Origin of the sequence: Phytohabitans aurantiacus, assembly GCF_027923225.1 — a bacterium.
Lineage (GTDB): Bacteria > Actinomycetota > Actinomycetes > Mycobacteriales > Micromonosporaceae > Phytohabitans > Phytohabitans aurantiacus.
This window is the reverse complement of record NZ_BSDI01000058.1, coordinates 1-45,781: the sequence shown is the minus strand read 5'-3', so window position 1 is coordinate 45,781 and position 45,781 is coordinate 1. Positions and strand designations below refer to the sequence as shown.

Sequence of the window (45,781 nt, the reverse complement as noted above, 5' to 3'; positions counted from 1 at the left end):
CCTGAGCTGCTCCAACGTTTCCCGCACGCATTGATTCTCGTACGTTTGTGCGGTGATCGTTGCCCCGCCAGGCGACACGCCGGCCGACACGCCGATACCGCAAAAAATAGGTCCCGCGTCTGCGGAGGGCGTGGGCGCGGCCGCCGCAAGCCAGCGGTCGCCGTATCCGCGGGTCGGTGGCGTCGGGCCCCGTATCCGTCCGGACGTCGACGGTAGGCGGACACAGCACCACACGCGGCCGCGGCGTTTGCTCCGAGCCGGCTTCGACCTGGTCGCTACTTCGCGCGCACCCCGCGGAGCCGAGCGCGGTGAAGATGTCGATGGCCTGTCGGCAGAAGGTTTCGGCCTCGTCGTGCCGCCGCAGGCGGGCGTGGAGGCGGGCGAGGCTGTAGCGGGCGATGCCTCGGCGCGGCCCTTCCGGATCCCGTACCCAGGGCGGCTGCTCCCGCCGGGATACACGATACGCCGGCGGCGTCCGTGCCAGCCTTGCGCGACGTACAAGAGCAAGGCGCGCTCCGGCGTCCGTCCACAGCGGACGCCGGAGACGCCGGTCTACACCATGACGAAACATGTGGGCGCGGTCGCAGACCGGCTCCGCGCGATGGTTCTGCCGAAGACCACCGCGTCCGCCGTGTGCAAACCGGGCTGCACGAACACACCGCTACGCCATCACCCGGTTCAGGTGGCGCACTGTAACAGCATCCGCGAATGCTGGTGGGGCACAGAGTGCTGACGTCCCTACACTCGACCGCTGGACGCGAATGAGCAACCGGGCGGTGGCCGCCGCTGGCTGGCCACCGGTCGGCTGCGTGGAGGTTATCCGCGGCGGTACTTCTCCCACCAGGTGAAGGCCACGCGGTAGGCCGTCGGTGTGTCGTCGGCGGCGTGGTTGGCCAGGCCGTTCCGGCCGAAGTAGTAGTCGTGGATCTGGTTGCGGGCGGCCGATGCCAGGTCCGGGTCGGAGACGGCTGCGGCGTGGATGTGGTACGGCCACGAGCCCTGAGACGGGTTGCGCAGCCAGGCGGCGAAACCGACAGTGCGTAGGGCTCGCACGGTCTCCCAGCGCTGGGTGGTGGTCATGCTCGTCACCGAGATGTCGACGACTCCGCCGCCGTCGTGGGTGCCCGCGGAGCTGGGGTTCGACGAGGTGTATGAACCCTGCGAGAGGACCAGGTTGAACGAGAGCATGGCGTCGGCGGCCGCCAACATGTTGCGGGTGCGGGTGTTGACCCGCCCGCCGCCGTAGGTGTCGGTGCGCGAACCGGTGGACACGGTCCTGGTCAGGGTGAACCGGCCGCTTCCGAGTGACGTCAGCGACGTGGGTCCGGGTATGCCGTTGGCGTCGATGCCGGTGTAGTTGAGGGAGCGCTGCCACGCGGCGTACGCGGAGATGGTCGAGGTGCCGTAATGGCCGTCGACGGCGCCAGAGGTGAGCAGCCCCTTGGCGTTCAGCGCCCGCTCGACCTCGATGACGTGGCCGCTGGCACCTGGCGTGAGGCCGGTGTCGGCCTTCGGCGGGTCGACCTGGGCGGCCAGCAGGACCATCTCCATGTCGACGACCGGGAGGGCGAGCGCTTCGGTGGCGAGCATCGTGCTCGTGCCGACGGCCGCCGCCGTGACCGCTCCACGCGCGAGTACACGTCGTCTCGTCCAACCCATGCCGAACTCCGTTCTCTAGCATTCACCAACACGGATGGCTGGAATCTACAGGCTGCCGGCACTTTTTGGCAAAAAGTTTCATGCGGCCCTCGCCATGCGCTGCCTCGACCGCGTCTGGATAGCCTTCGGGATCAGGTTCAGGATCGGGTTTTGAGCTACCGCGATGCCCGTCGCGGTCGATGCCCGTTGCTCCCGCGGCCTCACCCTCCGCGACTACACAACCAGTTCGCCGGCCCGCCATCGCCACAGACGCCATCGACCTCGCTCCACCAACGCCGCATGGAGCCGGTCGCCTATGTGGACGGACGGACCCGCACCTGACGTGCGGCGCCTGACGGCGCGCGGTGCGGGCGGTGCCTGGCGCGCGCCGATCAAGGGGAATCGCATCGATCGAGGGCAAATGCACGCGGTTTTGAGATCGAAGCACGTGCGTTCGCCCTTGATCGCCGCGCCGAGCGCGAGCGGCGCCGAGCGCGAGCAGCGCCGAGCGCGAGCAGCGGGCGGCGGGACGAGCGCGGGCGGCGCCGAGCGCGAGCCGCGGGCGGCGGGGCGGGGCGGGGGAGAGGGCGGGTGGCGCGGTGGGGTGGGTTAGTGGGTGCGGTGGCCTTTGTGGAATACGGCTGCCACGTTGAGTAGCGCCCGCGGGTCGGTCAGTGGGTCGCCGGTGACGGCGAGGATGTCGGCGTCGAGTCCTGGTGCGAGGCGGCCCTTGCGGTCGTCGATACGGCATAGCCGCGCCGCCCGCGACGTGGCCGCCTCCAGTGCCTCCGCAGGCGACCAGCCCTGGGTCTCGACGAGCATGATCACCGAGTACGGCAGGACGTTGTGCGGTTTCGGTGGCCCGATACCGGCGTCGCTGGTGCACACTATCGTGACCCCGGCCTGCTTCATCTGGCGGAACAGCGCGTTGAACTCCTCGATCCGCGCGGCGATCCGGGGCGGCGGCACGCCTCCGGGCAGTACGCCCACGGTGGCGCAGACCACGACGCCGCTCCGGACGATCGCGTCGATGACGTCGGGCAGCGGTTCGACGCTGTCCTCGGTCATGAACGAGCAGTGTTCGATCGAGTCGAATCCGGCGGCGACGGCGTCGGCGATGGCCTGGCCGCTGTGGGCGTGCGCGGTGGCCGGCAGCCCGTGCCGGTGCGCCTCTTCGACGGCCGCGCGCAGCTCGTCCGGGCCGAACTGGGACACGTGGGCGTGCGTTCCGGGCGTCATCTCGCCGCCGCTGGCCATCACCTTGACCACGTCGACGCCGCGCTCGGCGCGGGCGCGCACCGCGTCCCGGATGCCGTCGACCCCGGTCACCTCGCCGCCCAGGTACCAGCAGTGGCCGCCGGGTGTGGTGATCGGCGGTCCGGCGGCCAGCACGTCGGGACCGGCGGTGGGGTTCCGGGCGAGCTCGTCGCGCAGGCGCAGCGCGAGGTAGCCGCGGTCGCCGAGGTCACGCACCGTGGTGATGCCCGCCGCGAGCGCGGTACAGGCTGCTCGGCGCATGCGGTCGAGGACCTCGGCGTCGCTCGCGGCCGCGAGCGAACCGACCGGGTCGGCGCTGGCGTCGAAGGCCAGGTGGGTGTGCGCGTCGATCAGGCCGGGCAGCAGCGTGGCGTCCGGTAGGTCGACCACGCCGGCGCCGGCGGGCACCTCGCCGCCGGGTCGCACGGCCGCGACGCGGCCGTCGGCGACGAGAAGGACGGGTCTTTCGACCGGAACGGGGTCGAGGCCGTCGAACAGCCGGGCCGCGCGGATCGCCAGCATGCGGGGATGTACCTTTCGGCGGGGTGCTTACGAGAGCGTCGGCGATGATCTGATCACACGCGGCGTTTCAGGGCGTACACGGACAGCGGGGCGAACACGGCGACGATCGCGGCCGCCCACACCAGGGACCAGACGACCGAGTCGGCCGCCGGCCCTCCGACCATGAGGCCGCGGGCGGCGTCGGCCAGGTGCGTGACCGGGTTGAGCTTCACCCAGGCCTGCAGCCAGCCGGGCATGGTGTCGGTGCGCACGAACACGTTGCTGACGAAGGTGACCGGAAACAGCGCGGTGAAGCCGAACAGCTGCACCCGCTCCGGGTCCTTGGCCAGCACGCCGACCAGTACCGACACCCAGGAGAAGGCCAGCGCGAACGTCAGGAGCAGTGCGACCGCCGCGAGCAGGCCGGCCAGGTTGGTGCCGATCCGGAAGCCCAGGATCATGCCGACCACGAGCAACAGGAAGATCGACCACGCCTGCTTGACCTGGTCGGCGAGGATCCGGCCGGCCAGCGGTGCCCAGCGGGCGATCGGCAGCGAGCGCAGCCGGTCGAACACGCCCTTGGTCAGGTCGGTGTTGAGGCCGGTGCCGACGTACATCGTCACGAACAGCATGTTCATCACGATGATCCCGGGCAGCGCGAAGGTGAGGTAGTCGCCGGTCGAGCCGGCGATGGCGCCGCCGAACACGTACGTGAACAGCAGCACGAACATGATCGGCTGGATGCTGTAGTCGCCCAGCTCCCACGGGTTGTGGCGGACCTGCACGATCGTGCGCCAGGCGAGGGTGAGCGTCTGCCGCAATCCGTCACCCACGGTCACCCGTGGCTCGATCGTCGCGGTGGTCATGACTCGCTCCCTTCGGATGGCTCCTCGGCCGCGTGCCCGGTCAGCGACAGGAACACCTCGTTGAGGCTGGAGCTGCGCAGCGCCAGCTCGGTGACCACGACGCCGGCGTCGTCGAGGCGCCGCACCACGCCCGGCAGTACCGCCGGGTCGGCCACCGGCACCGTCACCAGCTGGCCCTTCACCTCGGGTTCGCCGCGGGAAAGCTCGCGCACCACGTCGGCCACCACGGCCACGTGGGACGCGTCCGCCGGCCTGACGGCCAGGGTCTGGGCGCCGGCCTTGGCTTTCAGCTCGTCGGGGGTACCGGTGGCGATGACCCGCCCGTGGTCGATGACCACGATCTCGTCGGCGAGTTCGTCCGCCTCGTCCAGGTACTGGGTGGTGAGCAGCACCGTCACGCCGCTGGCCACCATGCCGCGGATCAGTTCCCACAGCTCCGCCCGGGCGCGCGGGTCGAGGCCGGTGGTGGGCTCGTCCAGGTACAGCATCGGTGGCCTGCCGACCAGGCTGGCGGCCAGGTCGAGGCGGCGTCGCATGCCGCCGGAGTATGTCTTCGCGGCCCGGCCGGCGGCGCCGGTCAGCTCGAACTGGGCCAGCAGTTCGCGAGCCCGCGCCTTGGCCTGCGCCCTCGGTACGCCCAGCAGCCGGCCGATGAGCAGCAGGTTCTCCGCGCCGGTCAGCGTCTCGTCGACCGAGGCGTACTGGCCCGTCATCCCGATGAGCTGGCGCACCTGATGCGCCTGGCGCACCACGTCGTAGCCGCCCACCGTGGCGTGCCCGGCGTCCGGCTGCAACAGCGTTGCCAGTACCCGGACAGCGGTCGTCTTGCCGGCGCCGTTCGGTCCCAGCAGGCCCAGCACGGTGCCCGTCCGGACCGCCAGGTCGACCCCTGCCAGCGCGGTCGTTCCGCCGAACCGCTTGACCAGCCCTTCTGCCCAAATCGCGTGCGTCATGACAGCCACCTTGCCCCACGTGGCTGCCCCGGACGGGCCACTATTGCCCGACAGGTATATCAAGACTCCTTTACAAAGATTTCTTGAGCAAGATATCTTGCTGACCATGCCGGAGGAGAAACACGCGCGGAACGCCAAGGCCCTGCGGGCGCTGGCCCACCCGCTGCGGTGGAAGCTGATCGACCTGGTGGGGCGCGAGCAGACCGCCACCGCGACCCGATGCGCCGACGAGCTCGGCGAGAGCGTCGCGAGCTGCTCCTACCACCTGAACATCCTGGCCAAGTACGGCTTCGTCGAGCAGGCGCCCAGCGGGCCCGGCCGGGAGAAGCCGTGGCGCCTGACCAGCGTCAACCAGAACCTGTCGGGGGAGGGCCTGGGCGTCGAGGGCGAGCTGGCCGCCCAGGCCGCCACCGAGGTGTTCCTCGACCATGAGCTCGACCGGATGAAGGCGCGCCTTCGCCGGCACGCCCTGGAGCCGGCGCAGTGGCGCGACGCGGTGAGCTTCCGGGGCGTGACGACCGCGCTGACGGCGGATGAGCTGCGAGAGGTGACCGCCGCCCTCGACGAGGTCACGCGGCGCTTCGCCCACCGCGCCACCGACCGCGACGCGATCCCTGACGGCGCACGCGAGGTGCGGATCTTCTTCGCCACCTCGGTAGCGCCGCCGCCGAAGACCGCCCCGTCAGCGAAGACAGCCCCGCTCCCGAAGACCGTCCAGGGAGGCGACGCGTGAACCAGCTGGACATGGTGGCGCGGGCCGAGCGCGTGTCCCGATCGGAGGACTGGCCGCGGGCCGCACGCGAATGGCAGGCGGTCGTCGGCCTGAACCCGGTCAACGGCGTCTACTGGGACCGCCTGGCCCAGGCGTTGTTCTCGACCGGCGACCACGCCGGCGCGCTGGTCGCCTACCAGCGGGCCGAAGCGCTCGGCGTGTGGCCGGTACGCGGACCCGAGCGCCTCCCGCTCGCCTCGATCTTCCCGGGCGAGATCTGGTACCGGATCGCCTGCTGTCACGCTCGGCTCGGCGACACCGAGCGCGCGCTGGCCGCGCTGGCGACGGCGCTGCGCCGGCAGTTGCGCGACCTCGACCGGCTCGCCACCGACCCGGACCTGGCGGCACTGCGCGACGACCCGCGCTTGCGCGACCTGCTCGGCGGCGGCGACCACAGTGAACTGTCGCGAGTGGACGGATGGCGCGGTGACCTGCGGGTGTTGCGGCGTGAGATCGAGCGCCGCACACCGTTTCGGGACGTCGTCGACGCCGCCCTCGACGCCGCCGTCGACGACCTGGACCGCGCCATCCCCGACCTTTCCGACGCGCGGATCGTGGTCGGGATGTGGCGGCTGCTGCGGCGCCTGGGCGACGGCCACGCCCGCATCGATACCAGGCAGGCGTTTGCCGAATGGTCGCGCTGCCTGCCGGTCTGGTTCTTCCAGTTCGACGAGGGGCTGTTCATCCCGCAGGCCGAGCCGCGTCACGAAAACCTGCTGGGCGCGCGGGTCCTCGCCGTCGACGGCCGGCCCGTGCCCGAGGTGATCGAGGCCCTGGACCCGTTGCTGACCCGCGACAACGAGTACGGGCCGGTCGCGAACGCGCCGGTCTGGATGCGCCAACCCGTGTTCCTGCACGCCGTTGGCGTCGCCCGCGATCCGGGCGAGGTCACGCTGACGCTCCGCATGACAGACGGCGGCGTCGACGATGTGACGCTGGCCGCCGAGCCCACCGCGGAACCGCACCCGTGGCCGAGGCGCTCGCCCACGTCACTGCGCCTCACCGATGGCCCCGCCTACCTGCGCGATGTCGACGACCGTTACTGGTTCGAGTACCTGCCGACCGAGAACCTCGTGTACTTCCAGTTCAACGCGATCCTCGACAAGCCCGGCGAGCCGCTGGCCACGTTCTACGAGCGCCTGTTCGCCGCGGTCGACGAGCACGCCGCGCCCCTCGTCGTCGACCTGCGGTGGAACGGCGGCGGCAACACCTTGCTCGCCGAACCCCTCGTCCACCACGTCATCCGGCGCGACCGGGTCAACCGGCGCGGCGGCCTGTTCGTCATCACCGGCCGAAACACCTTCTCCGCCGCGCAGAACACCGCCACCCTGCTCGACCGCCACACCCAGGCGGTGTTCGTCGGCGAACCCACCGGCTCCAGCCCGAACTTCGTCGGCGAAACCGTGCCGTTCCGCCTGCCGTACAGCGGCGTCGAGGTCAACGTCTCCGACCTGTACTGGCAAACGTCCTGGCCGATCGACCGGCGCGCGGCCCTGGCGCCGGACATCTACGCGCCGCCCACCTTCGCCGCCTACCGCGCGGGCCGCGACCCGGCGATGGATGCGATCGTCGCTCACCTCAGCTCAACTTCCGGAAACTTCCCGGAAGTTGCTTGACAATCCTCGTGGAGATATCGATAGGCTTGAGTACTCCTCACGATTGGGTAGGTCAATGCGGATCAGACTGCTCATCGGTGTCGCCTGCGCCAGCGCGGCCGCGATCACCGCCACGGTGCTGGCCGGCGCCGCCAGCGCAAACACGACCACCGGCGCGAGCCGGGCCCTGGCCGCCAACTGTTCGGCCGGCTATGTCGCCCTGACGTTCGACGACGGGCCCACCGGCTCCACGACGAACCAGCTGATCAACGCGCTACGGCAGGGCGGCGCGACGGCGACGGTGTTTCCGACCGGCTCGAACGCCCAGGCGAACCCGTCGCTCATGCAGGCGTACCGCAACGCCGGCCTGCAGATCGGCAACCACAGCTGGGATCACCCGCACCTGACCACCATGACCCAGAGCCAGATGCAGTCTCAGCTGAGCCGGACCCAGCAGGCGATCCAGCAGACCGCCGGCGTCACGCCGAACCTCTTCCGCCCGCCGTACGGGGAGACCAACGCGACCCTCCGGCAGGTCGAGGCGTCGCTCGGGTTGCGCGAGATCATCTGGGACGTCGACTCGCAGGACTGGAACAACGTCAGCGCCGCCCAGATCCGCCAGGCGGCCGGCCGCCTGACCAACGGGCAGATCATCCTCATGCACGACTGGCCGCAGAACACGATCCAGGCGCTGCCGGGCATCCTGCAGGACCTCCAGTCGCGCAACCTGTGCACCGGGCACATCTCGGCCAGTACCGGCCGTGCCGTCGCGCCGCCCGGCAGCTCCACCCAGCCGCCCGGCGGTGGCTCCTGCACGGTGAGCGTCAGCCGTGGCCAGGAGTGGACCGACCGCTTCAACGTGAACCTGTCGGTCAGCGGCAGCAGCGCCTGGGTCGTCCGCATCACCCTCAACGGCGGGCAGAGCCTGCAGAACAGCTGGAACGCGACGGTCAGCGGCACCACCGGCACGTTGACCGCGCGGCCGAACGGAGCCGGCAACAGCTTCGGCATCACCCTCTTCAAGAACGGCAACACCACCTTGCCGAGCGCCACCTGCGCGACGAGCTGACCGAGCCGGCGGGGTCGGGCTCCTCTCGGCCCCGCCAGACCGGCATTGACCGCGATGAGTGCCGTCACTATGATGCGCGTCTATGGGTAAGCGCTTTCCTGTAGCTGTCGCAGCCATCGGCCTCACCGCCGCGATGCTCGCCATGCCGGCATCCGCGGCGCACGCGGCACCCGCCCGGTACGAGGCGGAGACCTCCCCAGCCGTGTGCTCCGGCACCATCGACTCCAACTGGGCAGGCTTCTCCGGCAGCGGCTTCTGCAACGGCGCCAACTCCACCAGCGGATACGCGCAGTTCACCGTCACCGCCTCGGCCGCCGGCACGGCGACGCTGGGCGTACGGTTCGCGAACGGGACCACCGGCGCGCGCCCGGCCAACCTGCTCGTCAACGGGGTGACCGCCCAGTCGCCGTCGTTCGAGGGCACGGGCGCGTGGTCGACCTGGGTCACCAAGACGCTGACCGTGGCCGTCAACGCGGGCGCCAACACGATCCGGCTGAACCCGACCACCGCCGCCGGTCTGCCCAATGTGGACTATGTGGACTTCGAGGCCGGCGCCGTCACCGAGGCGGCCCTCTATGTGGCGACCAACGGCAACGACAGCAACACGGGCACGTTGAGCGCGCCACTGGCGACCATCCAGCGGGCGGTCGACCTGGCGCAGCCCGGCCACACCATCTACATCCGCGGCGGCACCTACGCGCCCAGTACCAACATCCAGATCCTCAAGAACGGCACGGCGAGCCAGCCCATCACGATGCGCAACTACGGCACCGAGCGGGTCATCCTCGACGGCGAGAACATGCCGTACACGCCGGGCGCGGTCGACTCCAGCATCCCCCGGCCCGAACGCGGCGCCATCCACATCGAGGGCGACTACTGGCGGCTGATCGGCCTGGAGATCATCCATGGCCCGTACGGCGTCTTCGGCCTGGACTCCAGCAACAACTACTACGAGCGCCTCGTCACCCGAGACAACTACGAGTCCGGCTTCCACCTGTTCCTGACGTCCAGCAACAACCAGATCATCAACCTGGACTCGTACGGCAACCGCGACCCGCGCAGCAACGGCGAAAGCGCCGACGGCCTGGCCATCAAGGAAGGCTCCGGCACCGGCAACGTCGTGCGCGGCGCCCGGCTGTGGAACAACTCGGACGACGGCCTGGACTGGTGGATGTTCTCCTCACCCATCCTCGTGGAGAACAGCCTCGCCTGGGGCAACGGCTTCAACCGCTGGAACATCCCCAACTACACCGGCGACGGCAACGGCTTCAAACTCGGCGGCAACGCGGTGGTCGGCAACCACACCGTGCGCAACTCCATGACCTGGGACAACGCGGTCAGCGGCTTCATCGACAACAACAACCCGGGCCAGCACCTGATCGAGCGCTGCACCGCCTGGGACAACCCGGGCACAGGGTTCGACTTCGACCGCTCCGACAGCACCCTGAACAAGAATCTCGCGGTCGCCAACGGCACCGCCGTTTCCTACGGCACCAACTCCAGCGGCAGCGGCAACTCCTGGGACATCGGCGGCACCTGGACGCTGGCCAGTACCGACCCCAGCACCATCACCGGCCCGCGCAACGCCGACGGCTCCATCCCGTCCTCGACCTTCCTGCGCCCGTCCAACGGCGCCGACGTCGGCGCCCGCTTCTAAGAGCTTCCGGACTTTGAGCTACCGCGACGTCCGCCGCGCTCCACGCCCGGCGCGCCGATCAAGGGCGTATGCACGTGGTTGGATCTCTTTTCCGCGTGTTTTTGCCCTTGATCCATGCGATTGCCCTTGATCGGCGTGCAGGGCGCGGCGGCACGCCGCCTCACACCCCGGAGATCTCTTTCGTCCCAGGGTAAAGGCACGTGGTTCGATCTCTTTCCGCGTGCGTTCGCCCTTGATCGATGCGAACGCCCTTGATCGACGAGCCCGGACACGCCGCCCCGCCGCACCGCGCTGCCCGGCGGCGCCGCGCCGCCCAGCCGTACCGCGCCGCCCAGCCGCGTCGGGCTGCGCTGCCACGCCACGCCACGCCGATTGTCGTGGCGGCGACTGTGGTGACCAGGTGCCCCTCCAGGGGCAGCAAAACGACACAGTCGGGGTGCGGCGGCATCTCGAGGTCCGGGTTGTGGAAGCGCGGAGGGCGAGGCTGCGGGAGCGACGGTATCGACCGCGACGGGCGTCGCGGTAGCTCAAATCTTGCTGGGCCTATGTGGACGGACGGGCGCCGACAGACGGTCAGCGGCCGAGTATCGCGCCGATGCGGTGGACGACTTCGGCGTCGGTGAAGGCCGCCGTCGACTCGGTTACCCGGATTTCCACGACCGACTGGCCCTGCGCAGACGTGGGCGCGAAGAAGCCGAAGAGCCAGTCGCCGTGCTCGGCGGCGCATTCGAGGTGCCGCTCTCGCAGCGCGTCGGGCGAGCCGGGAAGGTACACGTGGAAGCCGTTGACGTGTGGCGGCCGCGGGGTGACGAAGACGCCGTCGATTTCGCCGATGGCCGCCGCGAGAGTGATCGCCCGCTGCCTGAAGGCGGCCAGCTTGGGCAGTCTGTTTTCGAGACCGTCGAGCGCGGCCAGGGCGTACGGGTACGAGTGGAAGGGCTGCGCGCCGTGCCGCACCAGCCATGGCGCGCACTCAGCGAGGAAACGCGGGTCGCCGGCCAGCGCGGCCCCGCCCAACCCGCCGACTCCCTTGTAGAACGAGACATACACGGAGTCGGCGAGCGCGGCCACCTCCGCGAGGCTCCACCCGTAGTGGGTCGCGGACTCCCATAGCCGGGCGCCGTCGAAGTGCAGCGGGATCCGGCGCTCGCGGCACCACTGTGAGATCGCCACCAGGTCGTCCCAGTCGGGGAGCAGCAGGCCCGCGTAGCGTAGCGGCAGTTCGACCGTCACCACGCCGGGTGTCTCGCCCGTCGCTTCGAGATCATCGACGGTGTACGGCGTCAGGTCGCCGACCCGCAGGGGGCGCAACCCGTGCAGGCGCTCGTAGGCGGAGCCCTCGTCACGGTCGAGGTGGCTCAGTGGATGCAGCGCCACGACCGCGCGTCCGGTGCGCTCGACCCAGGTGCGCAGCGCCGCCTGTTGGGCGATCACTCCGGTGGAGACCCAGCGGGCGGCGGGCTTGCCGAGCAGTTCGGCGACCCGGGATTCGACCGCGGCGACCGGCCCGCCGTCACCGTAGAGGTCGACGGTGTCGCTGTCGGCCTCGGGCCGGGCGGCCAGCGCGAGCAGTCGCTCGCGCATGTTGTGCCGCGGCGGGGCGCTCAGGAAACGGCGGCAGGAGCGCCGCACCTCGACGGGATCCATGCCACAACCCTTCGGGTCCGTTGTTACGGGTGACGATAACGCTCGCGAAACACGCCGGAGTGTTGCATCGGGACATGGAATCTCTATTGTCGCGCCGGTCGGCGCTCGGCGTACTGGGCGTGGCGCCCGTGGTGGCTAGCGGTGTGTTCGCGGGTGCGACGCCGGTCCGAGCGGAGGGTACCGCCGCGGGGAGTGACCGCGTGCCGCGGGACCTGCGGCCGGGCGGCGCGTTTGACCGGCGGCTCAGTCAGCTCGCGGCGGAGGGGCGGCTGTCCGGCACCGTGTTGCTGGCACACAAGGGAAAGACGGTGCTCGAACGGGCGTACGGCATGGCCAACGCGCGCACGTCGGTGCGCAACGGGCCCGACACGGCCTTCGCGCTCGCGTCCGTGGCCAAGCTTTTCACCGCCATCGCCGTTTCCCAGCTCGCCGAGCGAGGCCAGGTCGACTTCGGACAGACCATCGGCGCTTACCTGGACGGCTTTCCAGCCTCCGTGGCCGGCTCTGTCACTGTGCACCACCTGCTCACCCACACGTCGGGGATGGGCAACTTCCAGGATTCGGAGGAGTTTCGCGCGAACGTGGCATCGTGGACCAGCGGCGCCGCGATGCTGGACGGCATCATGGGTGTCGTTCGCGAGACGGAACTGCGCTTCGCACCCGGCACGCGGCACGACTACAGCAACTCGGGATTCGTCACGCTCGGCGCGATCGTGCAGGCGGTGTCGGGCCAGCCGTTCTACGACTACATCCGCGAGCACGTCTTCGCCGCCGCGGGCATGACGCGCACCGACTACTACACGCTGCCGCAGCGGCTGACCGACGACCGCATCGCCCGCCCGTACGCGTTACTGTCCACAGGGGAGCGAGTCGACACGCTCGAACGCCCGGACCTGTTCTGGGCGGGGTTCATCGGCGAGCCGGCCGGCGACGCGTTCGCGAGCGCGCGCGACATGGCGCGGTTCGCGCGGGCGCTCACGGGAAACCGGTTACTCGGCCCGGCATACACCACGCTCGCCGTGACCGGTAAACACCCGCTCCCGAGGAACCCGGGCACCCCGCCTGGTGCCATCCCGCCGCACCAGGCGTACGGGCCGATCGCGTCGATCACCCGCGGACAGCGGATCATCGGGCACGGCGGCGGATCGCCCGGCGCGGCGACGTCGATCGACATGTACCTCGACACCGGCTGGGTCGTCGTCATCCTGAGCAACCACGGCGACATCACCGTCAACCCACCCGTCAGCCAGGTGCTGATGCAGGAGGCGAGGCGCCTGATCATCGGCTAGCAAGCCGATTTTTGAGCTGCCGTGGCGCCCGTCGTGGTCCATGCCGCTGCTCCCGCGGCCTCACCGTCCGCGATTCACGGTCAACCCCGTGCGGGTGCCCGGGTGGGTCGTGGGCACGCGAAGGGTGAGGCCGCGGGAGCCACGGGCACGGACCGCGACGGGCGCCGCGGCAGCTCGGAATCCATGCTGTTTCAGCGGCCGCCAACGTCCGGCAGCGCCCCCGGACGGACGGCAGCGCCGGACGGACAGCAGCCCTCCGTCGACGGCCGGCAGCGCCTCGTCGACGGCCGGCAGCGCCCCCGCCGATCAAGGGCGTTTGCGTGGATCAAGGGCGAATGCACGCGGAAAAGAGATCCAACCGTGTGCCTTTGCCCTTGATCGGCGTAGGCGGTGTGGCGACACGCCGTGCCGTGCTCGCCGGGCGGCGCCTGCGCGTGGATTGGAGATCAAAGCGCGTGCGTTTGCCCTTGATCGGCGGAAGGGGCGGGCGGCGGGCGCGGCGGGCGGGTGTCGCGAGGCGGGACAGGGCAGAAGGGGCGCGCGGCGCCGGGGGCTCCGTGCGGGGCGGCGGGGCGGCGTGACGGGCAGCGCGGCCGCGAGGGCGGAGGCGGACGGCGGGCGGGCGGTAGGGCGGGGGAGTGGTGGGGTGGTGGCGGACGGCGGGCGGGCGGTGGGGCGGGGGAGTGGTGGGGCGGTGGTTTACTGTTACGATTCAGTGGCGTGGATGGGTGAGGGTTGGGAGGATCTGGGCATGGCGGGCAGGCATGGCCGGGTCACGGCGGCCGACGTCGCCCGGGAGGCGGGGGTCTCGCCGACCACGGTCAGCTACGTGCTCAACAACGTGCCGCACCAGAAGATCCCCGAAGACACCCGGGAGCGCGTCCACGCGGCCGTCGCCCGGCTGGGGTACAAGCCGTCGGCCGCCGCGCGGGCGCTGCGCCGCGGTCGCAGCGACCTCGTCCTCATGGTCATCCCCGATGTGCCGATCGGCGCCACCGTGGCCTCGATCGTGGAACGGCTGACCGAGGAGCTGGAGCCGCGCGGGCTCACGCTGGTCTCCCGCAGCGAGCGCCACACGCCGCTGTCGGTGCTGTGGCAGGAGATGATGCCGGCGGCGGTCGTCGTCCTGGTCGAGTTGGACCCGCGCGACCGGGACGCCATGATCGCGGCGGGCATCCACGTGTTCGGCGCGTTGCTGAGTCCCAGCTCAGACAAGGACAACACTCTCGCGGTGCCGCAACACCTCATCGGGCGCATGCAGGTCGAGCATCTCGCGGCCCGGGGGCATCGGCACATCGGGTACGCGGGCCCGGGCGACCCGCGCGTCCGCGCCTTCTACGACCTGCGGCTCGACGGCGCCCGTTCGGCGTGCGTGGAGCTCGGGCTCGACCTGCCCATCGTGTACGAGGTGCCGCTGGACACCGGCGCGGCGGCGACCGCCGTGCGGGCCTGGTGGGAGGCGGAGCCGCGGGTTTCGGGCGTCTGCGCCTACAACGACGAGACCGCGTTCGCCCTGCTGGCCGGCGTCCGCGAGGTGGGCCTGTCGGTGCCGGCGGACCTTGCCGTGATCGGGGTCGACAATATCCCGCTCGCGCGGTTCGCGCACCCGCCGCTGACCACGATCGACAACAACGTCGGCCTGGTCAGCGCCCATCTGGCAGAGATGATCGTCAGCGGCATCGCCGGCAAGCGGCCGCCGAGCCCGCCGCGCTCCGACTCGATCACGCTGGTGATCCGCGAATCCGCCTGACCTGTCACAGCATTCGCACAGCGCGATCAAATCCTCGTTAACTCTTGCGCCTTCCGGTTGGCCGGAGCTAGCTTACGGATACGAATCACTTCATCGTTTCAGTAACGCTCACGGGGGCCCTTCTACTCGACCTGACACGCGCGGAGTACCCATGCGAAGGCTTTCCCTCGCGGCGGCCGCGACCGCCGTCACCCTCCTCGCCGCGGCATGCGGCGGCGGCAGCAGCGCCGGCGGTTCCGGAGGAGCCACCGGCGGCACTCTCACTCTCGCCCCGCTCGTCCAGGCCCAGCCGTGGGACCTCAAGGACGCCGGCCTCGGCAACAACACGCAGTACTACCAGCCGGTGTACGACTCGCTGCTGCGGCTGGACCCGAAGGCCGACCCGGTCGCGAACCTCGCCACCGAGTGGAGCTACGACTCGACGAACACCGTGCTGACGCTCAAGCTGCGCACCGACGTGAAGTTCACCGACGGCACCGCGTTCGACGCCGAGGCGGTCAAGGCGAACCTCACGCACACCCAGACCGGCACCAACGAGGCGGCCGGCCAGCTCAAGGTCGTCAAGAGCGTGGAGGCGGTGGACGCCAGCACCGCGAAGATCACGCTGTCGGCGCCGGACCCGTCCTTCGTCGCGAACCTGGGCTCGGTGGCTGGCATGATGGCCAGCCCGAAGGCGATCCAGGCCGGCACCCTCAAGAACGAGCCGGTCGGCTCCGGCCCGTACACATTGGACAAGGCCGCGACGACGGCCGGCAGCGTGTACACCTTCGTCCGCAACCCGAACTACTGGAACACGTCCGCGTTCCCGTTCGACAAGATCGTCCTGAAGCCGCTGACCGACCCGACAGCCGTCCTCAACGCGCTGCGCTCCGGCCAGGTCAACGGCGCCGTGCTCACCAACGCGCAGAACATCGCACCCGCCAAGAGCAGCGGCCTGACGGTCAGCGAGTACACGCCGGGCGACGTCGAGGGGCTCTACATCTGGGATCGCGGCGGCACGAAGGTCAAGGCGCTCGGTGACCCGCGGGTCAGGCAGGCGCTCAACTACGCCTTCGACCGGGACGCGATCGTCAAGACCGCCAAGCAGGGCCTGGGCGAGCCGACCGCGCAGGTGTTCAACCCGACCGGCTCGGCGTTCGACGCGTCGCTGAACCAGAAGTACACCTACGACCCGGCGAAGGCCAAGCAGCTGCTGGCCGAGGCGGGCTACCCGAACGGGTTCGAGGTGACGATGCCGGACGTGTCGGCGGTCTTCCCGTCGCAGCAGGCGCTGATGACACAGCAGCTCACCGACATCGGCGTCAAGGTGAAGATCGACAAGATCCCGGTCGACCAGCTGATCTCCTCGCTGCTGGCCGGCAAGTACGCGATGTCGTACTTCGTGCTCGCGTCATTCCGCCCCTGGGACACCATCGTCATCCAGGGCCAGAAGGACTCGCTGTGGAACCCGTTCAAGTACAGCGATCCGACCGTCGACGGGCTCATCCAGCAGGCGCAGAACGCCACCGGCGACGCGCAGGCCGCGCTGTTCAAGCAGATCAACACGATGATGGTCGACCAGGCGTGGAACGCACCGTGGGACTTCGTCGAGAACGCGTACGTGACCACGAAGGGTGTCACGGTCACGCCGCAGGCGTACGCGGCCGTACCGCCGATCTACAACTTCAAGCCGGCGAACTGAGGGAGGTCGGCGATGATCGCGTTCCTGGTCCGCCGGGTCGTCGCGGGCGTCGTGCTGGTACTCGTGATCGCCACGCTGACGTTCGGACTGATGAGCCTCACCGGTCAGGATCCGGCGCGCACCATCGCCGGCCAGACCGCCAGCCACGAGCAGGTCGCCCAGAAGGCGGCCGAGCTCGGCCTGGACCGGCCGCTGCCCGTGCGGTACGCGGACTGGCTGTCGCACGCGGTGCGAGGTGACCTGGGATCCTCGTGGTTCACGAACGAGCCCGTCACCTCGGCACTGGGCAACAAGCTGCCCGTCACACTGTCCATTGTGCTCGCCGGCCTACTGCTGTCGGCGGTGCTGAGCGTCGCTCTCGGGGTGGCGGCCGCGGTCCGGGGCGGCTGGCTCGACCGCGCCGTGCAGGGCCTGGCGATCCTCGGGTTCGCCGTGCCGAGCTTCCTGGTCGCGCTGCTGCTGGCGCTGGTGGTCGCGGTGAAGCTGGGCTGGCTGCCGGCCACGGGATACGTGCCGCTCGAACAGTCACCGAGCCTGTGGACGCAGTCCATCGCGCTACCCGCCATCGCCCTCGCGGTCGGCGCGATCGCGGCCACCGCCCAGCAGGTGCGCGGGTCCATGGTGGACGTGCTGAAGATGGACTACATCCGCACGCTGCGCAGCCGTGGTGTCAGCGAGCGCAGCCTGCTGTTCCGGCACGCGCTGCGCAATGCCGCCCCGCCCGCGCTCACGGTGCTGTCGTTGCAGTTCATCGGTCTGCTCAGCGGCGCGGTCGTGGTGGAGAAGGTGTTCGGGCTGACGGGTATCGGTACCGAGGCCAACTCGGCCGCGTCGCAGGGTGACGTGCCGATGGTGATGGGCGTGGTCGTGGTGATGGTCCTGATGGTCGTACTGGTCAACCTGCTCATCGACGTCGCGTACGGCTGGCTCAACCCGAAGGTGCGTGTCTCGTGAGCGAACGCCGGCAAGGATTGACCCGCCGCCTCCTGCGTGACCCGGTCGCGATCGTCTGTCTGGCCGTGCTCGGGCTCATCGTGCTGGCGAGCGTGCTAGCGCCGTTGCTCGCCAGCCACGACCCGAACACATCGTCCCTTCAGGACACTCTGGCGCCGCCGAGCGGCGACCACCCGCTCGGCGCCGACGGTGTCGGCCGCGACGTGCTCGCGCGCCTGCTCTACGGCGGGCGTACCAGCCTCCTCGGCGCGCTCGTCGCGGTCGCGGTGGCGGTCGCGCTCGGCGTGCCGACCGGCCTCATCGCCGGGTACTACCGGCGTGGCTTCGACGCGGTGGCGAGCTGGACGGCCAACCTGCTGATGGCGATCCCGGCGATCGTCGTACTGCTGGTCGTGCTCGCCGTGGTCGGGCAGAACATGTACCTGGCGATGGTCGTGTTCGGCCTGCTGATGGCGCCGGGCGTCTACCGGCTCATCCGCGCGTCGGTGACGAGCGTGCGCGAAGAGCTCTATGTGGACGCCGCCCGGGTCTCCGGCCTCGGCGACGCCCGCATCATGCGCCGCCACATCCTGCCGGTCGTCATCGCGCCGACCGTCATCCAGGCGGCGCAGATGTTCGGCCTGGCCATCGTCATCCAGTCCGGACTGGAGTTCCTCGGTCTCGGCTCGGCCAGCGAGGCGAGCTGGGGCGCGATGCTCAACGACGCGTTCGCCAACATCTACACGAAGCCGATCCTGCTGCTGTGGCCGGGCCTGGCGGTCGCGCTGACGGTGGCCGCGTTCGGGTTGCTGGGCAACGCGTTGCGTGACGCGCTGAACGGGTCCAGGCGCGCTTCGAACAAGGCGCCCGCGCCCACCACACCCGCTGCCATGGCTGGCCCTGCCATCCACATCGACGGTGACGAGCTGCTCGTCGTGCGGGACCTGCGGGTCGCGTACGACCAGGAGGTGGTCGGCGGGGTCTCGCTCGCGGTACGCCGGGGCGAGGTGCTGGGACTCGTGGGGGAGTCCGGGTCGGGCAAGACGCAGACGGCGTTCGCGATCCTCGGGCTGCTGCCGCCCGAGGCGCGCGTGTCTTCCGGCCAGCTTCTCTTCGACGGCCAGCAGCTCAGCCGGGCGGCCGTCCCCAAGCTGCGCGGCCGGCGGATCGCGTACGTGCCGCAGGAGCCGATGTCCAACCTGGACCCGTCGTTTCGGATCGGCGCCCAGCTGACCGAGCCGATGCGCCGGCACCTGAAGCTGTCTCGGGCGGCCGCCCGCCGCAAGGCGCTCGACCTGCTCGCCCGGGTGGGCATCGAGGACCCCGAGCGGGTGTACTCCTCGTATCCCCACCAGATCTCTGGCGGCATGGCGCAGCGGGTGCTCATCGCCGGGGCGGTCTCCTGCGACCCGGACCTGCTCATCGCCGACGAGCCGACCACCGCTCTCGACGTGACAGTACAGGCCGAGGTGCTGGACCTGATGCGGTCGCTGCAGAGCGAACGGCGGATGGGGATGATCCTGGTGACCCACAACTTCGGGGTGGTCGCCGACATCTGCGACCGGGTGGCCGTCATGCAGACCGGCCAGATCGTCGAGTCCGCACCGGTCGCCGAGCTGTTCGCCAATCCTCAGCACCCGTACACCCGGATGCTGCTGGACTCCACTTTGGAGGACAGTGCGCCCCGCACCCGGCAGGAGGAGATGGCATGAGCCTGCTCGACATCGACGACCTCGTCGTGGAGTACCCCGGCAAGGGCTGGCGGCGGGCGCCGTTCCGGGCGCTCAAAGGCGTCTCCCTGAGTATCGGCACAGGGGAGACCCTCGGACTGGTCGGCGAGTCAGGCTCCGGCAAGACCACGCTCGGCCGTGCGGTGCTTGGCCTGGCACCGGTCAGCGGGGGCACGATCCGGTACGACGGGCGGGTCATCTCGACCCTCAACCGGGCGCAACGGCGCGCGCTCAGCGACGAGATCCAGGTGGTGTTCCAGGACCCGTACACGTCGCTGAACCCGGCGATGACCGTCGAGGACATCCTCACCGAGCCGCTGCTCGTCACCGGCGTGTCCAGGGTGGAGGCCGAGCGGCGCGTACGCGACCTGCTCGACCAGGTGCGGCTGCCCGCGGACGCCGGGCAGCGGCTGCCGCGCGAGTTCTCCGGTGGCCAGCGCCAGCGCATCGCGATCGCCCGCGCGCTGTCCCGCGACCCGCGGCTGATCGTCTGCGACGAGCCGGTCAGCGCGCTCGACCTGTCGACGCAGTCGCGCGTGCTCGACCTGTTCATCGAGATCCAGGAGCGCACCGGCGTCGCGTACCTGTTCATCACCCACGACCTGGCCGTGGTGCGGCACATCAGTCACCGGGTCGCGGTCATGTACCGGGGCGAGATCGTCGAGACCGGAGACGCCGCGACCGTCACCCAGAACCCGGAACACCCCTACACGCGCCGGTTGCTGCTCGCGGCGCCGGTGCCCGACCCGGAGCGGCAGGCGCGGCGGCGCGCCGAGCGGCTGGCTTTGCTGGAAGGACGCGCATGACTCTGCCAACTGGCGTGACGCCGTTAATCGAGCCCGACCTCGCGACCCGGGTGGCCCGGCTCTCGCTGGAGCAGAAGGTGCGCCTGCTGACCGGCGCCGACTTCTGGTCGCTGCACCCGGAGCCGGACGCGGGTCTCGGGCGGCTGGTGGTCTCCGACGGCCCCGCCGGAGTGCGCGGAGAGCTGTGGGACGAGCGCGAGCCGTCCGCGAACGTGCCGTCGCCGACCGCGCTGGCCGCGACCTGGGACGAGGACCTCGTCGAGGCGCTCGGCGGGCTGCTCGCGGCCGAGGCGCGCCGCAAGGGCGTACACGTGCTGCTGGCGCCGACGGTCAACCTCCACCGCACCCCGTACGGCGGGCGGCATTTCGAGTGCTTCAGCGAGGACCCGCTGCTGACCGCCCGCATCGGCGTCGCGTACGTGCGGGGGCTCCAGAACGCCGGGGTGGGCGCGACCGTGAAGCACTTCGTGGCCAACGACTCCGAGACCGAGCGGATGACGCTCGACGCCCAGGTGGACGAGCGGGCCCTGCGCGAGCTGTACCTGGCGCCGTTCGAGGCGATCGTGCGCGAGGCCGGCGTGTGGTCGGTGATGGCCGCGTACAACGGGGTCAACGGCGCCACGATGACCGAGAGCCCACTGCTGCGGCAGATCCTGCACGACGAGTGGGGCTTCGACGGTCTCGTCATGTCGGACTGGTTCGCCACCAGATCCACCGAGCCGGCCGCGAATGCCGCGCTCGACCTGGTGATGCCCGGGCCGCACGGGCCGTGGGGCGAGGCCCTGGTGGCCGCCGTACGGGCCGGCAAGGTCGCCGAGTCCACCGTGGACGACAAGGTGCTGCGCCTGCTGCGGCTGGCCGCCCGGGTGGGCGCGCTGACCGATGTGCCGGCCCCGGACGTGCCAGCGCTGACTGCGGATCAGATCGCGCTGCGCATCCGGGAGACGGCCGCCGCCGGCTTCGTGCTGGCCCGCAACGAGGGTGCGCTGCTGCCGCTTCCCGCGACCGGGCTGGGAACCGTCGCGGTGCTCGGGCCGAACGCCGACGTGGCGCGCACGCTCGGCGGCGGCAGCGCGACGGTGTTCCCGCCGTACGTGGTGTCCGCTGTGGACGGCCTGCGCGGCGCGGGCGTCGAGGTGACCCACGCGCCGGGCGTGCGCGCCCACACGAGGATTCCGGTGGCGCGTCCCACCTGGCTGCGTACTCCCGACGGCCGGCCCGGTGCCGAGCTGCGGTTCATCGCCGCTGACGGCTCCGTGGTAGCGACCGAGCACCGCACCGGCGGGGCGTTCATCTGGCTCGGTGCCGCCATCGCACCGGCGACGCACGTGGCGGTGCACGCCACGCTCGTGGCCACCGCCGCCGGGCGGTACGAGGTGGGCGGCTCCGGGGTCGGGCGGTTCCGGCTGGCCGTACGCGGCACCGAGGTCTTCGACGACGAACTGGTGCTGGGTCCCGGCGCCGACATCGCCGAGGCTCTGATGACACCGCCGCAGCGCACCTATCCGGTCTACCTGGAGGCGGGTGAGAGCGCCGAGGTCGTGCTCACCTACGAGTGGGCGCCCGACGGGTTCGGCGTCGTCTTCCAGTTCAACGTGGACCCGCCGTTCGGCACCGACGAGGAGGAGATCGAGCGCGCGGTGGCGCTGGCGCGCGACGCCGACGTGGCGGTCGTCGTGGTCGGCACCACCGAAGAGGTGGAGAGCGAGGGCTTCGACCGGACGTCGCTGGCGCTGCCCGGCCGGCAGGACGAGCTGGTGCGGCGGGTCGCCGCCGCGAACCCGCGGACGGTGGTCGTCGTCAACGCGGGCGCGCCCGTGCTGCTGCCCTGGGCCGACGAGGTGGCGGCCGTGCTGCTGGCCTGGTTCCCGGGTCAGGAGTTCGGCAACGCCCTGGCGGACGTGCTGTTCGGCCTGACCGAGCCGGGTGGCCGGCTGCCCACCACGTGGCCGCGAACCGAGGTGGGGCTGCCGCAGACCCGTCCGGTCGACAGCGTGCTGAAGTACGGCGAGGGGCTGGCGATCGGATATCGGGGAGCCGGTACGGAGGCGCGATACCCGTTCGGCCACGGTCTCGGCTACACGAGCTGGGAGTACACATCGATGTCTTGCGATGCCGCGGGCGAAGGTGAGGTCGCGGCCAGCGGCGATGTCGTGCTGACCGTGCGGGTCCGCAACACCGGCGAGCGGGCCGGTCGCGAGGTCGTGCAGGTGTACGCGAGCCGGCCCGGCAGCGCGATCGACCGCCCGGCGCGGTGGCTGGCCGGGTTCGCCGCCGTCACCGCCGCTCCGGGTGAGGAAGCCACCGCCACGGTCACCATACGGCCACGCGCGTTCCAGCACTGGGACGGCGGCTGGACCACCGAGCCCGGTGCCTTCACGCTCCATATCGGACGGTCCGTCGTGGACACCCCGCTGCGGCACGAGGTGGAGATCCGATGAGCTTCCCGGCCTTCGGTGGCCCGCGCTGCCGGGTCATCACCGACAACGACTACTGTGGCGACCCCGACGGGCTGGTGCAGCTGGTCCACCAGATCCTGTCGCCGTCCGCGGATCTGCGGGGGATCATCGGCTCGCACCTGAAGGAGGGCGATCCGCTGGCGCCGAGCCCGGAGACCGCGGACCTGTCGCACCAGCGGATCACCGAGGTGCTGTCCATACTGGACCGCGACGTGCCCGCATACGCGGGGTCCAATGTGGGCCTCGCCGACCCGAAGACCCCGCGGCCCTCGGCCGGAGCCGAGGCCATCGTCGCCGAGGCGATGCGCACCGACACCGAACTGCCGCTGTACGTGACGTTCGGCGGTGGGCTGACCGAGCTGGCCAGCGCGTACCTGATGGAGCCGCGCATCGCCGGCCGGCTGACCGCGATCTGGATCGGTGGGCTCGAACACCCGGACCTGGCGCCGCCGCCACCGGACACGCCCGGCCCCGAGTACAACTTCAACATCGACCCGATCGCGGCACGGGTGGTGTTCAACGACTCGGCGATCCCGCTGTGGCAGGTGCCGCGCGACGCGTACCGGCAGGCGGTGGCCGGGATGGCCGAGCTCGCCGTCCAGCTGCGCCCGGCCGGCCGGATCGGCGCGTACCTGTTCGACCAGCTCGTCGAGATCGGCAAGCTGGCCGGCTCGGCGGGGTACAACCTGGGCGAGACCTACATCCTCGGCGACAACCCGCTGGTGCTGCTCTCCACGCTCCAGTCCAACTTCCACCCCGACCCGTCGTCCAGCCGGTACGCGGCGCGCCCCACCCCGTTCCTCGACGAAGACGGCACGTACAGGCCGAACAGCGGCGGCCGCCCGATGCGCGTCTACACCCACCTCGACATCCGCCTGATGCTGACTGACCTGTACGCCAAGCTCGCGCTAACGACCCACCCGTGATCAGGGGGAGCGGCGGCGGACGTACAGGAAGGCCAGGAGTGCTACCGCCACGCAGGCCGCCGCCGCGCCGGCGACCACGAGCGGCACGTTGGTGGAAGAACCGGCCGCCTGCGCGGTGGGTGAGGCCGTGACGCCGCATGGGGTACTGGCCGGAGTGCCCGCCGGATCGACGCGGACCACCGCCTCGCAGTGTCCTACGCCGGGGAGCGCGGTGTCCACAGTGACCCGCCACTCCCCAGCGGCCAGCGTGCCGGAGTAGACGACCGTGGGCTGGCCGGGCAGCCGGGTGAGCGCGACCGGCCCGACGCCCGCCGCACCGGTCGCCGTGACAGGGGTCGCGATCATTGTGGCCGCCATCGGCTCGGTCACGGGGTGACCGTCGGACCAGGCGACGTCTACGGAGACGCTGCCGCGCCCGTCGGTGTTGACGGTGAGCGCGACCGTGGCGTGCGCGGCGGCGGTGCCGGGAAAGCCCAGCACCGCCGCCAGCACAGCCGCGAACCCGAGAACGCGGCTGAGTCTCACATAGTCACCCATGCCTGATAGCGTGCCGCACCGGGCTTCTGGAGCACCAGCAGGCGCTGGCCGGCATACCGCTGGCCGCCGAGTCCCAGCACCAGGTCGCCGGAGGCCGTGGTCAGCGCGACCGTGCCGTCCGCGGCCCGCTTCAGGCGCCAGCGCTGAGCCGACGCGCAGTCCTGCTGCACCACCGGGGTGCCCGCCACCGGTGCCCCGCTCGCGCACTTGCCGGAAGCCTTGGCCCGCAACAGGAACGTGTCGTCACCGGCCGATTCCAGCTTCCACAGCTGGCTGGCGGTGCCCGCGCGGCGCTGCGACACCAGCGGCGTACCGTCAGCGGTGCGCGCGCCGTACAACTCGGCCGCCGTGCCCGTCAACGCGTTGCCGAGGACGAACCAGGACCCGGCCGCCGGTTGAGCCGCGGCGGGGGTGGCGATGGTCGCCGGTGCGGTGTGCGGGACGGTGGCCGAACCGGTGCCCCGCAACACGATCTGCGCCTGGTACGTGGTGCCGGCCCGCAGACCGGTCACGCGCACGCCGGTCGCCGTGGTCCAGCCGAGCACGCGGCCGTTCAGCGCCACGCCGTACCGGGTACCGGCCGCCGCCGCGTCCCACGCCAGCCGGGCCGACGTCGCGGTGACGTCGCTGATCCGCAGCGTCCCGGCCGGGTTCGCCGTGGCGGTGGGCGACGCGGTCGGCGGAGCCGGCGAGGACGGCGCGGGAGTGGTCGGCGCCGGGGTGGTCGGAGACGGCGGCGCGGCCGTGGTGGGCACCGGCACCGACGGGGTGGGCGTCGGCGGGCGTGGGGTCGACGGGCTGGGCGACGGCGGTGCGGTGGTGGGCGCCGGCGTCGGTGTTGTCGTGCCCTGGTCGCGGATCAGGAACTGGTTGTCCGCCACGTTCCAGTGCGTCGCCAGGTAGCTGCCCGGGCTCGGGCTGGAGTGGTAGTAGTCGTCGTGGTTGCAGTCGAGCCGCTGGTCGTGCGCCCGGTCCGTGCACACGGTGCGCAGTACGGTGCCCTCGGCGTCCTTGTAGCACATGACGTCGTACTCGTCGACGCAGTGCCCGGCCTTGCTGGAGTTGGGCGCGCTGTTGTTGACCGCGCCGAGGTTGTGCCCCAGCTCGTGCGCGGCGACACCGGCGTTCCAGCAGCCCGAGTCGTTGCGCCCGTACGAGGGACCGCCGTTGCTGCGGTTAGCCGTGCCGGCCCTGTCGTCGCCCGCGAACGAGCCGATTCCACAGTAGACACGCGACTCGCCGAAGATCATGTACTTGCGGTCGGTGCGGTTGAACCCGAGCCCCTTCAGCGCGGAGATGGTGGCGTTGAAGTCGTTCATCGACGCGGCGGCGATCTCGACCTCGCGGACGTCGACCTCGCAGTCGGCGGTGGTCACGTACCGGATGTGGCGGGAGCCGCCGGTCTCCTGGGCACTGGCGTCGTAGATGGTGTCGACGCCGGCCGCCCACTTGCGGAACGAGGCGAGGTACTCGGCGAACCGGCTCGCCGTGCCGGTGCCGTAGACGTACAGCACCTGTACCCGCTTGCCGGACACGCCGTCGCCGTCGCACACCACGCCGTGCGGGCCGACCTCGGCGGCGGCCGCCGGTGCCGCGTCCGCGGCGAGCGCCACACCACCGTTGAAGGCGCTGCCACCGGCGAGGGAGCCGCCCTCGTCCTGTACGACATCCTTCTCACTCGGCGTGGTGCTGTCGCGCTTCGGCAGCTTCGGCGCGGGCGCCGCGGGGGCGATCGGCGCGACGTCACCGGCGACGCTCAGGCCGGGCGGTGCGGCGTCCGGACCGTGCGAGCAGGTGTTGCGGTCGCCGACCTCGTAGCCGCCGGCACACGGCGAGCCTTTCTTGGCGGCGGTCAGGCCGCGGTAGACCAGGCCAGCGGCCGGGTCGTCCGCCGGTACGGCCTTGATGGGGTCGGCGCCGGGGCCGAAGCCGGACGTCGAGACGGGATCGCTCCAGGGCGCCCAGGCACTGCCGAGGGCGGTCGGCACGGCGAGCACGCCGGCGCCGAGCAGGACGGTGGCCACCAGCGCGATGCGGCGCCCCCGACGCCGTTTTGGCTGAGGCTGCCTGGGCTGGGAAGACGAGGGGTGAGGTACTGACACGGGGCGATACGGTAACCATCGATGCGACGCCGACAAAGCTGGCAAGACGTACCTAAGCAAGATTTAATTTACGGCAGCGAATTTCTCGCGTTTGGCCGGCGAACTAGGCTGGCCTGGTGCTGCGGATCGTGCTGACGGCCGACGACCTCACGCGGGTGCGGTTCGAGGCGGCGCCGGGTCCGCTGGTCGACGCCGGCCTCGCGGCCCGCGCGCTGCGCCGCCGGCCGGTGCCGGCCCTGGCCAACTGGCGGGCGGCCGTGGCGCCGGCGATCACGCCGGCGGTCCACCCGCTGCTCGCGCTGAACCCGCCGGCCGGACCCACGTGCACGTTCGTCGAGCCGCTGGCCGCCGAGCTCGCCGCCGGTCTCGAAAGCCTCGATACGGTACCGGCGGAGCGGCGCCGCGAAGAGATCGCTGACCTGCGCACCGCGCCCACGGCGTGGCTCAAGGCCCTCGCGAGCGGTGACCGGTCGGCGCGGGCCGACCTGGCGCGGGCCGCGACCAGGATGCACGAGGTGGCCGTGGCCCCGGTGGCCGCGCACCTGGCCGCCGACAGGGAGGCGGACATCGGGCGGCGCGCGGCCGAGTTGGGCACGGGCGGGCTCGCGGCCGCGGTGTCGGGCCTGCACCGCACGCTCCGCCTGCGCGGGCAGGTGCTGGAGGTGGAGCGCCCGTTCGACTACGAGCACCGGTCCGGCGGCACGGGCGTGCTGATGCTGCCGTCACCGTTCCTGGTCGACGAGGTGCGGATCGGCTGGAGCGAGGGCGAGCCGCTGCGGATCCACTACCCGACGGGCACGCCGCTGCCGGGCCACCCCGATGCCGCCCCCGCCGACCCGCTCGCCCGCATGCTCGGCGGCACCCGCGCGGCCGTGCTCCGCGCGGTCGGCACCGGGTGCGGCACGGTCGCGCTGGCCAGGCGTGTCGGCGCCAGCCCGGCCAGCGCTTCCGAGCACGTCACCGTGCTGCGCGAGGCCGGCCTGGTCGCCACGGCGCGGGTCGGGCGCGGGGTGCGGCACTGGCTCACCCCGCTCGGCGCCCAACTGCTCCGCGCCCAACTGGTCAGGCGCTCCACACCTCCGCCTCGGTGAGGAAGGCGGACGACGACGGCCGCTCCGGCGTACCGCCCAGGACGACCGTGCCCGGCAGCGCCCGGCCCCGCACGGTGATCCGCGCCTCGCGCGCCGGTGCCAGCACGAGGCTGAGCGAGTGCGGCACCCCCGCCAGCTCGAACTCGTCGGTGCTGAACGTGCGCCGGTGCAGGACGCCGTCCAGCCGGACGCTGACGTCGCGGGCCCGCGCGTGCAGGCCCGTCGCCAGGTCGAGGCGCGCGGTCACGTCGGCGCGTTCGATGGCAGGTTCCGGCCACGGTACGCCCGCGACCTCGGGGAAGTTGCGGGTGAAGTACTGCGACAGCCACTCGCCGAGCGCCGTCTCGGTGGCCAGCACGCGTACCCGGTCGGCGTGCCACAGCACGATCGCCCGGCCGCTGCCGCGGGTCGACCACCGCACGTCCCACACCGAGGCGAACGCGGTCAGCCGGTCGCCGTCGAACAGGCTCACCCCCGGATTCGCCCCCACCAGGATCACCTGCCGTCCCGGTACGGCCGCGGCCGCTTCGCCGGACGCCCCCGTCACCACGCCCGCCGTAAGCCCCGCCGAGAGACCAGCCAACATCGTTCGCCGCCGCACGCGGCACCCCCTATCGCCGTCCTTCAACGGGGACCAGCCTCGGCCGGGGCGGGCTCGCGTGGCAATCATTTCGCCGAGGCGCGAAACGAACGGGCGGCCCCACCATTCCGGTGAGGCCGCCTTTAGAGTGCGCCGGCGATGTGGTCAGAGTGACAGTGTCCAGCTGTTGATGTATCCGGTGTCCAGGGACGCGGCGTCCTGGACCCGCAGCCGCCACGTGCCGTTCGCCGTCTCGGAAGACAGGTTCGCCGTGTACGTCGTGTCGATGTTGTCGGCACTGCCACCGGTCCGGCTGCGCAGCGTGTAGACGCTGCCGTCCGGGGCGACGAGCGACACCACGAGGTCACCGACGTACGTGTGCACGATGTGGACCTCGACGGTGCTGGTCGTCGACGGGGTGCTGGCGCAGCCGGTGATGGTCAGCGGCGACTCCACGGTCGTGTTGTCGGGGATTGTCACGTCGGTCGGTGCGACCGCCGAGCAGCCCGGTGGGCTGTTCACGTTCAGCGTGAACGTCGTCGCGTGGGTGGCCGCCGACGACGTGCCGGTCACGGTGACGGGGTAGCTGCCGGCGGGCGTGGTCGACGACGTGCTGACGGTCAGCGTGGCGGTACCGCCGGCCGTCACGGACGCCGGGCTGAATGCGGCCGTCGCGCCGGTGGGCAGGCCGCTGGCGGTGAAGTTCACGGTCAGCGCGGAGCCGTTGGTGACCGCGGTGGTCACGGTCGTGGTGGCCGAGCCGCCCGGGTCGACCGCCGCGGCGGCCGGCGCCACCGCGATGGAGAAGTCGTTGCCGGTCGGGCAGGCGGTGTCGTTGCCGGCCACGTTGACAGCGGTCCAGGCGGCCTGGACGGTCTTGTACTCGGTGGAGCACAGGCCGTACAGGTCGGTCGCGGCCGACAGCGTGTACGCGCGGGCCGTGTTGCCGGGGTTGCTGCTGTTGACGTACCGGGTGTTGGAGACGAAGTAGGTGTCCAGCGCCCGGAACCAGATCTTCTCGGCCTTGGTGCGACCGATGCCGACCACCGCCGCGGCCGACCCGCACACCGGAGACGTGCCGTACGCGGTGGCGCCGGTGCCCTCGGCCAGGTTGAAGAAGAAGTGGTTGCCGGGGCCCGAGGAGTAGTGCACGTCGACGCTGTTGGTGCTCGACGACCAGCAGCCGTGCGACGAGCCGTCCAGCGTCGGGTTGTACATGTAGCGCAGCGGCGTGTTGTTGCCGTTGATGTTGATCTTCTCGCCGACCTGGTAGTCACCCGGGTCGGACGTGTTGTTCGCGTAGAACTCGACCATCGTGCCGAAGATGTCGCTGGTCGCCTCGTTGAGGCCGCCGGACTCGCCGGAGTACGTCAGGCCGCCGGGCACCACGTTTTCGGTCACGCCGTGGCTCATCTCGTGACCGGCCACGTCGAGCGATACCAGCGGGCGGGCGTTGCCCGAGCCGTCGCCGTACGTCATCTGCGCGCCGTCCCAGAACGCGTTGACGTACGCGTTTCCATAGTGGACCCGAGAGGGTACGCCGGTGCCGTTGCCGAAGATGCCGTTGCGGCCGTGCACGTTCTTGAAGTAGTCGAACGTGGTAGCGGCGCCGAAGTGGGCGTCGACCGCGGCGGACTGCCGGTTGGAGGGGGCACCGGTGCCCCACGCGTTGTCGGCGTCGGTGAACGTCGTGCAGGTGCCGGTGCCGTTGTTCATGTCGCAGGTGCGGCCGTTGCCGTGCGACGGGTCGACCATGCTGTACGTCGAGCCGGACAGCGTGGTGTCCACTGTGACCGATCCGGAGTAGACACTCGCACCGGTGCCGTTGACCATCTCGATCTCGTCGAACGCGCCGATGTACGCGCCGGTCTTGGCGTCGCTGATGACGTGCAGGCGGGAGGGGGTCTGCCCGTCCGGTGCCCAGCCGTGCACCACGGTTTCCCAGGCGAGGCGTCCGCTGCCGCTGCTCGCGTCGACGAACAGCTCGGCGGCGCCCACGTTGGTCACCTTGCCCGCGAAGCGAGCCTGGGCGGTCTTGCGGGCCTGAGCCGCGCTGACCTTGGTCGCGGTGTCCAATGTGAGCGGTGCGACCAGGCCGACCGACGTGCCCGCGTACGCGCCGCCGGCCTTGGTGTGCACGACGAAGTCACCGCCGTACACCCGCAGACCCTGATAGGTGCGGGTGTACCGGACGTGCGCCGCGCCGGTGCGGTCGACCTTGCTGCTGAAGGCGGTGTACGCCTCGCCGCTGCCGGAGACGATGTCGCGGGGGTGGGCCTTGAGCGCGCGGTCAGCGGTGCTGATGGCCGACGCTTCCGATACCGCTGGTGCGGCGGGGGCGGCCGGCGGTGCGGCCGAGCCACTCGTGGCGGTGGCCACGAGGGCACTACCGGCCAGCAGCGTGATGCTGGCCAGCGCGAGGGGTCTTTTCACGCAGTTCCTCCCGGGTCCGGCGTGGGGGGTTAACTAATGGCGATATGTATATCCATTCACATGGCGGCCGGGGAAGACGATCATTGATACCGGCGTGGTCATACCGTCGGCGTGAGCATCATTCACATCTGCCGGTCGCCCTCACCTGAGTGCGGGTTCGCGGCGCGAAGTTGTGGAAGATGTGCGCGTTTTCTGGCGCTTCCCGCGCCGTACCTCTCTGTGCGTGGCGGCACTCCACGGATCGAGAGGAGACCTTTCCGGTGCGAATGTGGAAACCTGGCCTGATCGGCCTGTCAGCGGGCATCGTGCTCGCTGTCGGGGTCGGCACCTCGCTCGCCAGACAGACGACGTCCGAAACCAACGCGGGCGCCGACTCGGCTGCCGTACGGGTGACGGAGCAGGTCGGCTGGTCTATCGACCCTGGCAACACGGCGCGGTTCGCCGGCTCCCTGAACACGATGGCGGCCGCGGCGCGGCCGAAGGTGGCGGCGCTCAAGGCCGACGGAAACACCACGGGCGACTACCTCACCATCAACGTGAAGGTCGCCGGCAAGCCCGCGGGGCAGAACCAACTCCAGATGGTCGTGTCCGCTGGCGACCCGCGGCTCGTCGGCGTGACCAGCCCGACGAGCAACGATTTCTTCGTTCTGGAGCAGGGCGCTCCGAACTTCCTGCCGCCGCCGTCCGGTTCGGACGCGGCGAACGCGAGCGCGGCGAGGGTCGCCGGCACACCACTGGTCCGGCGCGACGTGGCCGCGCTGGCCGCCTCCTCGGAGGAAGCGGCCGCCTCTTCGGAGGAAGCGGCCGGCACCGAGGATCAGGGCGCGGTCGACGATCAGGGCGCCGCGGAGGATCAGGGCGCCGCGGAAGAAGATGCGGCTGGGCAGGAAGAGGCTGGGCAGGAGGAGGCCGAGGACCAGGGTCAGGAAGGCGAGGTGCCCGGTATCCAGGACGTCCTCGGCGCCGTCAACACCCTGCTCCAGGTCGTCAACGGCGAGAACGTGCCGATCGACCAGGTCTTCGCGGCGGCGGGCACCATGGGTCAGGTGATCGGCCTGCTCCTGGGCGGCTGAGCCACCCGGCACGATACCCGGCGGGTACGCGCCCCGGCGAGCGCCGCGGGGCGCGGCTCGCTGGCCTCGCCCAGGACCCACAAACCGGGACTTGGGCTACCGCGATGCCCGTCGCGGCCCATACCGTCGCTCCCGCGGCCTCACCCTGCGCGCCCAGTCACGCTCAAGACGGGTGGTGGAACCGCGGCGGGTGAGGCCGCGGGAGCAACGGCCCGGAGCACGACGAGCGTCGCGGTAGCCCAAATCGGGTTTCGCGGGCGCGCGGGCGCGGGGGGCGCGGGGGCGCGGCGCGGGCGCGGCGCGGGCGCCGATCAAGGAAGGTCGCGCCGATCAAGGGCGAATGCACGTGGAATGGAGATCCAAGCGCGTGCATTTGCCCTTGATCGGCGGGGAAGACGGCGGCGGCCGGCGGCCGGTGGGGGAGCGTCACGGGGATAGGGGGATGGTGATGGTCACGCGGGTGGGGCCGCCCTCGGGGCTGGTCACGCGCAGGTCGCCGTCGAGTGACTCCAGGCGTTGGGTGATGCCGTGCAGGCCGGTGCCGCGGGCCGGGCTGGCGCCGCCCCCGCCGTCGTCGGCCACCTCGATCCGTAGCGCGTGCGGGATCGGGGAGGCGTGCGGGGTCGGGGAGTAGGTTACCGTCGCCGTCGTGGCGTCGCTGTGCTTGACGGTGTTCGCCAGGCACTCGGCGATCGCGAAGTAGGCCGCCGTCTCGACCGGGACGGGCAGGTCCGGTGGCGGTGCGCCGTTGATGTCGACGGGCACGGGAAGGTCGAGCGCGAGCGCCCGGACCGCGTCGGCGAGGCCGCGGTCGGAGAGCACCGGCGGCTGGATGCTGTGCATGACGGTGCGCAGGTCGTCGAGCGCGCTGATCGCCGTCGTCCGGGCCTCGCCCACCATCGCCGCGGCGGCGTCCGGATCGCGGTGGATCAGCTCCTGCGCCATGCCGAGCACGAGCCCGAGCGAGACGAGCCGGGCCTGCGCGCCGTCGTGCAGGTCGCGTTCGACCCGCTTCAGCTCGGTGGCCTGGCTCTCCACGGCGCGGCGTCGGGTGCGGGTGAGCGTGTCGACGCGCTCGGTCAGCACGCGCTCGCGGTCGTCGGGCCGGCGGTTCACGATGAACGCGTGCGCGCCGAACACAATGGACAGTCCGAGGATCGTGAACACGGGCCAGAAGAGCCCGCGGCCGGACAGTAGCCAGATCGCGATGTCGGCCACCGCGATGAGCGCGCAGACCGCGCCGTCCAGGGCGAGCCACCGGCGCCGGCCCGCCGGCACGCGGAGCACCCACCGCAGCAGCTGCTCGGCCGCCAGGACGGTCGCCAGACCGAACCACACCCACCGCGGCCAGAACTCGTCGACGCCGGTGGCGGCCCAGACCAGCCAGGTCGCGGCGCCGAGCGCCACAGCCAGACCGAACCGGGCCGCCAGCGGCCACTGCCAAGGGGGAATCATGACCGGCCGTACGTCAGGCGGCGCAGCAGCCGCTCGGCCGGGCCGCGGTCACCCCGCTTGTCCAAGCCGCGCGCGGCCAGCACCGACACCGTCCACACCGCGATGGCTGCGATGAACGCGATGTACGTGTTGCCGCCGAGGTCCAGCGTGAACTGTGCGAACAGGACGGTCCACGCCACCGACTGGAACAGGTATCCGCTCAGCGACCGCTGGCCGAGGGCGGCGACGGCACCGACCACCGGCCCGCGCCGGCGATCCGCGAACCGGAGCGCGATCAGCCCGAAGAGGGCGACGTAGCCGGGGCCGCCGTACATCCCGCTGCCCGCGTGCAGGTAGGCCATGGCGTCGAGGGTACCGGGGTCGACCCGCACCGCACCGGCTGCCACCAGGGCGTATGGCAGGGCGCCCAGCACGGTGACGCCGAGGCAGACGACCGCGACGAACCGCAGCAGCGTGCGGTGTGCGGCCGGGTCCTCCAGTACGCGCCGACGCGCGGCCCAGATGCCCAGCCAGACGATGAAGATGAACGGCAGCACCGTGGCGGTGTGCGCGGGCCACTCCGCGAGCCGGTCGAGCACCGCGTCGGCGTACGAGGAGGCCGCCAGCGACGGGTTGGGAGAGTCGACGATGATCGCGCTGCCGCCCTTGGCCCCCGTGACCAGGGTGGCGGCGATGAACGCCAGGTAACCCAACTGGAGCACCCACAGCCCCACGACGAGCCGGTGGAACCGGTCGCCGCGGCGCAGCAGCAGGAACGTGGCGGCGATACCGACGACGCCGTACGCGCCGAGGAAGTCACCGAAGTACAGCAGTACACCGTGGACAGCGCCGAAGGCGACGAGCCAGGCGTTGCGGCGCAGGAGGATCCGCCGTGCTCGGTTTCCAGGGTCGGCGCCTCCGGAGGCGTCCGCGCGGCGGGCGATCTGCACCAGCCCGTAGCCGAACATGATGGCGAACACCGGGTACGCCCGGCTGTCGACGAACGTGACGAGGAAGAAGTTGACGATCCGCTGGAGGCCGTGCGGCGTACCGTCCATGCCGGGCTGGCCGGCGAAGGCGGAGTTGGCGGCGTTCGCCAGGGCGATGAACAGCAGCATGGCGCCGCGGGTCAGGTCGGGGGCGAGCGATCGGGCGGCCCGGGGCACCGGTCCCGCGGGAGCCGGGGCGGTCAATGTTTGCGTCATGCCTAAAGGCTCGTGCGTGGGGGGTGTGAAATCCCTGGGCCAGGACCCCGTCTTCGGGGGTAGGTCTAGGCCCACCATCCAAGGGCCGAGCCCCACAAACCGCCTAGGCCCCCCAGCCGTCGAGATACGCGAGCACGGCCAGCACCCGGCGGTTGTCGTCGTCGGACGGCTGGAGCCCCAGCTTGGCGAAGATGTTGTTGGTGTGCTTTCCGACCGCTTTCTCGGTGACGACCATGGCGGACGCGATGGCCGCGTTCGACCTGCCCTGCGCCATGTGCCCGAGCACCTCGCGCTCGCGCGGCGTGAGCCGGTCGAGGGGGAGCGCCCGCCGCCGGCTGTCCATCAGCTTGGCCACCACCATCGGGTCGAGCGCGGTGCCGCCCCCGGCGACCCGGCGCACCGCCTCGATGAAGTCACCGACGTCGGAGACCCGGTCCTTGAGCAGGTAGCCGATGCCGCCACGGCCGTCGGCGAGCAGCTCGCGGGCGTACAGGCGCTCGACGTACTGCGACAGCACCAGTACCGGCAGCCCGTCGACCTCCTCGCGGGCTCGCAGCGCCGCGCGGATGCCCTCGTCGGTGTGGGTCGGCGGCAGGCGCACGTCGACCACGGCGACGTCCGGCGGGTCTTCCAGCAGCGCGCGCACCAGGTCGGGGCCGTTGTCGACCGCGGCGACCACGTCGAACCCGTGCGCGCCCAGCAGCCGGATCAGACCGTCACGCAACAATGCCAAGTCTTCGGCGACAACCACCCTCACCGCTAGAAGGGTACGGGTTCGCGGATGATCGGGCAGGTCATGCAGTGGCCGCCGCCCCGGCCCCGGCCGAGCTCGGCGCCGGTGATCGTGATCACCTCGATGCCGGCCTGCCGCAGCAGGGTGTTGGTCTGCGTGTTGCGGTCGTACGTGAAGACCACTCCCGGCTCCAGCGCGACCGCGTTGTTCCCGCTGTCCCACTGCTGGCGCTCGGAGGCGTACACGTCGCCGCCGGTCGCGATGACCCGCAGCTCCGGGAGACCGAGGGCCTCGGCCACGACGTCGACGAATGGTCTCCCACCGTGGTCCGTGACGGAAAGGCCCGGCGCCTTGTCGCTGGGCCGCAGCGAGAACGCGTGTACGCCGTCCACGATGGTCGGATAGAGGGTCACGACGTCGCGGTCGGCGAACGTGAAGACGGTGTCGAGGTGCATCGCGGCCCGCAGTTTCGGCATCCCGGCGACGACGACGTGGTCGGCGGCGCCGTGTTCGAACAGGGCCGCCGCGACCTGGGTGATGGCTTGGCGTGAGGTGCGTTCGCTCATGCCCATCAGGACGACGCCGTTGCCCACCGGCATGATGTCGCCGCCCTCGAAGGTCGCCTGGCCCCAGTCGCGCTCGGGGTCGCCCCACCACACCGTCGAGCCGACGAAGTCCGGGTGGAACTCGTATATCGCCTTCATCAACAGCGTCTCGTGGTGGCGGGCCGGCCAGTACAGCGGGTTCATCGTCAGGCCGCCGTAGAGCCAACATGTCGTGTCGCGGGTGTAGAGGGTGTTGGGCAGCGGCGGCATGAGGTATTCGCGGATGCCGGTGGACTCGCGGGCGAGCGCGACGTAATCCGGGCGGAAGTCGTCCGGCAGGTCGCTCGTCGCGAGGCCCCCGATGAGGTACTCGGCGAGCCGGCGCGGTTCGCAGGTCTCCAGGTACGCGCGGGTGTCGTCGACGAGCCCGACGCCGGCCTCGTTCGGGGTGATTTTCCGTTCCAGCAGCCACGTGCGCGCCTCGGGTATCGCCATCGTCTCCGCCAGCAGGTCGTGCAGCTCCACCACGTCGACGCCGCGCCGGCGCAGCTCGTCGACGAATTCGGCGTGGTCGCGCTGCGCGTTCTCGACCCACATCACGTCGTCGAAGAGCAGAGCGTCGGAGTTGGTCGGTGTCAGCCGTCGGTGGGCGAGGCCCGGCGCGCAGACCAGGACCTTCCGCAGCCGGCCCACCTCGGAGTAGACGCCGTAGGCGGTCGATGGAGGCTTTTCGTTGTGTGTCATCGAACACTCCCAATAGGACGGTCAGATGCTGATCCAGCCCGCGGCGAGGGCGACGATCCCGACGACCGCGCCCGCGACCGAGACGAGAAACAGCGCGAACTCGGCCGGCGAGAACAGGCGCCGGCCCTGCTCGCGGCGGGCGATGACGAACAGGATCGTGGCCGGCGCGTAGATGATGAACGACACGAGCACGAACTTCAGGCCGGCGGCGAAGAGCAGGAAGGCGATGTAGACGGTCGCGAGTAGACCGACGACGAGGTCGCGGGTCGGCCCCCGCGGGCCGGCGGGCGTGCGACCGAGGGCCACCTTCACCGCGTACGCGGCCGCGAGCAGGAACGGGATCAGGGTGAGCGCGCTGGTCAGGTCGAGGGCGAAGCTGAACGCGTCTTCGGAGAAGTACGTGACGATCAGGAAGACCTGCGACGCGGCGGTCGTCATGACGAGCGCGGGCACGGGCACGTCAGCCGCGCTGGACCGGCGCAGGAACCGGGGCATGTCGTCGTCCTTGGCCGCGACGAACAGCACCTCGGCCGCCATCAGCGTCCAGGCCAGGTAGGCGCCGAGTACCGAGACGATCAGGCCGACGCTGACGAACACCTCGCCCCAGTCACCGACCGCGGCCTCCAGTACGCCCGCCATCGACGGCTGGCGCAACTGGGCGATCTGTTCCATCGGCATGATGCCGTACGAGACGATCGTGACGGACGCGAAGACGGCGAACACGCTGAGGAAGCCGAGGATGGTGGCGCGCCCCACGTCTTCGCGGCGCTTGGCGTGTCGAGAGTAGACACTCGCGCCCTCGACGCCGAGGAAGACGAAGACCGTGACGAGCATGGTGCCGCGTACCTGGTTGAAAAGCGAGCCGGCGTAGTCGGCCCCGCCCAGGTTGTCGGCGAAGACCCCCGGGTCGAGGTAGAACAGGGCCAGCACGACGAAGACGACGATCGGCACGAGCTTGGCGACCGTGACGATCCGGTTGATCGCCGTGGCGCCCGTGACGCCCTTGCGGATGAGGAGGAAGAAGCCCCACAGGCCCACAGTGGACAGCGCGATGGCGAGCACGGTGTCGCCGTCGCCGAGAGCGGGTGCGATGGCGCCGACCGTCGACATGATCAGCACCCAGTAGGTGACGTTGCCGACGCAGGCGCTGGCCCAGTACCCGAAGGCCGAGAAGAAGCCCGGGTACTCGCCGAAGCCGGCCTTGGCGTACGCGTACACGCCCGCGTCGAGGTCGGGCCGGCGGATCGCGAGCGTCTGGAAGACGAACGCCAGCATCAGCATGCCGGAACCGGCGATGGTCCAGGCGATGAGCGCACCGGCCACGCCCGTCTCCTGGGCGAAGCGGCGCGGCAGCGAGAAGACGCCAGCACCGACCATCGAGCCGACCACCATCGCGGTCATCGTCCAGAACGTCAGCTTGGCGGTCGTCGACGCTTCCCGTGTATCGGTCGCGGTCACGGCGGTACCTCGATTCCACCCGTGTGGCATATGACCGCGAAGTCCCAAGCTAGCGGGCTCGGGGTGACTCCGCTTCGGGTTCGCCGGATCCGGCACGCGAGGCGGGGTGGTTGCGGCTGCCCTGGGTAGCGATGCGAGGTCTTGCGGCTCAGGCCAGCCGGTACATGATGGCCCGGCTGGTGGGGGTGGCACGGCGGTAGCGGTGCACGGCGGGGCTGAACAGCACGTCGGTCAGCAGGTGCCGGCGGTACGTCCAGCCCCAGCCGGGTACCACCTCGCGCTCGTCGCCGACGGCGTACCGCATCAGCATGTAGGCGCGGGGCAGGCGCGGGCCGTACTCGCAGGCGTTCTTCCGGACGTTGTAGGTGACGACCACGTGGGTCTGCCGCGCGGCCTCGTGCACCCGCTTGAAGAGCCCGCCAAAGGCGGGGTCGCCCTTGAGCCAGTGCGCGGACTCGATGGTCGGCGCCTGGACGACCACGGCGACGTCGTACCGGGGCGGTCCGCCCGTCCCCGGCCGCAACCGCTCGGCGGTCATGATCAGCAGGTTCGCGAACATGTCCCGGCGTAACTGCGACGCGCTGCCCCGCAGGTCGGCGATCAGTGTCCTCTTGGTCTCGCTCGGTGTGCCGCTGTGCCCGTCCACCTCGGCCGCCAGCAGCAGGTACCCCGTGGTGTCGACCTCCGGCAGCGTGATGGTCGCGAGCGCGCGCCGGTCATCCATGGTTGCCCCCCAGCAATTCATCTCCATTGGTGGCATTGTGCGATCTTTCTCATCGCGCGCTCGTCAGTCACCTGACTACACTTTGCCCAGCTCGGGGGGCCTTTTTCGTGAAAAAGATTCGAGGTAGTCCCGTTGATGCGTGAGATCGTCGGACGGCAACGGGAGCTGACCGAGATTTTCGCCCTCGTCGAGGCGCCCGGCCGAGCGCTCGTCGTGGTCGGCGAGCCGGGCATGGGCAAGAGCACCCTGCTCGCGGCGGCTGCCGAGCGGGCCGCCGAGGCTGGTTGGCAGGTGCTGCGCGCCGACGGCAGCGAACGCGAGGCCGACCTCGCCTTCGCCGCGCTGCACCAGCTCCTGCGCCCGGCCCTCAGCGGAGCCCACCGGCTGCCCGCCCGCCAGCGCTCCGCGCTGCTCGGCGCGTTCGGCATGGAAGACGAGACGGTCGCGCCGGACCGGTTGCTGATCGGCATGGCGGTGCTGACCCTGCTCTCCGACCGGGAGCGCCCCCTGCTGGTCGTCGTCGACGACGCGCAGTGGATCGACCGTGGCTCGCTGGACGCGTTGGCGTTCGCCGCGCGCCGCCTCGACGGGGTACCCATCGCGCTGCTCGCCGCCGCGCGAGGGCGCGCCGCGCCGCCCGGTCTCGACAACGGCGTACCCACCGTCACGCTCGGACCGCTCGGGCCCGACGAGGCCAACCGGCTGCTCGACCTGCAGCCCGTCCCGCCGTCCGGCCGCACCCGGCTGGACGTGCTCGACATCGCGGCCGGCAACCCGCTCGCCCTGGTCGAGTTGGCGCGCACGGCCGGCGGCCCGTGCGGCAGCGCGTTGCCGCTCACCGCGCGCCTGGAAGCGATCTTCGCCGCCGACGTGGCCGACCTGCCGGCGACCACCCGCCATCTGCTCCTGCTCGCGTCGGCCGCCGACGGTGACCTCGCCGACGTGCTCGCCGCCGGGCCGGCGGGGGCCGACCTCACCGACTGGCTGCCCGCCGAGCGCGCCGGGCTCGTCCACCTCGACGGCGAGCAGGTCCGCTTCCGCCATCCGCTGGTGCGCTCGGGCATCTACCAGGCCGCGTCCTTCGCGGAGCGCCGCACGGTCCACCTCGCGCTCGCCGAGGCGCTGCGCGACCAGCCGGACCGCCGGGCCTGGCACCTGGCGGCGGCCAGCGCCGGGCCGGACGAGGCGGTCGCCGCCGCGCTCGAGGCCACCGCCGGCCGGGCGCGGCAGCGCGGCGGGTACGCGGCCGCCGCCCGCGCGCTCGAACGCGCCGCACGGCTCAGCCCCGAGCCCGCCGACCGGGCGCGGCGGCACGCCCTGGGCGCCGACGCGGCCACGTTCACCGGACAGCTGGGCTGGGTGCAGGAACTGGCCGCACAGGTGCCCGCCGACACCAGCGACCCGGCCGTGCTCGCGCTCGCCGCGCACTCCACCGGCTGGGCGCTGTCGCAGACCACCCGCCACCGCGCGGCGCTCGCCGTGTTGCTGCCGGCCGCCGCCAGCGGTGGCCAGAACGCGGCGGTCGCGCTGGTCAACGCCGCGCTGACCGCGTACCACATGGGCGAGGAGCCCGCGCGCCGCGAGGTGCTGCGCGCGGCGTCCAGGATGCCACTGCCGGCCGACAACCCGTGGCGGATCTGGATCGTCGCGGCCACCGACCCGTTCGGCCAGCGCGAGGACCTGCTCGCGAGCCTTGCCAAGGCGCGCACCGACAACCCGCTGGAGCTGGGCGCGCTCGGCGCCGCCGCGTGGACGCTCGACGAGACCGCGCAGGCCGTCGACCTGCTCGAAGCCGCGATCGACGGCCGCCGGGCCGCCGGTGCGCTGGGCGGCAGCGGGTCGACGTTCGTGTGCCTGGGCCGCGCCTACGCCGACCAGGGCCGGTGGGCCGAGGCCGAGACGGCCGCCGCGGCCGCGGCCGCGATCGCGGCGGAGGGGCAGGTCGAGCTGGTCGCCGCGGGCGTCCTCGCGCTGGAGGCCAGCCTGTTGGCGGTACGCGGAGACACCGCGGCCGCCCGCGACAGGGCGGCCGCCGCGCTCGCCGCCATCGACCCGTGCCAGAGCCGTGCGATCGCCGGCCGGGCACGGCACGCCGCCGGGCTGGCCGCCACCGCCGACGGCGACCACGAGCTGGCGTACGAGCAGTTCCGGACGCTGTTCACCGGCGACGGCGACCCGGACCACTTCCACGGCGCCTGGTACGCGGTGGCGGACCTCGCCGCGGCGGCCGCCCGTACCGGCCGGCGCGACCACGCCTGCGAGATACTCGACCGGCTCACCGGCTCGGTGACCGGAGGGCTCTCCACCCGGCTGATCCTGCTGACCGAGCGTGCCCGCGCGCTGCTGGTCGAGGTCGACGACGCCGAGCCGCACTTCCGGCGCGCCGCGACCGATCCCGCCGGCACCCGCTGGCCGTTCGAGCGCGCCCAGGCCGAGCTGGAGTACGCCCAGTGGCTGCGCCGCCGGCGCCGCGGCACGGATGCCCGGCCGCTGCTGCTGGCCGCCCTGGAGACCTTCCGCCGCCTGGGCGCGCGCGGGTGGACGGCGCTCGCCCACGCGGAGCTGCGTGCCTCGGGCGTCAGCCTGGTCGCCGCCGAGCCGGACGCGCTGGCCGACCTGACCCCGCAACAGCAGCAGATCATCCGGCTGGCGGCGCGCGGCCTGACCAACAAGGAGATCGCCGAGCAGCTCTTCCTGTCCCCCCGGACGGTGGCGACCCACCTGTACCGTTCCTTCCCCAAACTCGGAATCACGGCCCGCGCCCAGCTCCGCGACATCCTCCCGTAGCCCGCGCCGTGATCAGGGCGTCCCTCAAGTCGTTAGAGCGACTTGAGGAACGCCCTGATCACGAGGACTAGTCGGGTGGAAAGCGGGTAGAGGGGTGCCGTGGACCGGATCGAGAACCCGTGGGGCGAGCGCACCCCGTACGGGCCGGGGGAGCGCTGGCCCGAGCGTGTGGACCAGCACCTGGCCGACGGGCTCGGCGACGCCGGCGTGGACCGGTGGGTGCGCTCCGCCTCGATCCTGCACTCCAACGGCGACGCGCTCGATATCGCCGTCAAGGACGGCCGGATCGCGGGCGTGCGGGGACGCGCCACCGACCGGGTCAACCACGGCCGGCTCGACCCGAAGGACCTCTACGGCTGGCAGGCCAACAACAGTCCTGACCGGCTGACCAGGCCGCTGGTGCGCGACGGCGGCCGCCTCGTCGAGACCGACTGGGACACCGCGATGGACCGCGTGGTCGAGCGTTCGCGCGCCTTGCTGGACGGGCCGGGCGGCTGGGGGCACTTCGGCTTCTACACGTCGGGGCAGCTGTTCCTGGAGGAGTACTACACGCTCGCGGTGCTCGGGAAGGCCGGCATCGGTACGCCGCACATGGACGGCAACACCCGGCTGTGCACGGCGACCTCGGCGGCCGCGCTCAAGGCGAGCTTCGGCACCGACGGTCAGCCCGGCTCGTACACCGACGTCGACCACTGCGACGCGATCGCCCTGTGGGGCCACAATGTCGCCGCGACCCAGACCGTGCTGTGGATGCGGATGCTCGACCGCCGCAGCGGCCCGAACCCGCCGGCGATGCTCGCCGTCGACCCGCGCACCACACCCGTCGCGCGCGAGGCCGACGTGCATCTCGCCATCCGCTCCGGCACCAACCAGGCGTTGCTGAACGGCCTGCTGCGCCAGATCATCCACAAAGGATGGTACGACTCGGGGTACGTCGCCGAGCACACCATCGGATTCGACGAGCTGGCGGGAGTGGTCGACGCGTACCCGCCGGCCCGGGTCGCCGAGATCTGCGGCGTGGCGGCGGCCGATGTCGAGCGTGCCGCCGAGCTCATCGGCACCGCCGAGCGCCTGCTGTCGACCGTGCTGCAGGGGTTCTACCAGTCGAACCAGGCCACCGCGGCGTCCTGCCAGGTCAACAACCTGCACCTGTTGCGCGGGATGATCGGGCGGCCGGGTGCCGGCCTGTACCAGATGAACGGCCAGCCGACGGCGCAGAACACCCGCGAAACCGGCGCCGACGGTGACCTGCCCGGCATGCGCAACTGGAACAACCCCCACCACCTCCAGCAACTCGCCGAGCTGTGGAACGTCGACGAGATGACGATCCCGCACTGGTCGCCGCCGACGCACGCGATGCAGATCTGGCGGTACGCCGAACAGGGCTCGATCAAGCTGCTGTGGATCTCGGCGACGAACCCGGCGGTGTCGTTGCCGGAACTCGACCGCGTGCGGCGGATCCTCGCCAACCGGGACCTGTTCGTGGTCGTGCAGGACATCTTCCTGACCGAGAGCGCCGAACTCGCCGACGTGGTGCTGCCGGCGGCGACGTGGGGCGAGAAGACGGGCACATTCACCAATGTGGACCGCACCGTGCACCTGTCGGAGAAGGCCGTCGACCCGCCCGGTGAGGCACGGTCCGATCTGGACATCTTCCTCGACTACGCGCGGCGGATGGACTTCCGCGACCGTGACGGCCGGCCACTGATCCCGTGGACGGGACCGGAGGAGGTCTTCGAGGCGTGGAAGGCGTGCTCCGCCGGGCGTCCGTGCGACTACACCGGCATGACGTATGAAAAGCTGCGCGGCGCCAGCGGCATCCAGTGGCCGTGCCACGCGGGCGCGCCCGAGGGCACCGAACGGCTCTACACCGGCGGCGTGTTCAACACCGATCCCGACTACTGCGAGACGTACGGCCAGGATCTGAGCACCGGGGCGGAGTTCAGCGCGGACGAGTACCGGGCCAAGGAGCCGGCCGGCCGGGCGTTCCTGCACGCCGCCGACTACCGCCCGTCGCCCGAGGTGCCCAGCGACGAGTACCCGCTGCTGCTGACCACCGGCCGCACCGTGTACCAGTTCCACACGCGTACGAAGACCGGCCGCGCACCGGAACTCAACGCGGCGGCCCCCGACGCGTGGGTGGAGCTGCACCCCGCCGACGCGGAGCCGCTCGGCATCGCGGACGGCGACCTGGTCGAGGTGTCCTCACCGCGCGGCACCATCCGCGTGCACGCCCGGATCGGTGGGGTACGCTCCGGCGTCGTGTTCGTGCCGTTCCATTATGGATACTTCGATGTGGACCCCGACAAGCGCGTGCCGCGTGCCGCCAACGAGTTGACCCTCACCGCGTGGGACGCCGTGTCGAAACAGCCGATCTACAAGGTCGCCGCCGTCCGGGTGACCGCGGTACCCGACGGAAGGGAGTAGCCGTGCACCTCGCCCACTATCTCGGACTGCTGCACCGGGCGCAGGGCAACCTCGCGGAGGCGTTCCGCCGCGTCGGCGAGGCGCATGGGGACGAGCCCGACGTCGCATTGCTCTGCGAGCAGCAGGCGCAGGTGTGCGACCGCCACTCCGAGCGGCTGAGCCCGTTCGCCGAACGCTACTCCGAGGAGGCGCCGGACGAGCCGGACCGCCTGCACTCGGAGCTGTTCCGCGGCACCCGCACCGGTGGCATCGGCCTCCTGCGCGACCTGCAGGACCTGTATCTCATGGCGGCCGAGTGCGACATCTGCTGGACCGTCGTCGGCCAGGCCGCGCAAGGCGTGCGCGACCGCGACCTGCTCGGCGTCGTCACGACCTGCGAACGGGAGACCACCATCCAGCTCCAGTGGCTGCGCACCCGCATGAAGCAGGCCGCGCCGCAGGCGCTCGTCGTGGCTGGTTGAGAGGCAGGGCTGGCTGACTGACTGGTCAGGCACCGTGGTCGGGTGAGCGGCGCGTCGCGGCGACCGAGGCCCACAGGGCGGAGAGGACGGGCCGGCGCAGGTCGGTGCGGCGCGCGCACAGGCCGACGACGAAGGTGCCGATGGGCGGGTCGGTGGGTATGACCGCGAGCCGCCCCTTGGCCACGCTGGTGTCCAGTACCAGGCGGGGCACCACGCCGGCGCCGACACCGAGCGACACGAGCGTGAGCAGTGCCTCGTGCCCGTCGACCTCGGCGGCGATCGCGGGGTCGAGCCGCTGGCGGTGAAACCAGCGCCGGGCGGCGTCGCGCGCGAGGCCGCCGCGCGGCAGGACGAAGGGGACGGCGTGCGAGCAGGTCGCCTTCCCCGCCTTCGACGGCGACACCGCGACGGAGGGCGGGCTCGTGGACGCGTTCCGGAAGAACCCGGTGCACGACGCGCTCGCGAGCCTCGCCCCGCTACGCCCCCCTGTCGACATCTCGGTCTAGCGAAGCGGTGTCTAGCAGAGGATGTCGACGACCGCCTCGTCCGCGCGCCAGATGCTGGCGAGGTACTCCTCGTCGGACGCGAGGCGCGTCGTGAGAGACAGGACGACCGCGCGGCGTCCGTCTCCGGTGACGCCGTTGACGGTACTGACACCGAGCACGTCTCCGCCGTGGCTCCAGTACCCGCCGCAGCGGCTGGGCATCCACATGACTCCCAGGCCGTACCGCATGCCGGGCGCGTAGTCCTGGAACGTCACGGCGAGCACGGTGCGGTGCATCTCGTCGAGCTGTGGCCGGGCGAGCAGGCGTCCATTGTGGAGCCCTTGCCAGAACCGGACCAGATCGGTCGGGGTGGTGACGAGGTCACCGGCGGCCCATCCCCAGCTCACGTTCAGCAGCGTGGTGTCGACCAGCGGGCCACCCGGCTCGAACTGCTGGTACGCGCGGGCGTGCGGGTGTGGCAGCGTGGGCCGGTCACCCGGCGAGAAGGTGTGGTTCAGTCCCAGCGGCCGGGTGATCCGGTCACGCACCTGCGCCGCCCACGTGCTCCCGGTGACCCTCTCGATGATCATGCCGGCGAGGATGTAGTTGGTGTTGGAGTAGTCCCAGCTCGTGCCGGGCGCGAAGAGCGGCTCGTGCTTCATGGCGATGGCCACGAGCTCCTCGGGATCCACGCGCTCGAACCGGTGCTCCAGGTATCCCTCGGGCGAGGCAAGACCGGGCAGGTCGCTGGTGTAGTTGTAAATGCCGCTGGTCTGCTGTAGCAGCTGGCGTACGGTGATCCGCCGGCCGTCGTTGCCGTTGCCGGTGACCACGCCGGGCAACCATCGCTCGACGGTGTCCTCAAGCGACAGTCGCCGCTCCGCCACCAGCTGCAGCACGATGACGGCCGCGAACGTCTTGGCGTTGCTGCCCATGCGGAGGTAACCCTCGCGGGGTACGGGCGCGCCGGTGCGGATATCGGCGACGCCGGCACGCACGGCGCTGGTGCGGCGGCCGTCGCCGGCGACTGCCTGCACGCCCGTGATGCCCAGCGCGTGCAGGTCGTCTGCGGCGTCCTGCAGGATCCGCCTGTCGCCGGCCGCTGGCGCCGCCCCCGCGGCGGTGCCCGCGACGGGGTTGATGGCCAGGACGGCGACGAGAGCCGTCCCGGCCAGTGCACGGCCCGGATGGATGCGCATGTCTGCTCCTTCGTTCGGCGGCACTGTCCTGTGTGCAGCCTATGAAGACCTTCTATGCGCGACCATCCGTGCTTGCCCCCACCCAGGGCCCGTAGGGGCAGGGCCCCGATCTTGAACCTGACCGCAGAGTGCTCTAGCTCTCTGGTCGTGGTTCGGGTGGGACGAGGTAGGTGTGGCCGAGGGCGGTGTGCCATTGGAAGAGGCCGGGTGTGATTTGGTGGTATTCCCAGTGGC

Annotated in this window: 34 protein-coding genes; 17 read left to right on the top strand and 17 right to left on the bottom strand. The window is 71.3% G+C overall.

Annotation, left to right across the window (positions count from 1 at the left end; all coding sequences use genetic code 11):
- Positions 1-816: 816 nt before the first annotated feature.
- The 4 genes from QMG73_RS37900 to QMG73_RS37885 all read right to left on the bottom strand — a co-directional run bounded on the left by QMG73_RS37900 (position 817) and on the right by QMG73_RS37885 (position 5,215).
- The gene (locus QMG73_RS37900) at positions 817-1,659 is read right to left on the bottom strand and encodes a peptidoglycan-binding domain-containing protein (RefSeq protein WP_281903812.1); all 843 of its coding nucleotides are present in this window, start codon (positions 1,657-1,659) and stop codon (positions 817-819) included.
- A gap of 588 nt (positions 1,660-2,247) precedes the next feature.
- Complete coding sequence (locus QMG73_RS37895; protein ID WP_281903811.1) at positions 2,248-3,417, bottom strand: metal-dependent hydrolase family protein; 1,170 nt, start codon at positions 3,415-3,417, stop codon at positions 2,248-2,250.
- A gap of 53 nt (positions 3,418-3,470) precedes the next feature.
- Complete coding sequence (locus QMG73_RS37890) at positions 3,471-4,262, bottom strand: ABC transporter permease (protein WP_281903810.1); 792 nt, start codon at positions 4,260-4,262, stop codon at positions 3,471-3,473.
- The gene (locus QMG73_RS37885) at positions 4,259-5,215 is read right to left on the bottom strand and encodes an ATP-binding cassette domain-containing protein (protein ID WP_281903809.1); all 957 of its coding nucleotides are present in this window, start codon (positions 5,213-5,215) and stop codon (positions 4,259-4,261) included. Before QMG73_RS37885 ends, QMG73_RS37890 begins: the two co-directional genes overlap by 4 nt.
- A gap of 106 nt (positions 5,216-5,321) precedes the next feature.
- On the opposite strand from QMG73_RS37885, the gene QMG73_RS37880 reads away from it, so the two are divergent.
- From QMG73_RS37880 to QMG73_RS37865, 4 genes are all read left to right on the top strand, one after another.
- Positions 5,322-5,948, top strand: coding sequence for an ArsR/SmtB family transcription factor (locus QMG73_RS37880; protein ID WP_281903808.1), 627 nt, complete (start codon positions 5,322-5,324; stop codon positions 5,946-5,948).
- Positions 5,945-7,603, top strand: coding sequence for a TPR end-of-group domain-containing protein (locus QMG73_RS37875; RefSeq protein ID WP_281903807.1), 1,659 nt, complete (start codon positions 5,945-5,947; stop codon positions 7,601-7,603). Before QMG73_RS37880 ends, QMG73_RS37875 begins: the two co-directional genes overlap by 4 nt.
- Before the next feature lie 55 nt (positions 7,604-7,658).
- Positions 7,659-8,651: a polysaccharide deacetylase family protein gene (locus tag QMG73_RS37870; protein ID WP_281903806.1), complete on the top strand. Its 993-nt coding sequence runs from the start codon at positions 7,659-7,661 to the stop codon at positions 8,649-8,651.
- Positions 8,652-8,733: 82 nt separating this feature from the next.
- A complete protein-coding gene (locus tag QMG73_RS37865) occupies positions 8,734-10,308 on the top strand; it encodes a right-handed parallel beta-helix repeat-containing protein (RefSeq protein ID WP_281903805.1) in 1,575 nt (524 codons plus the stop codon).
- 573 nt (positions 10,309-10,881) lie between these two features.
- Here QMG73_RS37865 and QMG73_RS37860 read toward each other — a convergent pair.
- Positions 10,882-11,955, bottom strand: coding sequence for a threonine aldolase family protein (locus QMG73_RS37860; protein WP_281903804.1), 1,074 nt, complete (start codon positions 11,953-11,955; stop codon positions 10,882-10,884).
- A 74-nt stretch (positions 11,956-12,029) separates the two neighbouring features.
- Between QMG73_RS37860 and QMG73_RS37855 the strand changes: the two genes are divergently transcribed.
- The 8 genes from QMG73_RS37855 (at position 12,030) to QMG73_RS37820 (ending at position 23,529) form a co-directional block, all read left to right on the top strand.
- Complete coding sequence (locus tag QMG73_RS37855; RefSeq protein ID WP_281903803.1) at positions 12,030-13,244, top strand: serine hydrolase domain-containing protein; 1,215 nt, start codon at positions 12,030-12,032, stop codon at positions 13,242-13,244.
- Between the two features lie 724 nt (positions 13,245-13,968).
- Positions 13,969-14,994: a LacI family DNA-binding transcriptional regulator gene (locus QMG73_RS37850; protein ID WP_281903802.1), complete on the top strand. Its 1,026-nt coding sequence runs from the start codon at positions 13,969-13,971 to the stop codon at positions 14,992-14,994.
- Positions 14,995-15,145: 151 nt separating this feature from the next.
- On the top strand, positions 15,146-16,675 hold the full coding sequence (locus QMG73_RS37845; RefSeq protein ID WP_281903801.1) for an ABC transporter substrate-binding protein: 1,530 nt from the start codon (positions 15,146-15,148) through the stop codon (positions 16,673-16,675).
- Positions 16,676-16,687: 12 nt separating this feature from the next.
- The gene (locus QMG73_RS37840; protein WP_281903800.1) at positions 16,688-17,629 is read left to right on the top strand and encodes an ABC transporter permease; all 942 of its coding nucleotides are present in this window, start codon (positions 16,688-16,690) and stop codon (positions 17,627-17,629) included.
- Positions 17,626-19,320 (top strand): dipeptide/oligopeptide/nickel ABC transporter permease/ATP-binding protein, encoded by a 1,695-nt coding sequence (locus QMG73_RS37835; RefSeq protein WP_281903799.1) that lies wholly within the window; start codon positions 17,626-17,628, stop codon positions 19,318-19,320. The genes QMG73_RS37840 and QMG73_RS37835 overlap by 4 nt, the downstream gene beginning before the upstream one ends.
- Entirely contained in the window at positions 19,317-20,144 is an 828-nt protein-coding gene (locus tag QMG73_RS37830) for an ATP-binding cassette domain-containing protein (RefSeq protein WP_281903798.1), read from the top strand. Before QMG73_RS37835 ends, QMG73_RS37830 begins: the two co-directional genes overlap by 4 nt.
- Positions 20,141-22,585 (top strand): beta-glucosidase, encoded by a 2,445-nt coding sequence (locus QMG73_RS37825; protein ID WP_281903797.1) that lies wholly within the window; start codon positions 20,141-20,143, stop codon positions 22,583-22,585. The genes QMG73_RS37830 and QMG73_RS37825 overlap by 4 nt, the downstream gene beginning before the upstream one ends.
- Positions 22,582-23,529 carry a nucleoside hydrolase gene (locus QMG73_RS37820; protein ID WP_281903796.1) on the top strand — a complete coding sequence of 316 codons (948 nt, stop codon included), beginning with the start codon at positions 22,582-22,584 and terminating at the stop codon, positions 23,527-23,529. Before QMG73_RS37825 ends, QMG73_RS37820 begins: the two co-directional genes overlap by 4 nt.
- Here QMG73_RS37820 and QMG73_RS37815 read toward each other — a convergent pair whose 3' ends face one another.
- Together QMG73_RS37815 and QMG73_RS37810 are read right to left on the bottom strand one after the other, a co-directional pair.
- Positions 23,530-24,066: a hypothetical protein gene (locus QMG73_RS37815; RefSeq protein WP_281903795.1), complete on the bottom strand. Its 537-nt coding sequence runs from the start codon at positions 24,064-24,066 to the stop codon at positions 23,530-23,532.
- Positions 24,051-26,090, bottom strand: coding sequence for an RICIN domain-containing protein (locus QMG73_RS37810; protein ID WP_281903794.1), 2,040 nt, complete (start codon positions 26,088-26,090; stop codon positions 24,051-24,053). The genes QMG73_RS37815 and QMG73_RS37810 overlap by 16 nt, the downstream gene beginning before the upstream one ends.
- A gap of 194 nt (positions 26,091-26,284) precedes the next feature.
- Here QMG73_RS37810 and QMG73_RS37805 point away from each other — a divergent pair, with 194 nt between their 5' ends.
- Complete coding sequence (locus QMG73_RS37805) at positions 26,285-27,259, top strand: helix-turn-helix domain-containing protein (RefSeq protein ID WP_281903793.1); 975 nt, start codon at positions 26,285-26,287, stop codon at positions 27,257-27,259.
- Here the strand turns inward: QMG73_RS37805 and QMG73_RS37800 are convergent.
- The gene (locus QMG73_RS37800) at positions 27,231-27,845 is read right to left on the bottom strand and encodes a hypothetical protein (protein WP_281903792.1); all 615 of its coding nucleotides are present in this window, start codon (positions 27,843-27,845) and stop codon (positions 27,231-27,233) included. The genes QMG73_RS37805 and QMG73_RS37800 overlap by 29 nt on opposite strands.
- Before the next feature lie 159 nt (positions 27,846-28,004).
- Positions 28,005-30,272 carry a M4 family metallopeptidase gene (locus tag QMG73_RS37795; protein WP_281903791.1) on the bottom strand — a complete coding sequence of 756 codons (2,268 nt, stop codon included), beginning with the start codon at positions 30,270-30,272 and terminating at the stop codon, positions 28,005-28,007.
- Positions 30,273-30,532: 260 nt separating this feature from the next.
- On the opposite strand from QMG73_RS37795, the gene QMG73_RS37790 reads away from it, so the two are divergent.
- Positions 30,533-31,345 carry a hypothetical protein gene (locus QMG73_RS37790; protein WP_281903790.1) on the top strand — a complete coding sequence of 271 codons (813 nt, stop codon included), beginning with the start codon at positions 30,533-30,535 and terminating at the stop codon, positions 31,343-31,345.
- Between the two features lie 426 nt (positions 31,346-31,771).
- On the opposite strand, the gene QMG73_RS37785 is transcribed toward QMG73_RS37790, so the two are convergent.
- The 6 genes from QMG73_RS37785 to QMG73_RS37760 all read right to left on the bottom strand — a co-directional run bounded on the left by QMG73_RS37785 (position 31,772) and on the right by QMG73_RS37760 (position 38,188).
- The gene (locus QMG73_RS37785) at positions 31,772-32,800 is read right to left on the bottom strand and encodes a sensor histidine kinase (RefSeq protein ID WP_281903789.1); all 1,029 of its coding nucleotides are present in this window, start codon (positions 32,798-32,800) and stop codon (positions 31,772-31,774) included.
- Positions 32,797-33,984 carry a DUF418 domain-containing protein gene (locus tag QMG73_RS37780; RefSeq protein WP_281903788.1) on the bottom strand — a complete coding sequence of 396 codons (1,188 nt, stop codon included), beginning with the start codon at positions 33,982-33,984 and terminating at the stop codon, positions 32,797-32,799. Before QMG73_RS37780 ends, QMG73_RS37785 begins: the two co-directional genes overlap by 4 nt.
- 103 nt (positions 33,985-34,087) lie before the next feature.
- Entirely contained in the window at positions 34,088-34,741 is a 654-nt protein-coding gene (locus QMG73_RS37775) for a response regulator transcription factor (RefSeq protein ID WP_281903787.1), read from the bottom strand.
- A 2-nt stretch (positions 34,742-34,743) separates the two neighbouring features.
- Positions 34,744-36,006 carry an arginine deiminase gene (locus QMG73_RS37770; protein ID WP_281903786.1) on the bottom strand — a complete coding sequence of 421 codons (1,263 nt, stop codon included), beginning with the start codon at positions 36,004-36,006 and terminating at the stop codon, positions 34,744-34,746.
- 21 nt (positions 36,007-36,027) lie between these two features.
- Positions 36,028-37,464: a basic amino acid/polyamine antiporter gene (locus QMG73_RS37765; protein ID WP_281903785.1), complete on the bottom strand. Its 1,437-nt coding sequence runs from the start codon at positions 37,462-37,464 to the stop codon at positions 36,028-36,030.
- Positions 37,465-37,612: 148 nt separating this feature from the next.
- A complete protein-coding gene (locus tag QMG73_RS37760; RefSeq protein WP_281903784.1) occupies positions 37,613-38,188 on the bottom strand; it encodes a hypothetical protein in 576 nt (191 codons plus the stop codon).
- A 135-nt stretch (positions 38,189-38,323) separates the two neighbouring features.
- Between QMG73_RS37760 and QMG73_RS37755 the strand changes: the two genes are divergently transcribed.
- The 3 genes from QMG73_RS37755 (at position 38,324) to QMG73_RS37745 (ending at position 43,863) form a co-directional block, all read left to right on the top strand.
- Positions 38,324-40,975: an AAA family ATPase gene (locus QMG73_RS37755; RefSeq protein ID WP_281903783.1), complete on the top strand. Its 2,652-nt coding sequence runs from the start codon at positions 38,324-38,326 to the stop codon at positions 40,973-40,975.
- 99 nt (positions 40,976-41,074) lie between these two features.
- Positions 41,075-43,402, top strand: a complete 2,328-nt coding sequence (locus QMG73_RS37750) for a molybdopterin oxidoreductase family protein (protein ID WP_281903782.1) — start codon at positions 41,075-41,077, stop codon at positions 43,400-43,402.
- Positions 43,403-43,404: 2 nt separating this feature from the next.
- Positions 43,405-43,863: a hypothetical protein gene (locus QMG73_RS37745; RefSeq protein ID WP_281903781.1), complete on the top strand. Its 459-nt coding sequence runs from the start codon at positions 43,405-43,407 to the stop codon at positions 43,861-43,863.
- Between the two features lie 25 nt (positions 43,864-43,888).
- Here the strand turns inward: QMG73_RS37745 and QMG73_RS37740 are convergent, their stop codons facing one another.
- Complete coding sequence (locus QMG73_RS37740; RefSeq protein WP_281903780.1) at positions 43,889-44,359, bottom strand: LysR substrate-binding domain-containing protein; 471 nt, start codon at positions 44,357-44,359, stop codon at positions 43,889-43,891.
- 21 nt (positions 44,360-44,380) lie between these two features.
- The gene (locus tag QMG73_RS37735; RefSeq protein ID WP_281903779.1) at positions 44,381-45,547 is read right to left on the bottom strand and encodes a serine hydrolase domain-containing protein; all 1,167 of its coding nucleotides are present in this window, start codon (positions 45,545-45,547) and stop codon (positions 44,381-44,383) included.
- Positions 45,548-45,781: the final 234 nt, after the last annotated feature.

Excerpts from the sequence above, each read along its gene's own strand:
- QMG73_RS37900 (WP_281903812.1), bottom strand. The coding sequence starts at position 1,659 with ATGGGTTGGACGAGACGACGTGTACTCGCGCGTGGAGCGGTCACGGCG.
- QMG73_RS37895 (WP_281903811.1), bottom strand. The coding sequence starts at position 3,417 with ATGCTGGCGATCCGCGCGGCCCGGCTGTTCGACGGCCTCGACCCCGTT.
- QMG73_RS37890 (WP_281903810.1), bottom strand. The coding sequence starts at position 4,262 with ATGACCACCGCGACGATCGAGCCACGGGTGACCGTGGGTGACGGATTG.
- QMG73_RS37885 (WP_281903809.1), bottom strand. The coding sequence starts at position 5,215 with ATGACGCACGCGATTTGGGCAGAAGGGCTGGTCAAGCGGTTCGGCGGA.
- QMG73_RS37880 (WP_281903808.1), top strand. The coding sequence starts at position 5,322 with ATGCCGGAGGAGAAACACGCGCGGAACGCCAAGGCCCTGCGGGCGCTG.
- QMG73_RS37870 (WP_281903806.1), top strand. The coding sequence starts at position 7,659 with ATGCGGATCAGACTGCTCATCGGTGTCGCCTGCGCCAGCGCGGCCGCG.
- QMG73_RS37865 (WP_281903805.1), top strand. The coding sequence starts at position 8,734 with ATGGGTAAGCGCTTTCCTGTAGCTGTCGCAGCCATCGGCCTCACCGCC.
- QMG73_RS37860 (WP_281903804.1), bottom strand. The coding sequence starts at position 11,955 with ATGGATCCCGTCGAGGTGCGGCGCTCCTGCCGCCGTTTCCTGAGCGCC.
- QMG73_RS37855 (WP_281903803.1), top strand. The coding sequence starts at position 12,030 with ATGGAATCTCTATTGTCGCGCCGGTCGGCGCTCGGCGTACTGGGCGTG.
- QMG73_RS37850 (WP_281903802.1), top strand. The coding sequence starts at position 13,969 with ATGGGTGAGGGTTGGGAGGATCTGGGCATGGCGGGCAGGCATGGCCGG.
- QMG73_RS37845 (WP_281903801.1), top strand. The coding sequence starts at position 15,146 with ATGCGAAGGCTTTCCCTCGCGGCGGCCGCGACCGCCGTCACCCTCCTC.
- QMG73_RS37840 (WP_281903800.1), top strand. The coding sequence starts at position 16,688 with ATGATCGCGTTCCTGGTCCGCCGGGTCGTCGCGGGCGTCGTGCTGGTA.
- QMG73_RS37830 (WP_281903798.1), top strand. The coding sequence starts at position 19,317 with ATGAGCCTGCTCGACATCGACGACCTCGTCGTGGAGTACCCCGGCAAG.
- QMG73_RS37825 (WP_281903797.1), top strand. The coding sequence starts at position 20,141 with ATGACTCTGCCAACTGGCGTGACGCCGTTAATCGAGCCCGACCTCGCG.
- QMG73_RS37820 (WP_281903796.1), top strand. The coding sequence starts at position 22,582 with ATGAGCTTCCCGGCCTTCGGTGGCCCGCGCTGCCGGGTCATCACCGAC.
- QMG73_RS37815 (WP_281903795.1), bottom strand. The coding sequence starts at position 24,066 with ATGGGTGACTATGTGAGACTCAGCCGCGTTCTCGGGTTCGCGGCTGTG.
- QMG73_RS37800 (WP_281903792.1), bottom strand. The coding sequence starts at position 27,845 with ATGTTGGCTGGTCTCTCGGCGGGGCTTACGGCGGGCGTGGTGACGGGG.
- QMG73_RS37785 (WP_281903789.1), bottom strand. The coding sequence starts at position 32,800 with ATGATTCCCCCTTGGCAGTGGCCGCTGGCGGCCCGGTTCGGTCTGGCT.
- QMG73_RS37780 (WP_281903788.1), bottom strand. The coding sequence starts at position 33,984 with ATGACGCAAACATTGACCGCCCCGGCTCCCGCGGGACCGGTGCCCCGG.
- QMG73_RS37770 (WP_281903786.1), bottom strand. The coding sequence starts at position 36,006 with ATGACACACAACGAAAAGCCTCCATCGACCGCCTACGGCGTCTACTCC.
- QMG73_RS37760 (WP_281903784.1), bottom strand. The coding sequence starts at position 38,188 with ATGGATGACCGGCGCGCGCTCGCGACCATCACGCTGCCGGAGGTCGAC.
- QMG73_RS37755 (WP_281903783.1), top strand. The coding sequence starts at position 38,324 with ATGCGTGAGATCGTCGGACGGCAACGGGAGCTGACCGAGATTTTCGCC.
- QMG73_RS37740 (WP_281903780.1), bottom strand. The coding sequence starts at position 44,359 with ATGTCGACAGGGGGGCGTAGCGGGGCGAGGCTCGCGAGCGCGTCGTGC.
- QMG73_RS37735 (WP_281903779.1), bottom strand. The coding sequence starts at position 45,547 with ATGCGCATCCATCCGGGCCGTGCACTGGCCGGGACGGCTCTCGTCGCC.